This window comes from Corallococcus macrosporus, assembly GCF_017302985.1.
In the GTDB taxonomy this organism is placed as follows: Bacteria; Myxococcota; Myxococcia; order Myxococcales; family Myxococcaceae; genus Corallococcus; species Corallococcus macrosporus_A.
Genome location: NZ_JAFIMU010000017.1, coordinates 170978 through 228648, shown reverse-complemented (window position 1 = coordinate 228648; position 57671 = coordinate 170978). Strand labels below are relative to the sequence as shown.

General features: G+C 69.5%; 41 protein-coding genes and 1 tRNA gene (2 of these 42 running past the window's edge). 21 read left to right on the top strand and 21 right to left on the bottom strand.

Annotation, left to right across the window (positions count from 1 at the left end; all coding sequences use genetic code 11):
• Together JYK02_RS37290 and JYK02_RS37285 are read left to right on the top strand one after the other, a co-directional pair.
• Nucleotides 1-2275 carry the 3' portion of a hypothetical protein gene (locus tag JYK02_RS37290; RefSeq protein WP_207057719.1) on the top strand. Its footprint begins 1991 nt before the window's first position, so the window shows 2275 of its 4266 coding nt (coding positions 1992-4266); its start codon lies beyond the left edge, outside the window; it ends in the stop codon at nucleotides 2273-2275.
• 308 nt (nucleotides 2276-2583) lie between these two features.
• Nucleotides 2584-3453: a hypothetical protein gene (locus tag JYK02_RS37285; RefSeq protein WP_207057718.1), complete on the top strand. Its 870-nt coding sequence runs from the start codon at nucleotides 2584-2586 to the stop codon at nucleotides 3451-3453.
• 363 nt (nucleotides 3454-3816) lie between these two features.
• On the opposite strand, the gene JYK02_RS37280 is transcribed toward JYK02_RS37285, so the two are convergent.
• The 6 genes from JYK02_RS37280 to JYK02_RS37255 all read right to left on the bottom strand — a co-directional run bounded on the left by JYK02_RS37280 (nucleotide 3817) and on the right by JYK02_RS37255 (nucleotide 11252).
• A complete protein-coding gene (locus JYK02_RS37280; RefSeq protein WP_207057717.1) occupies nucleotides 3817-4881 on the bottom strand; it encodes an HBL/NHE enterotoxin family protein in 1065 nt (354 codons plus the stop codon).
• Nucleotides 4874-6004, bottom strand: a complete 1131-nt coding sequence (locus tag JYK02_RS37275) for an HBL/NHE enterotoxin family protein (RefSeq protein ID WP_207057716.1) — start codon at nucleotides 6002-6004, stop codon at nucleotides 4874-4876. The genes JYK02_RS37280 and JYK02_RS37275 overlap by 8 nt, the downstream gene beginning before the upstream one ends.
• A gap of 13 nt (nucleotides 6005-6017) precedes the next feature.
• The gene (locus tag JYK02_RS37270; RefSeq protein ID WP_207057715.1) at nucleotides 6018-6989 is read right to left on the bottom strand and encodes an HBL/NHE enterotoxin family protein; all 972 of its coding nucleotides are present in this window, start codon (nucleotides 6987-6989) and stop codon (nucleotides 6018-6020) included.
• 171 nt (nucleotides 6990-7160) lie between these two features.
• Nucleotides 7161-9449: an Ig-like domain-containing protein gene (locus JYK02_RS40655; protein WP_207057714.1), complete on the bottom strand. Its 2289-nt coding sequence runs from the start codon at nucleotides 9447-9449 to the stop codon at nucleotides 7161-7163.
• Between the two features lie 520 nt (nucleotides 9450-9969).
• Nucleotides 9970-10710 carry a hypothetical protein gene (locus tag JYK02_RS37260; protein WP_207057713.1) on the bottom strand — a complete coding sequence of 247 codons (741 nt, stop codon included), beginning with the start codon at nucleotides 10708-10710 and terminating at the stop codon, nucleotides 9970-9972.
• 170 nt (nucleotides 10711-10880) lie between these two features.
• The gene (locus tag JYK02_RS37255; RefSeq protein WP_207057712.1) at nucleotides 10881-11252 is read right to left on the bottom strand and encodes a hypothetical protein; all 372 of its coding nucleotides are present in this window, start codon (nucleotides 11250-11252) and stop codon (nucleotides 10881-10883) included.
• A gap of 322 nt (nucleotides 11253-11574) precedes the next feature.
• On the opposite strand from JYK02_RS37255, the gene JYK02_RS37250 reads away from it, so the two are divergent.
• Nucleotides 11575-13674, top strand: coding sequence for a hypothetical protein (locus tag JYK02_RS37250; RefSeq protein WP_207057711.1), 2100 nt, complete (start codon nucleotides 11575-11577; stop codon nucleotides 13672-13674).
• Nucleotides 13675-13757: 83 nt separating this feature from the next.
• On the opposite strand, the gene JYK02_RS37245 is transcribed toward JYK02_RS37250, so the two are convergent.
• Complete coding sequence (locus tag JYK02_RS37245) at nucleotides 13758-14261, bottom strand: MarR family winged helix-turn-helix transcriptional regulator (protein ID WP_207057710.1); 504 nt, start codon at nucleotides 14259-14261, stop codon at nucleotides 13758-13760.
• Nucleotides 14262-14394: 133 nt separating this feature from the next.
• Here JYK02_RS37245 and JYK02_RS37240 point away from each other — a divergent pair, with 133 nt between their 5' ends.
• On the top strand, nucleotides 14395-15525 hold the full coding sequence (locus JYK02_RS37240; protein ID WP_207057709.1) for a S41 family peptidase: 1131 nt from the start codon (nucleotides 14395-14397) through the stop codon (nucleotides 15523-15525).
• Between the two features lie 202 nt (nucleotides 15526-15727).
• Here the strand turns inward: JYK02_RS37240 and JYK02_RS37235 are convergent, their stop codons facing one another.
• Nucleotides 15728-16573 carry a GC-type dockerin domain-anchored protein gene (locus JYK02_RS37235; RefSeq protein ID WP_207057708.1) on the bottom strand — a complete coding sequence of 282 codons (846 nt, stop codon included), beginning with the start codon at nucleotides 16571-16573 and terminating at the stop codon, nucleotides 15728-15730.
• Nucleotides 16574-16905: 332 nt separating this feature from the next.
• Here JYK02_RS37235 and JYK02_RS37230 point away from each other — a divergent pair, with 332 nt between their 5' ends.
• From JYK02_RS37230 to JYK02_RS37215, 4 genes are all read left to right on the top strand, one after another.
• Nucleotides 16906-17181 (top strand): hypothetical protein, encoded by a 276-nt coding sequence (locus JYK02_RS37230; RefSeq protein WP_207057707.1) that lies wholly within the window; start codon nucleotides 16906-16908, stop codon nucleotides 17179-17181.
• Between the two features lie 225 nt (nucleotides 17182-17406).
• Nucleotides 17407-18282: a DUF5694 domain-containing protein gene (locus JYK02_RS37225; RefSeq protein WP_207057706.1), complete on the top strand. Its 876-nt coding sequence runs from the start codon at nucleotides 17407-17409 to the stop codon at nucleotides 18280-18282.
• A gap of 290 nt (nucleotides 18283-18572) precedes the next feature.
• On the top strand, nucleotides 18573-19868 hold the full coding sequence (locus tag JYK02_RS37220; protein WP_207057705.1) for a hypothetical protein: 1296 nt from the start codon (nucleotides 18573-18575) through the stop codon (nucleotides 19866-19868).
• Between the two features lie 143 nt (nucleotides 19869-20011).
• A complete protein-coding gene (locus tag JYK02_RS37215) occupies nucleotides 20012-20980 on the top strand; it encodes a hypothetical protein (RefSeq protein WP_207057704.1) in 969 nt (322 codons plus the stop codon).
• A gap of 26 nt (nucleotides 20981-21006) precedes the next feature.
• Here JYK02_RS37215 and JYK02_RS37210 read toward each other — a convergent pair whose 3' ends face one another.
• Nucleotides 21007-21231 carry a hypothetical protein gene (locus tag JYK02_RS37210; RefSeq protein ID WP_207057703.1) on the bottom strand — a complete coding sequence of 75 codons (225 nt, stop codon included), beginning with the start codon at nucleotides 21229-21231 and terminating at the stop codon, nucleotides 21007-21009.
• Nucleotides 21232-22438: 1207 nt separating this feature from the next.
• On the opposite strand from JYK02_RS37210, the gene JYK02_RS37205 reads away from it, so the two are divergent.
• Both JYK02_RS37205 and JYK02_RS37200 read left to right on the top strand, forming a co-directional pair.
• Nucleotides 22439-28726, top strand: coding sequence for an RHS repeat-associated core domain-containing protein (locus JYK02_RS37205; RefSeq protein WP_242589655.1), 6288 nt, complete (start codon nucleotides 22439-22441; stop codon nucleotides 28724-28726).
• Nucleotides 28711-29001 carry a hypothetical protein gene (locus JYK02_RS37200; protein WP_207057701.1) on the top strand — a complete coding sequence of 97 codons (291 nt, stop codon included), beginning with the start codon at nucleotides 28711-28713 and terminating at the stop codon, nucleotides 28999-29001. The genes JYK02_RS37205 and JYK02_RS37200 overlap by 16 nt, the downstream gene beginning before the upstream one ends.
• Nucleotides 29002-29240: 239 nt before the next feature.
• Here the strand turns inward: JYK02_RS37200 and JYK02_RS37195 are convergent.
• Nucleotides 29241-29317, bottom strand: a tRNA-Pro gene (locus JYK02_RS37195).
• Nucleotides 29318-29570: 253 nt separating this feature from the next.
• Between JYK02_RS37195 and JYK02_RS37190 the strand changes: the two genes are divergently transcribed.
• A complete protein-coding gene (locus JYK02_RS37190) occupies nucleotides 29571-29969 on the top strand; it encodes a response regulator (RefSeq protein ID WP_207057700.1) in 399 nt (132 codons plus the stop codon).
• Between the two features lies 1 nt (nucleotide 29970).
• Here the strand turns inward: JYK02_RS37190 and rpe are convergent, their stop codons facing one another.
• Nucleotides 29971-30627 (bottom strand): ribulose-phosphate 3-epimerase, encoded by a 657-nt coding sequence (gene rpe / locus JYK02_RS37185; protein ID WP_207057699.1) that lies wholly within the window; start codon nucleotides 30625-30627, stop codon nucleotides 29971-29973.
• A 173-nt stretch (nucleotides 30628-30800) separates the two neighbouring features.
• Here rpe and JYK02_RS37180 point away from each other — a divergent pair, with 173 nt between their 5' ends.
• Complete coding sequence (locus tag JYK02_RS37180) at nucleotides 30801-32309, top strand: HD domain-containing phosphohydrolase (RefSeq protein WP_207057698.1); 1509 nt, start codon at nucleotides 30801-30803, stop codon at nucleotides 32307-32309.
• A 9-nt stretch (nucleotides 32310-32318) separates the two neighbouring features.
• On the opposite strand, the gene pyk is transcribed toward JYK02_RS37180, so the two are convergent.
• The 4 genes from pyk to JYK02_RS37160 form a co-directional block, all read right to left on the bottom strand.
• Nucleotides 32319-33749, bottom strand: coding sequence for a pyruvate kinase (pyk, locus tag JYK02_RS37175; RefSeq protein ID WP_207057697.1), 1431 nt, complete (start codon nucleotides 33747-33749; stop codon nucleotides 32319-32321).
• A gap of 99 nt (nucleotides 33750-33848) precedes the next feature.
• Nucleotides 33849-34664: a hypothetical protein gene (locus JYK02_RS37170; protein WP_207058327.1), complete on the bottom strand. Its 816-nt coding sequence runs from the start codon at nucleotides 34662-34664 to the stop codon at nucleotides 33849-33851.
• 152 nt (nucleotides 34665-34816) lie between these two features.
• Entirely contained in the window at nucleotides 34817-36274 is a 1458-nt protein-coding gene (locus tag JYK02_RS37165; protein WP_207057696.1) for an NFACT RNA binding domain-containing protein, read from the bottom strand.
• Between the two features lie 117 nt (nucleotides 36275-36391).
• Nucleotides 36392-36595, bottom strand: a complete 204-nt coding sequence (locus JYK02_RS37160; protein WP_207057695.1) for a hypothetical protein — start codon at nucleotides 36593-36595, stop codon at nucleotides 36392-36394.
• 347 nt (nucleotides 36596-36942) lie between these two features.
• Between JYK02_RS37160 and JYK02_RS37155 the strand changes: the two genes are divergently transcribed.
• Complete coding sequence (locus JYK02_RS37155) at nucleotides 36943-38265, top strand: glycoside hydrolase family 1 protein (RefSeq protein ID WP_207057694.1); 1323 nt, start codon at nucleotides 36943-36945, stop codon at nucleotides 38263-38265.
• On the opposite strand, the gene dusB is transcribed toward JYK02_RS37155, so the two are convergent.
• Nucleotides 38244-39257, bottom strand: a complete 1014-nt coding sequence (gene dusB, locus JYK02_RS37150) for a tRNA dihydrouridine synthase DusB (protein WP_207057693.1) — start codon at nucleotides 39255-39257, stop codon at nucleotides 38244-38246. The two genes, JYK02_RS37155 and dusB, sit on opposite strands and share 22 nt — an antisense overlap.
• Nucleotides 39258-39352: 95 nt before the next feature.
• Here dusB and JYK02_RS37145 point away from each other — a divergent pair, with 95 nt between their 5' ends.
• The 3 genes from JYK02_RS37145 (at nucleotide 39353) to JYK02_RS37135 (ending at nucleotide 42282) form a co-directional block, all read left to right on the top strand.
• Nucleotides 39353-40780: a site-2 protease family protein gene (locus JYK02_RS37145; protein WP_207057692.1), complete on the top strand. Its 1428-nt coding sequence runs from the start codon at nucleotides 39353-39355 to the stop codon at nucleotides 40778-40780.
• Nucleotides 40781-40975: 195 nt separating this feature from the next.
• Nucleotides 40976-41503, top strand: coding sequence for an RNA polymerase sigma factor (locus JYK02_RS37140; RefSeq protein ID WP_207057691.1), 528 nt, complete (start codon nucleotides 40976-40978; stop codon nucleotides 41501-41503).
• Entirely contained in the window at nucleotides 41500-42282 is a 783-nt protein-coding gene (locus JYK02_RS37135) for an NrsF family protein (protein WP_207057690.1), read from the top strand. Before JYK02_RS37140 ends, JYK02_RS37135 begins: the two co-directional genes overlap by 4 nt.
• Nucleotides 42283-42308: 26 nt before the next feature.
• Here the strand turns inward: JYK02_RS37135 and JYK02_RS37130 are convergent, their stop codons facing one another.
• Nucleotides 42309-42749: a peroxiredoxin gene (locus JYK02_RS37130; protein ID WP_207057689.1), complete on the bottom strand. Its 441-nt coding sequence runs from the start codon at nucleotides 42747-42749 to the stop codon at nucleotides 42309-42311.
• A gap of 177 nt (nucleotides 42750-42926) precedes the next feature.
• On the opposite strand from JYK02_RS37130, the gene JYK02_RS37125 reads away from it, so the two are divergent.
• On the top strand, nucleotides 42927-45038 hold the full coding sequence (locus JYK02_RS37125; protein ID WP_207057688.1) for a chloride channel protein: 2112 nt from the start codon (nucleotides 42927-42929) through the stop codon (nucleotides 45036-45038).
• A 95-nt stretch (nucleotides 45039-45133) separates the two neighbouring features.
• Nucleotides 45134-48697 (top strand): hypothetical protein, encoded by a 3564-nt coding sequence (locus JYK02_RS37120; RefSeq protein ID WP_207057687.1) that lies wholly within the window; start codon nucleotides 45134-45136, stop codon nucleotides 48695-48697.
• Nucleotides 48698-49072: 375 nt separating this feature from the next.
• Here JYK02_RS37120 and JYK02_RS37115 read toward each other — a convergent pair whose 3' ends face one another.
• The 3 genes from JYK02_RS37115 to JYK02_RS37105 all read right to left on the bottom strand — a co-directional run bounded on the left by JYK02_RS37115 (nucleotide 49073) and on the right by JYK02_RS37105 (nucleotide 52247).
• Nucleotides 49073-50140, bottom strand: coding sequence for a CgeB family protein (locus JYK02_RS37115; protein WP_207057686.1), 1068 nt, complete (start codon nucleotides 50138-50140; stop codon nucleotides 49073-49075).
• A gap of 220 nt (nucleotides 50141-50360) precedes the next feature.
• Nucleotides 50361-50921, bottom strand: a complete 561-nt coding sequence (locus tag JYK02_RS37110; RefSeq protein ID WP_207057685.1) for a peroxiredoxin — start codon at nucleotides 50919-50921, stop codon at nucleotides 50361-50363.
• Nucleotides 50922-50966: 45 nt separating this feature from the next.
• A complete protein-coding gene (locus tag JYK02_RS37105) occupies nucleotides 50967-52247 on the bottom strand; it encodes an amidohydrolase family protein (RefSeq protein ID WP_207058325.1) in 1281 nt (426 codons plus the stop codon).
• Between the two features lie 337 nt (nucleotides 52248-52584).
• On the opposite strand from JYK02_RS37105, the gene JYK02_RS37100 reads away from it, so the two are divergent.
• Genes JYK02_RS37100 through JYK02_RS37090 form a run of 3 tightly spaced genes read left to right on the top strand, consistent with a single transcriptional unit; the run spans nucleotide 52585 to nucleotide 56501 of the window.
• Nucleotides 52585-54711 carry a serine/threonine-protein kinase gene (locus JYK02_RS37100; protein ID WP_207058316.1) on the top strand — a complete coding sequence of 709 codons (2127 nt, stop codon included), beginning with the start codon at nucleotides 52585-52587 and terminating at the stop codon, nucleotides 54709-54711.
• A gap of 12 nt (nucleotides 54712-54723) precedes the next feature.
• Nucleotides 54724-55743, top strand: a complete 1020-nt coding sequence (locus JYK02_RS37095) for an extracellular catalytic domain type 1 short-chain-length polyhydroxyalkanoate depolymerase (RefSeq protein WP_207057684.1) — start codon at nucleotides 54724-54726, stop codon at nucleotides 55741-55743.
• The gene (locus JYK02_RS37090) at nucleotides 55710-56501 is read left to right on the top strand and encodes a carbohydrate deacetylase (protein WP_347402674.1); all 792 of its coding nucleotides are present in this window, start codon (nucleotides 55710-55712) and stop codon (nucleotides 56499-56501) included. The genes JYK02_RS37095 and JYK02_RS37090 overlap by 34 nt, the downstream gene beginning before the upstream one ends.
• Here JYK02_RS37090 and JYK02_RS37085 read toward each other — a convergent pair.
• Nucleotides 56488-57671, bottom strand: the 3' portion of a protein-coding gene (locus JYK02_RS37085; RefSeq protein WP_207057683.1) for an ATP-binding protein. It continues 721 nt past the right edge of the window; 1184 of the gene's 1905 nt are visible here — the last part of the coding sequence; the start codon falls outside the window, past its right edge; the stop codon is at nucleotides 56488-56490. The genes JYK02_RS37090 and JYK02_RS37085 overlap by 14 nt on opposite strands.

Below are 57671 nucleotides of genomic sequence, written 5' to 3'. Positions count from 1 at the left end.
TGCACTTCGCGATTCTGCCTCCGCGCGTCTGCTCATGGCCCGGTACATTCGTCACGGCTGGATGAGGGCACAGGAAGTTTGCTCCTGGGAGATGCTTTCCTCCTGGATTGACAAGCTGGGGTGGAACTTTCACGAAGAAATCACCCTGGCGGCGCGAGCAGCCCTGGGCGATGAAGGCTGGTACCACCGACAGGCAACCAGTCCGAGCACGGGCAGTGGTGATCCATTCGGGGCCGCACTCTCCCAGCTCCTGCGCGGAGCTTTGGAGGTGCCCGGTTCGTCCATCGAGGAGTACCTGGAGCTTTGCCTCGATGCACTCGCGCGAGCCCGGGCCTTCTGCGCCACGGCGCGGCGCCAGGATGAACATGCAGGGCTCTTAGCGGCCCATGGAGCCCTCCGGGCAACAGAACTCGCCCTGCTGCCACGTGCATTCGAGCTCGCGCTGGAGACCGCCGTCGACGTTCGTAGAGTCCGCGAGGGGTATGAGTGGATTCGAGTGCACCCCAGACGCAGAGAAGTCGTGCCCGCCTTCAATGCCTCCATCGGTGTCGTGTCCTGGCCTGGAACCAGCCCCCTGCACCCGAGACACCTGAAGGACCGTCCCGCAGGGACCCTTGAAGAAGTACTCACCTTGTACGACGCCTGCGATCCAGCGGACAGGAGGTCGGTGTGGCGGCTCATGCTGGTGATAAAGGCGCCAGAGTTCCTTCCTTTGCTCCTGAGAGACCTTGAGGACTGCCCGCTTGAGCACCTTGGCAAGGGAGTCGAGATACTCAGGTTTCTCTCCCCAGAGACAGACGCGCTACAGAAGCTGTCAGCGCTTAGGGCAAAGGTGGATTTCACACGTCGGGTCGCACTCGCGGAGGCTTGGCGCCCTCGTGATGCCGGAACGCTTCCGGGGTTGTCCGACGAGGAACTCGTGGTGACCTGTCTGTGCACTTCCGCACTTGCTGGGCGCCTCTCCCGCTCCGACGTTGACGCCGTGAGCCTTGAACAACAGGCTCTGCTCTGGAACCTCGCTGAGAAGCACCCGGGCATGTTCGGCGGAGGCGCCCTCCTGGTCCTGGCGTATCAGGGCACTTCCATTGACTCACTCAGCGAGCACATCCAAGCGCTGGCGCTCGCCCCCAAGCTCGTCGTGCTGATGCAACTCTTCAGGCAGGGCGTCCCATCGGCTCGTTCCCTATTGCGAAGCCACATCCAGAACAAGGACCCACACCTGCGGCGCCTCGCGCTCGAAGAATTGGCTCCCTCCGCGACCACGGAGGAGCGGGCTGAACTCCTCCAGTTGGCAGCGGACCCCAACGCTGTTGTCCGGAATGAATGCGCGTTCCAGATTGGCATCAGAGATTGGGCTGACGGTGTGAAGTGGCTGCTGCCGTTGGTGACGTCCATCCCAGGGGATGAAGCCCTCGATGCAAGCTTCAACCTTGGAGCGTCGCCCATCGGGCGAACGGCTGCCAACGCGCTCGCGCTGATATCCCGGTTAACGGATGCGACCGTAGCCGAGTGTATGAACCTCATGCGGCGGGGTCCTGAGGCCATCCCTGATGTCGTGGTCCGCTGCGAGTTGGTGCGCATTCTTGCCAGGAGCCAGTTGGCTGAGGGGCGAGAACTCCTCCTGCAGTGCCTGGAAAGTTACGAGGCCCTTCCAGGGAACAATGATTCAAGACGGTTTCCTCTTCGCTACGCAGGGGCTTGGGGACTATTCCGCCACCTTCGCCATTACCCGCAGGCGCGCGACGAATTGAACATGAAGCAGATTCTCAAGGCCGCGAAGCATCCGGACATCCGCTTGGCAGGGCCCGCGCTGCTCATCCTCGGATTTTCCGTTCCGGTGTCTCTCCCCGCCATTCGAGATGTATTCGGTTCACCCGCCGTAACGCCCAAGAGGAAACTGCTTGCGGTCGCGGGCGCGGCACTCGCTGGAACGCGAATTCCAGACGACCTCATGAATCCCGTGGCTTTCGAACAGGGACCGGGGCTCGTCTTGCTGGAACATGCTCGCGCACCAGAATCAGCTGACTCGGCAACCTGGGAGTCCTTCATGGAGAAAAACCCCGAAGTGTCGGCATGGCTCACATTGTTGGGAGAGCCCGAAGAAACCCACCGTCTCCTTCGTTGGGTGTTCTTCGAATTGCTGGGCCGACGGGCGCGGAGAGAACTCCCCTGGAGTTCAACTCCCCCGGAGACAGTGCTGGCAGAAGAGGCAAGCCTGCGTTTGCTCGAGCAGCTTGAATGGAGAGGGTCGGACATCGACTTGAGGTTCTGGTAGCCGCCATCAACCAGGAACTAGCCGGGCACCAGAACCTCTTTCCCCCAACGCCTTATCCACCTGCGAACTGGGCGACACCTGCATTCGGCGGCGTGGACTCAGGGTGCCCTAAACCGCGACGGCACACGCCTTTCAATGAGTCGTGAGTGAGTTCTGGCACTTCGAGTCCACCGGGCCGTCCTCTTCCATCCCGCCTGTCGCCCAGAGTTCCCTCCAGATTTCCAGACATTCTGAAGGCGGGACCAGGGGAGTACGGGGGGGCGGGCTGGCGACTCGCATTGCGCAGGGAGTTTGTCTAAGCTGGAGACATGTCCGCTGGAGAAATACAGGTGTTTGCCACACGGGTGTGGGGATTCGAGCCCACCACCTGGCCCGTCATCGTCTTCGGTCTCGAAGGCAACCGCGACAAACTCCTCCGGGAGTCCCGAGCGGGAGATCGGATTGTCTTTGTTGCCACGAAGACCGATGACGCGCGGTCCGAAGACAGGGGGCGGCTGCTCGGCATGGCGGAGATCAGTCGGACCGCCGTGGACACGGCGAAGGTCGTCGCCCCAGAGCACATCAAGCCAACTGACCGAGGGCCGGACGGTCGAATCGCATGGCCCAAGGCCATTCTCATGTTGCGAGCATGGCGTTTTCCAGAGCGCCCGCTACTCTTAGAAGTCCTCGGGCGTCAACTGTCCTATCTTGCCACACCTGCGGCGGTCTTGCTCACCGCAGACGAGGCACGAAAGGTCCTCTCCCTGGAGGCGGAGGAGGCCGAACTACCCATGTCCGAGGTGCTCATGCGAGAGCGACGCTTCGTGCAGGGGCTGACGTCCGTCCGAGGGCCGACGCGAGGACCTGTCCCTGTGTCGTGGACGAAAGAGGTCATGCACGAGGCCTCCGGTCCTGCTTTCACGTACGCCTTCCGCTTCGGCAAGCGCAATGTCTGGAAAATTGGCTGGAGCGCGGACCTTCCGGTGCGACTTCGTGAGGTAAATACGCACGTCCCCCTGGAAGAGACGGGGGAGGGATGGTGCCAGTTCTTAAGCCATCGCCACGCCGCCCCAGTGAGAGCTCACGAGATGGAACAGCGGTTGCTAGAGCTTCTGGCCCAGTACAGAACTGCTGGAGAGAGGGTCCGTTGCCAGCAATCCGAACTGCAAACGGCCTGGGTTGCCGCACTTCGTGGTTAACACTACTCGGTCAGATGAATCGGGCGGGGCAGCGAGACTCGCCCCATCTCCTGAAGCGGGGACGAAGCCGGGAGTGCGCGGGGATATCTTCGCTTGCGCTCGGGGTGCAGGCCGAAGGAGTGGATGGCAGCCCTGACGGCCCACGGTGGGGGCTCGCCATTCTGGAGCGCCTAGCATTGCCCTCGCGGCTCGCGAAGCGGGCTCGGGCACAGAAGCGGGGTGTTGAGCTCAAGCCCCACAGTGACCTGAAAGCCCACTGCCCATCGAGTTGGAGCAAGACCCGTCCACGCCGGATGACCTTGCCCACCCGGCCGGCCCTCCCCTGCCCCGGGGCCGCGGGGCAGGAGGCCAGCCCGCGGGACTTCAGGCGGCGGCGTCCGTCGTCGGCTGGAGCAGCACCACGGGGAACAGCCCCACCCGCTGCCAGGCCGTGCATTCATCGAGCAGGAATTGCCACCCCGCCTTGTTCTCCGCCAGGGCGGGCTCGAGCGGTGGCAGCGCGGTGCCCTGCTGGAGCGCCTTGGACAGGGACGCGTAACCCTGGATCAACGCCGCCCAGGCACGGCCCATGTCGTTCGCCGCCTGCTGCATGCGGACAGTGCTCTGGGCCATCAGCGCCGCTTCCTGCGACGCCGTCTGCGCCACCGCGGCCTCCGCGAGCAGCGGGTTCAGCTCCGAGTAGAGCGTGGTCAGCGTCTGGAGTTGCCGCTCCACGTCGTGCTGCGCCGCGATGACGTCGCCGCTGGTGTTCGCCGTGTTGACGATGAGGCCCACGAAGGCCTTCGCCGCGGCCACGGGGGAGTCCTCGCAGTTGTACATCTTGATGGCCAACTGGACCAACGCCTTGTCCGTGCCGGACAGCCCCTTCGCGATGGTCTGACAATCCTGGTCGATGGCCGCCAGCGTCTGGGAAATCTGCGCCTCCAGGCTCGCGATCTCCGCGTCCCCCGCCGCCGCGACGGCATCCGCCGCCAGGGCGTCCGACACCTTCGTCGTCTCGGTGGAGAGCCGGTGCGCCTCGGCGACGAACACGGCGACGGTGTCCCCCTGCCGCGCGAGGAACTGCGCGAGCAGGTCCAGCCCCTGGGAGAGCTCGAGGGCCGCCTGGCTTCCGGCGGGGCCCCCCTGGTCCACGGTCTTGGCCAGGTGCTGCAGCCGGGGATACATGGCCATCAGTTGGTGGACGAATCCCAGGGTCGCCGCGTCGAGCTTCAGCGCCTGGGGCATCACCGTGCCCAGGCAGGCCCGGGCCACGGCGTTCGCGCGGCCCAGGTCCGTGGCGAGGCTCGGCACCGACGCCATGCCCACCACCGGCTGCTGCACCAGGGCCTGCGCGTACATCTGGAGCGTCGTGCCCGCCGCGCCCAGTCCGGCGAGCGCGGTGGTCAGGGGCTCGGGGGAGAACACCTCCGGGGACGGCTCACGCATCGTAGTTTTCCTCCTGCACGGGCAGCACGCCGGTCTGCTGGATGGTAGTCGCCATCGCGAGCGTGGTCTCCCAGTCCGCGTTGGCGGCCACCAGTTGGGAGACGAGCCACGAGGAGGCGTTCTCGGCGACCTCGAGCTGGTCGATGGTCGTCTGCAGGTCGGACGCGAGGGAGGTCCACTGGTTCGCCAGGCCCTGCACCGCGGTCGCGGCCTGGGAGCACGCGGAGCTCAGGCTCTGGATGTTGAGCATGGCCGTGCTCATGGTCGCCAGGAGCGTCTGGTCCCGGTTCAGCTCCTTGGTCGCATCCACCATGTCGTCCTTGGCGTTGTTCCAGTCCACCAGGGCCAGTGAGCCCACGGTGGCGCCACCCGCCGCCAGCGCGAAGCCGCCCACCACGATGGCGGTGGACGTCCCCCCGGAGGGAATCTCCGCGAAGATGCCCACGAGGACCGCGATGCTGCCCACGCCCAGGGCCACGGCCGAGCCCGCGATCACCCAGCACGCCGTGTCCATGGCCTTCTGGTCCGCGGCGATGCGCTGGTTGAGCGCCGTGATCTCCGTGCTGTCCGCGCCGTACGCGGCGTTCACGTTGTTGTAGTCCAGGGTGAAGGCCGCCACGTCCGCGTCCAGGGAGTCGGTGGCGAAGGCCGTCAGCGCGGAGGACGTGGCGGTCGCCTGGTCCCGGCCCACGCCGCACTTCTGGATGAGCAGGTTGATGCCGTCGATGAACTGCTGCTGGTTGTTCCCCTCATCGATGTGGTTGGCCAGGTAGAGCAGCTGGCGGTACATCGCGTTCCACTGGTTGCCGTACCCGATGATGGTGGCCAGCAGGGACACCATCTGGGGATTGAGCGTCTGCAGGTAGTAGCGCGCGTGGGCCTGCGCGTTGGCCTGGTCCACCGGGAGCTGCTCCACGACGGTGGAGCCCGACAGGGTGTCCACCTCCGCCGGCAGGTTCATGATGGGCGTCTGGAGCACGACGTTCGTGTACATCTGCATGACGGACGCGGCGGTCTGCGTGTCCGTCATGCCGGTGGACAGCCCGCTGCCGCCAATGTCCGGCGTGTCCGAGTCCGTGTCGCTGGCCTGCGCTGCGTTCGTGGCGTTCGCTGTGGTGGTCATGGTGTTCCTTTCATCAAATGCCCAGCAGGAGGGAGGCCTGCAGGGCGAGGTTGTCCCAATCCGCCTTCACGGCCGCGAGCAGCGAGGGCGTGAAGAGGCCATACGTGGTGATGTCTTCGCTCTGCAGCAGCACGGTGAAGTTGGAGTCCAGGACGTTCCAGCCGTTGTCGAGCGTGCCGATCCCGCCGGCCAGCGCCGTGAGGAACGTCTGGTATTGGGAGACCTGGGCGCTGGTGCCGCCCGCCTCGCGCGCGTCCTCGGCGGCGGCATTCGCGGCGGCGTTGAGCTGGGATTGCTGTTCACGCAGCTCGCGGTCCTTGCCCGTGAGCATGTCGATGGTCTGCTCCAGCGCCGCGACGTAGTAATGGCCCTGGAGGTATTCGAGCGCGATCTGCTCCTTGTCCTCCTGGATCTGCTGCTCCACCTGATCCGCCGCCTGGCTCGCGGCCTGGGCCTGCTGGGTGTCCTGGGCCTGGAGCTGGAGGAGGACGTTCTGGTCCGCGTTGAGCTGGGCGATGTCCGCGTCGATCAACGACTCATAGGTCACCAGTGCGGTGTGGACGCTGGCGGTGGCCGTCGCGGTGGCCCGGGTGTCCGCCTGGAGCTGGGTGAGCACCTGCTGGAAGGGCGCGATGGCGGAGGAGTCACCGGCGGCCAGCCGCACGGAGAGGGGCTGGAGCTGCGCGTACGCCGTGTCGAACGACTGCCCGAACCGGGCCACGCCCGCGAGCGCGGACAGCACCTGGGGACGGTAGGTGGTGGTCCAGAGCGACGCGTCCGCGCGCGCCTTCTCCACGTCGGAGGAGAGGCTGGGGACCTGCGTGCTGGAGGGCACGCTCAACGCGAGCAGCGCGGCCACCGCCGCGTCGACCTGCGGCACGGCGGCGTTGGTGTCGAGCACGCCCTGCGTGAGGGCCGCGGGAGGCGAGAGGGGCGACCCGCTGGAGGTCGATGGAGCGGAGGACGTGGCGGCCTGGGCGGACATGGCCCGGCGTCATTGCAACCCGAAGACCATCCCTCCGATGAGGCCCGCTTCCTCTGGGAAGCCTGGCTGCGCGTCCCGGGAGGACGAAGCGGCTGCGTCCCCGGGGGACGCAGCCGCGTCATCAGCGTGAGCCCTGGCGAGGTGTCGCTGGGGAGGGTCAGGGGGGAGGGCCTAAGGGGTGCTGCTCGAGCAGTTGTATGCCCAGATTCGGGCCATTCCCTCCTTCAAGACCTGGGTCGACACGCCGAGGTTCGCCGCGATGGCCGACAACTGGGCGCTGCTGGCGGACGAAGGGGTGACGTGCGCGACGGCGGTCGCCCTCCTACTCGCGCAGGCGGGAGTGCTGACGACACAGCCCGTCGTGGGACCGTGGTTTTCGTCGTCGCACATGTCCATGTCATTGCCGAAGGCGTTGCCGTAATCCCAGACGCCGTAGCAGGCGAGCTGGCCCTCCCCCAGGTTCAGGCCCGGGCGCGTGCTGCACCGCATCGCGTTCGAGAGCGGGTACTGCTCGACGTCGTAGGAGATGACCACGCGGCCATGGCCGCCCGTGCCACCCTGGGCGCCCATGCCAATCCCGGCGACGTAGTCCACGTCCTGCATGCCGCCCGCATTGCGGCCACTCCCGGCGAGGACGCTGCCATCGGGGGCATAGCTGGCCCCTCCACCGCCCCCTCCCGCGGCACCGCCGCTCACGTCACCGCCGCCCGCGCCACCGCCGAAATACCCGCCGCCCCCGCCGCCCCCATCGCCGGACCACCACTGCGCCGAGGCATCCCCGCCCTTGAATTGAGAGCCAGCCTGGGCCGTGTAGGTCGTGCCCACGCTCGTGCCCCCCGCTCCTCCCGCATGGCTGAAGGCGCCCTTGCCCCCCAGTCCGTAGGTCCCATCGGTCGTGGCGCCATCCTTGCCGTCAAGCCCGCGTGCGCCGCCAGGCCCGCCAGCGCCGTAGGTGCCATCCGAGTCCGCGCCAGCCCCACCGCCACCGCCTGCCGTGGCGTACTCGGACGTGGAGCGGCGAATCGCCGAGCGCCCTCCGCCCCCCGCGCCGTTCTGCACCCCATTGGCGCCGCCTCCTCCGTACGCCGCGGCCGGAGTGCCGAGCACATCCCCCGGAGTCCCTCCCCCGCCGACGATGACCGTGAGGGGCTCCCCCGGGTTGACGCCCAGGATGGCGGTGGCCAGCGCGCCTCCGCCACCGGCGGAGCCGCTCCCGGACCGCGCCGCGCCGCCGCCCGCGCCCCACAGCTTCACGCGAACGCGGTTCACGCCGGTGGGCACCGTCCACGACTGGTCCGCCCCGGTGTAGCTGAAGACGGCCCTTCCTCCCGTGCAGGTGGGCAGCCCCGTCACCGGGAAGCGGGTGGTGTCCGACAGGCCGTAACTGTTGGTGACGGTGGCGGTGATGGTCGCCGGGGCGCCCGCGGGCACACAGCGGGGCGCATCCCAGGTATTGCTCCCGCGGGTGGTCCCGCTCGCGGCCGTGCCCAGCATCCCGATGTCGGCCGACCACTGGAAGGACAGCGTGCTGCCCTGGGGGTCACTGGCCTCCACCTGGAAGCTGAGCGTCTGCCCCGGGGTGGCGGTTGGCGAGGACTGGTAGGCGCGAATGATGGACGGCGGAAAGCGCGTGGGCGAGGTGGACACCACACACAGCGACAAGCTCCCGGTGGTGCTGCCCCCCTTCCCGTCGGAGACGGCGACGGTGAGCCGGCAGTTGTTGCATGCGCGCTCTGGAAGGGCGGAGGGAATGAAGCGCGCGGTGCTGGACGTCGCCTGGGTCCAACTGCCGCTACAGCTCGCCGACCACTGGTAGCCGAGGGTGTCGCTGTCGTTGTCGGAAGCCATCACGGTCACCTCGGCGGCCTGCCCGACGTCCACCCGGGCCGCGGTGCTGTGGACCCGGGCGACCACCGGGTGGTTGTTGAACTGCACGTCGAGCGCGGCGCGCCCCTCCTCCGTCCCATGGGTGACGTTGATGGAGAGCGTCACCGCCACCATGGTGCCCTGTGAATCCCTCACCTCCAGGGTGAGCGAGGCGATGCCTGCCGTGGAGGGCGCGGTCCAGGTCGTGGAAGCCTCGGACGTACTGCTGAAGGAGCCCTGCGTCGCCGTCCAGCGATAGGTCAGCGTGTCGGTGGGGTTGGGGTCCGACGCGCTCGCGTTCAGGGTGACGGTGTTGCCCAGGGGCACGCTGGTCCGGGACGCCACCACGGATCCGATGACGGGCGCCTCGTTGTCGAAAGGCTCGGGAGGGTTCACCTCCTGGAGGGTGATGGCCACCAGGGTTGTCTGGTTGGCGGTGATGGTGACGTTGGTGCTCTGCCCCTCGTAGAGGAGGTCTCCGTTGGAATCGAAGGCCCGCGCGAGAAAACGCCGGTCAGGGCCGGTGGGCACGTCGGTGATGACGCCGCCCCACCTCCCGTGGGTCTGCGTGAGGTCCTGGTTGACCGAGGGCATGCCGGGTCCCGACGAGGTCACGGTCATTCGGGCCACGTCACTGACACTCAGCGACTGCCCCACTGACGCCACGAACCGGACCGAGCCCGTGGAGTCCTCCGCTTGATGACACCCGGCCACGGCGAGTGTGAGCAATAACCAGGCAGAAAAAACCTTTCCGGCTTTGTGCATGTGAGTCCTCCAGCCCTTGTCGGGTACCTGCTCGACGATTCGGTTCCAGGCAGACAGGCAGAGGGTAGCAGCGCACGGGATGATGGGAGTCGAACGCCGCTGGAGGTTCCGGGAGCAGAAGGAAGACCGGGACGTCAGGGTGATGGTCAGGACCGGCGGCTCCCAGGTCCAACAGGCTTCCGCCACCGGAGGTGAGGCTGGCGCTAAGGGACTCAGCGCGCACATGCTCGACAACCGGGCCAGCTCCCACGATCAAGCGTTGGTGGGAGTTCGCTGCCTGGCGTTGGCAATCGCTCCCACCTCCTGTCAAGCGAGCGGGGCCGGTGCGCGGCCCCGTCGCGACGGGACGTCAGTCCTTGGTCCAGCGGAAGGTCACGCGGTCGCCGCCGCTGAGCCGGTCCGCGAGGTTGTAGAGCTTGTACATCTCGGTGTGGACCGCGAAGATTCCCTTCGCCTTGCTGAAGACGAAGTACGACCCAGGGTCGGTCACGATGCTCGTCCACTGCGAGTTGGTGTTGCAGTTGGCCGTCGAAGCCGAGGGCCAGTTGCACCAGGCGTTGCCGTTCTCGTTCCACACCTTCCAGTGGTCGCCGCCGCCGACGAGGCCGACCTGCTTCCACCACGTCACGGCCGAGCCGGACTCCAGCCGGAACTCCACCACATCCGGCGACGCGGCGTTGTGCTCGACGATGACGTTGATGAGGTCACCGTCCGGCAGATAGATGGGCTGGATGTCGGTGAGCCACGCCTTGTCACAGGTGATGCACGAGTTGAAGGTGTCGTTCGGGCCGGTGCACGTGCTGTTCGAGTACTCCAGCTGGTAGTCGTTGTTGCTCGCGCAGAAGGCACACGAATGCGCGTATCTGGCGCTGATGCACGTAAGGGAGGTGGTGGTGTGGGCTCGGGTGAAGTCCGCCCAGGTGATGGTCGTCGCGGCCATGGCGGAGACGGTGCGGCCCTCGTCCTCCTGCTGGGGCTGGGTCGTCTCGGGAGTGGGAGTGGGGGCGGGCTGCTCCTGGGGGCCGCAGCCGGCGCCTCCCACGAGGGTGAGTCCGAGCACCGTCGACACGAGCCATTTCTGCATCTGCATGGTGAATGTACTTTCGTTGAGGAACGCCTGAGGACAGGCGCTTCGAGGCGGGAACCCCGGTCCGCCCTTCATACGTAGGACCCTCGAAATGCTGGTTGTGCGGCCCCCTCCCGAAAGCAGCGCCGTGCGGGAAGGCTTCTTCCCGCACGCCAACACGCATCCGTCCGCCGTCAGTTGCCGCGGTAGGTGGTGTTGAGGATTCCGATGCCCGCGCCTTCCACGTACAGGCTGACGGGCGTGCCCTGCGTGGCGGCCTGGGTGGCGCGCTCGAACAGGCCCAGGCGCTCGGCCTCGCTGTACTGGTAGCCGCCGGCCGAGGCGCCCGAGCCCAGGTAGTAGTAGCTCCCGACGAAGCTCCCCGTGCAGTTCGCCCCGGTGTTCACCTGCACGACCACGTAGCCCTGACCGTAGGTGACGTTGGGTTGCCGGGTGTACGTCGCCGCGCAGACGTAACCATTCACGGTGATGGGGGCCGCCAGGGCCGTGCTGGCGAATCCGACCGACATCATCACCGCCGAAACAACGATGGACGCTCGCTTCATGGTGTTGTCCCCTTTTGCCGTTGGCTGAGTCCTCCGCGCCCAGGATGAGCGTGGGGCTCCGGAAAGCGTTTCTGCGTTTCCGTTCGAAGCAACGTGCGGGACGGCTTTTTCCCCTCACCTCTTTGTAACCGTCACGGCGGGGCCGTCGTACCTACTGGCCAAAGGAGCACTGGCCATGATCGACGGACTTCTCAGGCGAATCCTTACCCCTCTTCCGCCCCCGCCTCCCCCGAAGAAGGAGACCCCGGCGCCGCAGCCAGCCAGGAAGCCGGCCGGGTTCTCCGGTCAGAGCACGTTCGAAGCGTCGGCCCGGGCTCCCGTGGTGCTCACCCCTCCCGCCACCGGCGGCGCGTCCACCGTGCGTGAGGCATCGCGTGCAATCGAGGCGGCCTACACGTCCGGAGGGGCCACGGCCGCCGCCGCCGAGCTCCGCTCCCAGACCGAGGCCCTGACCCACCCGGCCCAGGTCGACACGCTGATCGCCGCGGCGCAGCCCACCCTCGACCGCATCTCCACGGACCTCGCCAACGGCGTGAAGAACGACAGTGTCGACCACGACACGAACCGGGACGTGCTCCGCGACCTCGATGCGACGGCCAGCCGCGCCGGCCAGGCCGGGCGCGACGCGGTGGCCACCTCGGTCGCGAAGAAGCTCTCCGAGGCGGTGCCCCAGGGCTCGGCTCAACTGGGACGGTTCGACGACGCGCTGGTCGAGCTGGCCAAGGAAGGCGTGGGAGGGAAGCTCTCCTCCGCGGTGGCGGAGAAGCTGATCAACGACTTCGGACGCGTCGAGGCGGGCCATGCGTTGCGCGACACGTCGGTGGATGCCATCAACGAGGTCCGCGCCGACTACGAAGCCAAGGCGGAAGAGCTGACCCAGGTGGAGACGCGGCTCAACACGGAGCTCGCCCAGCTGGGGCCCGCGCTGACGCCGGAGGAGATCGAGGCGTACAAGGAAGCCTTCTGGGAGCGGGAGGACAACGCGGACATCCGCGACGCCGCGCGCGCGGCGGGAGACACGCTTTCGGAGACGCTCACCGCCAGCACCGCCGGACTCGAGGCGCTCGCGGCGCGGGGAAACCCGGGCGCGACGAAGGCGCTCTTCGATGGCTACAAGGCCCTGGCCGAAACGCCGAACCACGCGGATGAGGCCCTCCGGTTCGCCGGGCGCATCAACCAGGACGCCGGGCTCGCCAAGGCGCTGAGCAAGGAGTACGGCGGCGACTTCGAGCAGAAGCTGTCCGATGAAATCCTCGCGCCGGCGGTACCGAACGCGCAGGCGGAGGCCATCGCCGAGGCAGGCGAGGGCGGCTTCGACGTGGCGATGAAGGAGTTCAGCTCCCTGGTCAAGGAGCTGAAGACGGGCCACGCGCTCGCGAACATCCCTGGCGACATCCAGCAGATGCTGACGGACATCCGGGACATCCGCGCGGGCACCTTCACGCAGGACCAGGTGCAGGAGATGCTGGACGCCTGGGGGAACGAGTCGCCGCTGGGCAGGTCGCTGTCGGTCGCCACCCTTGGCCTCGGCCTCTATGACCTGCCCTCCCAGCTCGCGGACGGCGAGTACCTGGAGGCCATCAAGAACACCCTCACCTCGTCCGCCGACGGAATCGAGCTGACCGCCGGCGTCCTCAACACCCTGGGCAAGACGGGTGCGGCCACCGACGTGGCGAAGTTCGGCGCGAAGTTCGTCCCGCTGCTCGGGCTGGGCGCAGACGCCATCCAGGCGTACCAGGACGTCCAGGCGCTGCGGGACGGCGTCTCCGCGGGCGACGTGTTCAACCTCGCCGGCTCGGTGGTGTCGCTGGCGGGAGACATCGCCGGCTTCGTCCCTGTGGCGGGGACCGCGGTCGACGTGGTGGCCACGGTCGCGGGAGAGGTGCTCCGCACGGTGGGCGGCCTCCTGAACGGCGACCTGGGCCCCGGCCTCGAGGACTTCTCCGTGGACGAGGCGACCGACATCCTCCAGGACACGCTCGGCCTCTCGGAAGCGGAGGTGCAGTTGCTCCTGGGGGGCACGAGCAGCGGCTACGGGAGACGGATGCAGGCGCTGGGCCTGGAGCCACGGCAGGTCCGGGAGCTGCTCACCCAGACGGAGCCGCCGCTGTTCGCCTTCTCCGACGACCTCGGGAGCTACGAGCCGATGGGCAACGCCCGGTTCCTCTTCGAGACGGTCGCCGCGTTTGGCCTGAGCGGGGACGCGGCGTTCGAGTTCATCCAGGAGAACGGCGACGCGCTGTCGGCGTTCGAGCAGGTCGACCAGTACGCCCTCCCGGAGTCGTCGCTGGGGGCCGCGATCTCCAGCGGTGACTTCACCCCCTTCCGCGAGGAGGCGCTGCGGCTGCTCCCGGATGACATCGCCGAGGACCTGGAGCCCTACCTGGACGCGACGCCGAACACCGCATTCTTCGAGGCCTGAGGCTCGAAGCGGCTCCGGGGAGCGTGGCCCCGGAGCCACCCGTGTCTCCTCGCATCCATCAGGAAGTGGAGCCGATGAGAGCCCTACCGCGGGCCCGCCCTACCGGTGCGGCGGCCGTGGCGCCCGGGCCTGGCCGCGCGCGCCTCGGCGATGCGCACGTCGAAGGGCCTGGCCTCCAGCGCCTCGATGGCGCCCTCCAGCGCACGCGACAGGGGCGCCGCGAGCTCGGCGTCCAGTTGCTCGGCCGCGGTGGCGGTGGCCTGCCAGTGTTGCTGCAGGCGCGGCAGCAGCGCGCGGCCCTCGTCGCTCAGACGCACCAGGCGCTGGCGCCCGTCCACCTCGCCGGGCGCCACCGTGACGAGGCCCTCCTTGGCCATCAACGCCACCGTCTGGGTGGCCGCTGGCTGCGTGATGCCGGCGAGCTCGGCGATGCGCCCGAGGGTCAGCGGCTCGGCCTGGAGGAGCGCGCGCACGACGGGCGTGAAGCGCGGCCGGAACGTGAGCCCGTCCTGCGCGTAGGCCCGCGCCACCGCGCCGTCGAGCAGCTCGAGCAGGTGCCGCAGCTGAGTACCGAGTCCTCGCTTCATGCCCGCGTCTCCTGGAAGAGCAACCCGCCGGGAAATCGTATAAGCAATTAAATAAGCATGCAATCAAACCGGCGCCCGACGGTAGGGAGGGCACCCGGTCGACGTGCTCGACCCCACCCCGGAGACATCCGAGATGACGACGACGCGCAGTCAGAAGCCCTCCCTTCTTCTCCACGCCACCGCCCTGCTGTGCCTGGTGACCGCCGCGCCCGCGTGCGCCACGGCCCGCCCCGCGCCCGCGGACCGGGCCGCCCCGCGGGCGGCGCCTCGGAGGCCGCAGCAGAAGGACATGGCGGTGGACGCCGCCACGCGCGCCCGGGTGGTGGACGTGCTGGTGCGGGAGCTGCGCGAGCGCTACGTCTTCCCCGAGAAGGCGCAGGCGCTCGAGGGCGTGCTGCGCGCCAGGCAGCGCGCCGGCGCGTACGACGCCGTGCAGAGCGCCGAGGCGTTCGCCGTCGCGCTCACGCGTGACATGCGGGAGGCGGTACAGGACGGGCACCTGCACGTCGCGTACAGCGAGGCGCCCCTGCCCGAGCAGACCGGGAAGCAGGAGCCCTCGGCCGAGCAGCTCGCCGGGATGAGGAATGAGGTGGCGCGGCTCAACGCGGGATTCGAGCGCGTGGAGCGGCTGCCCTTCAACATCGGGTACCTGGACCTGCGCGCTTTCGCGCCCGCGGACCTGGCGGCGCCCAAGGTGGCCGCGGCCATGGTGCTGCTCGCCGACACACGCAGCCTCATCATCGACCTGCGCAAGAACGGGGGTGGGGAGCCCGAGGCGGTGGCGCAGATGGCCAGCTACTTCTTCGACCAGCGCACCCACCTCAACGACATCTACTGGCGCGAGGGCGAGCACACGGTGGAGATGTGGACCCGCACGGACGTGGCCGGCCCGCGCTACGGCACCGAGCGCAAGGTGTACCTGCTGACCAGCCACGACACCTTCTCCGCCGCCGAGGACTTCTCGTACGCGATGAAGAACCTGCGGCGCGCGACGCTGGTCGGCGAGGTGACGGGCGGCGGCGCGCACCCGGGGGACATGCGACGGCTCGACACCCACTTCGGCGCGTTCATCCCCATGGGCCGTTCCATCAGCCCCGTCACGCACACCGACTGGGAGAGCACGGGCGTGGAGCCGGACGTGAAGGCCGCGGCGAAAGACGCGCTGAACGTCGCCCAGACGCTCATCCTCCAGGAGCACCTCGCCTCCGAGAAGGACCCGGCGACGCTCGAGCGGATGCGCGCGCGGCTGCAGGAGCTGCGTTGACGGGGAAGCAGACGGCTTCGCCCTGAGTGCCGCAGGGTCCGAAGCGCCTTTGGCACGACGGGCGTCCGCGGCAGCGACTGCATGGACCCGGGGGGGCAGCTTCGGCCGGTGCATCGGCGGCGTCCGCCAGTGCGTCTACCAGACGTGCTGGGACACCGGTGCGGGATGTCGTCCTCCCGCACCGGTGCTTCAAGCGACTGCTTCAGCAGCCAGAGCCGTACGCCAGCAGGAACGTGGTGCGGTCCGTGCTGTTCACCACGCCGTTGCTGTCCGCGTCCGCGTCCAGGCTGCCCGCGTTCCACGCGTTGAGGAACGCGTCGCGGTCCGCCTGATTCACGGTGCCGCTGGTGTCGTAGTCGGCCGGGCAGAAGAACTGGATGTCCATCTTCCACCACGACGTCGCCGTGCCCGCGGTGCCCTCGCGCGCGTCCACCAGCGCGGACACGTCCCCCTGCAGCGTGAAGGGCCCGGGGAACAGCCAGCCCTTGCGGCGCACCGAGCCCGAGTCCGTGTTGCCGATGTCGATGGACAGCACCGGCTCTCCGGTGGTGAGGCTCGCGATGTACACGAGCGACGTGGAGCCGCCGTACACCCCCGCCGTCGTGTCCGCCGTCGCATCGCCGGACACCGCGTAGCGCGCGAAGCGGTTGAGCTGGAACGTCAGGTAGAAGTCCGCGTTGCCCGTGGCGTAGCCGCGCCCGGTGGCCTGCGTCCAGCCATTCGCGGTGGCCCGGACCTCGGCGCTGATGCGGGAGCTGGTGATGCTCGACGTCTCCGTGCCCGAGCCATTCGAGTCCGCATGGCTGTGCGTGTCGTCGTACTGCGGCTGCTTGCTGGCCTTCAGCTCCAGGCTCTCGTTGAAGTCCTCGAAGCCATTCGTCCGGCGCGAGTCGGACGCGTTGACGTTGGTGATGCCGGCGTCCTTCGCGATGACGGTGGCGGACACCGAGCGGGTGCCCTCCGACGGAGTGATGAACTGTGCCTGCGCGAGCGCGGACGTGGCCGCGAAGAGGGGAACAGCACCAGCCAGCATGTGAATGCGACGCATGAAAACCTCCAAGCTGCGTGACGGGGTCTAGCGCGCAACTTAGGCGCCCTGCCTGACGGCCTCCCTATCAATCCGGTGACGGCCCGCCTGCGCTCGTAACTCCCGCGAAACATACGAAGAAAAATCCGCACCCCTCGTCTCGCTCCCCCACACCCCGAGCATTGGCACCTCATGTCACCACGTATTGCCTACCGGTCGGCAGGTGCGGTACCGGGCCATCCTCGAGAGGCCCCGCACTCCGTCAGTGCATGAGGTGTTCGCGACCCAAATTCCCAGAGGGGAGACACCCCGTTTTATGGTGGCCGGGCAGCAATCAACCGGGAGACATACACATGCGAATGGCAATCGTCGCGGGCTTGATGGCATTGGGGCTGTTGGCGGGGTGTGGTGGCACGTCCGACGAAGAGGTGGTCGCTGCATGCGCGGACGGCACCACGTGTACCGGTTCCGTTGCTCAGTGCGAGGCGACCTGCGGTCCCACCGCCGACGCGGCTGAGAAGAACGCTTCCTGGGTGATGTGCTACTGCTGCGACGGCACCAGCATCCTGGGTGTCTATATGTCGTCCTGCTTCGCCTACTGCGCGGACCGCGACGGCGTCTGCAATTAGCCGCGAAGGCAGCCAGGGGCCTGGCAATCCCATACGGGTTGCCAGGCCTTGCTTTAGCGTTTGCTTCACCAACTGCCCCCTCGCGGCTCAGCCGGACCCGCGGAGAAGAACAGGGGTGAGCGCCATTCTGGAGCACCTGGGACTGCCCTCTCCTCGGAGTGCAATCAAGCCGGGCGTGGCGCGTAGCGGGGACAGCCGTCATCCCCCCTTACCCCAGAACCTCCCATGTCCCGGATTCCGAAGCGCCTGCTCTGGTTGTGCCTGCTGGGCCCGCTGCTCGCCTGTGCGTCCGCGCCGGTCCCGAAGCCCGAAGCCTCCGAGGAGAGCCCGCCTGACTTCTTCGGCGCGAAGGAGCCGAAGCCCCGGCTGATGATGCTGGGGACGTTCCACTTCAAGGACGCGGGGCTGGACGAGTACAAGCCCCAGCACAGGCTGGAGGTGCTCTCTCCGGAGCGGCAGCGCGAGGTCGAGGCCCTGGTGGAAGCGCTGGCGAAGTTCCAGCCGACGCGCATCGCCGTGGAGGTGAACGTCCCCCATCAGGACAAGCTGGATGCCCAGTACCAGGACTATGTGGCAGGCCGCGCCGAGCTGACGGCGAATGAGGTCGACCAGGTGGGCTTCCGGCTGGCGAAGAAGCTGGGGCATCCGAAGGTCTACGCCATCGACTCAGCCCCGCATCAGGTGCTCGACCAGCTGTACTACGCGGTGGATGAAAAACAGGTCGCGGCGCTCGACCCGAAGTGGCAGGCGCGTTTCAACCAGCTCTACACGCATGACGACGAGCTGAAGACGCGTCAGTCGCTCATCGACCACCTGCGCTACGTGAACTCACCGGAGCGCATCCGCCAGGGGCACGGCGCGTACTCCATCGCCCACTTCAAGGTGGACGGAGAGGACGGCTACCTCGGCGTGGACTTGCGGACGGCCTGGTACAACCGCAACCTGCGCATCTTCCGCAACCTCCAGCGGCTCATGTCCGCACCCGAGGAGCGCGTCCTGCTCATCATCGGCGCGGGCCACCTGCCCATCCTCCAGTTCGTCGCCGAGACCTCCCCCGAATACGAGCTCGTTGACGTGCGGGACTACCTGCGCGCGCCCTGAGGGCCATTGGCTCTGTTGCGCTCCTGGGTGGGCATGGCCAGGGAGCATCGAAGTCCCCTCCCAAGGGCGCATTGGCATCCCCCGGCTGCGAGCAATCATTGCTCGCGAGCTGGACCCGCGCCGCTTGCAACGCGGGCGGCCGGTATTTGGGGTCTGGGCCAGACGGGCCGTACGCGCGCGGAGCCCACGCCGCATTGACATTGCTCCGGGGCCGCGCTTCTTTGCTCCAGGAAGGACCCGTTCGCAGGCCGGGGCGCACGGGCAGGGAGCGAGACGCGATGCGGACCGACATGAAGCGAGTGGGCACGAAGGGCCAGCGCGCGGCGCTGGTGGGCGCGCTGCTGGCGGTGGTGCTGGGCGGCACGGGCTGCGGCGACGACGAGTGCGTGACCGCCTTCGACTGTCAGGAGAAGAATCCCGTCACCGAAGGCCAGGGCTGGACCTGCGTCGACCACGTCTGCCGGGCCGTCGACCTCACGCCGCCAGACGGCGGGGCCGACGCGGGCTCCGATGGCGGGACGGGCTCCGATGCGGGCACGGACGGCGGCACGCTGCCAGACGGCGGCACGGATCCGTGCGCCTCGGTGCCCCGGGACGCGAAGCTGGGCACGCTTCAGCTCCAGGCGGGCTTCACGGCCGAGGAGTCCGCGGAGCTGTCGCCGGAGGTGCTCGCCGTGGTGTCCACGCCCGGCCCCACGTATTCGCTCTTCGGTCTGCGCGTGACGGCCGCCACCCGCGATCTCGTCGCGCTGGGCACCTGGCCGGACGTGAAGCCGGGGGCGTCCGCCATCGACACGATTCTGGCACCCGCGGACCGGGCCAACGCCGCCAACACCTTCCCTTCGCACTTCCTGGCATACGACGGCACGCGACTGCTCACGGGCTACACCAAGATGGAGGTGAACTACCCGGGCGTTGTCTCCGTCGTGGACCCGGCCGCGCGGGAGGAGGCCAGCTACTTCGACGCGAAGACCAGCGTCAGCGCCGTGGGCACGGCGGACGCGTTCTTCATCAACGGCGGCCCCGTGGACAGGGTGTCGAATACCCTCGGTGTCTACGCGCTGGTGACGTCCGCCAGGCCCTACGTCGCGGTGAAGGCGGTCACCTTCCCCTCGCAGGGGGTCGGTACCAGTGGCCTCTCCGCGTACTCGACCAACAGCATCGCGGTGTTCGGCTATGCGAAGACGGGGGCGCAGGCGGGTGATTTCGTGAACGTGGCCCACGCCGTGGGGAACGCGAAGCTGACACAGGCCGTGGCCGACCGCACCCCGGTGGTGCTCGCCGACGAGCCCGCGGTGGACGTGGGCAGTGACTTCAACGCGGCTGCCGCCTTCGGCAACGGCGTGGCGATGGCGCGCGGCGCCAACAGCGCGGGTGTCTTCGACGTCACCGACGTGTCGCGCTTCTCGCTCACGCCCGGCCTTGCAGGCAACCAGCCCGTCAGCGTGGGCGCCCGCGAGCCGGTGCTCACCGCCGCCGATGCGTGCACCAGCGTGGACCTGCTGTCGTCGCTGGGCTCCGACCTGCTCGTGGGCGTGACGGACTCCAACGGCCGCCGCCTCGTGCGCATCCGGCAGGGGCAATAGCGCACGCGCCCGCTGCTCGCGCGAATGGCCGCCACGCTTCCGACTCTTCACCAGGCTTGATCCAGGATGAGCGTTTCGCCTGCTCCAGCACGGCGCGTCGCGAGCACCTGGTTGCATCGCGAGTCCGAGGGAGAAACCCGCGCATGTCCATCACGCACTCCGTCTTTCTGCGCACCCAGCGACTACCGACCGCGGCCCAACTCAACGCGGCGCTCGATAAGGCGAAGATTGCCCTCCGACTCGCCCCCGAGTGGAACACTCGCGACGACAGTGGGTTCTGGCCGGCGACGTTCCAGGGTTACGACGCGGGCTTCGAATGGCGGGTCGAGCCGATCGCTGATGCGGAGCTGACGGCGAAGGTCCGCAAGCGCGTGGCGAAGCAGGAACTCGTCGTTTCACTCGTGACGCGAGCCGACCTGAATCAGCTCGCGAGTGCGGTGGCTGTGTGGGGTGTGCTCGCTTCCATCACCGATGGCATTGCGTACGCCGATGAGTCTGGTGATTTCTTCGAGCCAGAGCACGCTTTGGAGCTGGCGCAAGAGCAGGTCGCCCAACCACCGCCGAAAGAAAGTCCCACGGCACGCATCACGTACCCACGGACGCTCGATGAACGGTTGGCGGTGACCGAGACACGGCGAACGTCGCACAGCCTGTTGCTCGAAGGTTCGCAGCGCCACTACCGGGTGTTCCTCGACACGAAGTCGATTCCGTCACCGTCGGTTTTCGTGATCACCCGGCGCCTCGAAAATCGAGCGGGAGACTTCAGCGTGCTGGAACTCGAGGTGAATCAACGACTCATTCACTTCACGCCGGAAGGGCGTGTCCTGGATCCGGAATATGTGCCCGACTACGCGTCGCTCGCACGGAAGCTCGGTGACACGGAGTCCATCGGGCTCGCGCTGCGAAGTGGCGGCCCCGTCAGTGCGGCAGCGCTGGCGGCCTTCATGAGAGATGACTCCGCGGACGTGGCACGACGCCAGCTTGCGATCGTCACGCTCGGGCTCATGGGGGGTGAGGCATCGGGGGCGCTGGATGCGCTGCGCGGGATGAAGCCGCACCCAGCGCTGGGGGCGGACGCAACGCGAGCGATCGAACTCATTGAGGCGCGCTGAAGCGGCGCCGAGCAACTCTGCATCGACTACTGCCGCGCCCCCATCGCGCCGCAGTCCTCCGTGAGCGAGGAGCCGCGGGCGTCCGAGTCCGCGCCCTCCGCCGAGAGCTGAGCGCGCCCGAGATTCAGTCCCAGACATGACCGTGAGGGATTGCGCAAGCCCTCACTCCACCTGGAGCGGGCTCCCGTCATCTCGTCCAGGAACGTAGAGATGGCGGCGTTCACCGCCTCGGGCTGCTCCAGGTGGCTCATGTGGCCGCCGTGAAGCACCGGAGGAGCCGGGAGCCGGCGATGCGCTCGTGCAGCCGGTCCGCCATCCGCGGCAGCGTCACCGCGTCCTCTCCCCCAAGCAGGTGAGGAGGAGCTGTGCTCCCATCCCGCCGAGACCCTGGCCAACTCACGGACGCCTTGGGCCGCTTCGCCACACGCCTGGTGCCACTGGCGTCATGGCGATGTCCCGCGTCCGCCAATCCCGGTACTTCTCCGAAGGGGTCAGGGGCCCCCATCCCACTCTCGTGAACGGAGGAAAGCCTGTGCGTGCTGCCTCGTTCCTTGCAGTCCCTCCTCGCGGGAGATGCGTCCGTGCCGGACGGCTACATCCTTTTCAGCATCGACAACTCGAACCGCTACCTGGTGGCGGGTGGCGCCAGGTTCTACATCCCTCCTACGCAGCATGGCCTGTACTCCGGCGCCAGCACCGTGGCGCAGCCCCAGGCCACACCATCGACTCCTACACGCAGATTCCCCAGGAGAGCACGCTGATCCGCCAGGAGGGCACCGCCGAGATCACGTCGTGGTGGGGCAGACCTATCGGTGCTCCCTCAAGCGGAGGCAGTGGCGAAGCCGGAAGAGGGAGCTACTCAATTGCAATAAAGCCTGAGGAATATCAGGCATTGACGCTCTAGAACTCCGTTACACCCTCCTCCCAACCCTGGAGTCCCTAGCGGACTCAAGAGATGGTTGAATGACGAAGCCCTCGTTACACCGGTGTCGCCAGGTCTTCCTGGCGCTCTGCTTCATCGTTGTCGGCTGCGCCCAGGAAGCGGGGCCCTCACCCGAGGCGCAGCCACCTGCTGAGCCCGCCGACACGGTGGTGCACGAGTGGCGTCCCCAACCCGTGGGGGCGGCCGTTGTCTCCAAACGTGCCGTCGGTGAGCCATGCGACACCTACGGGCCGGACGAATGTGCCAATGCAGTGTGCGTGCGCACCTGGAAGGGCACGCGGCTGTGCAGCCGGGACTGCTCATCGGACACCGAGTGCCCGGAGGGCTGGGGCTGCGTGTCGATGGCGCCGGGCGGGGCGACTCGCGTCTGTCTCCTGCGGCCTGAACGCCGATAGGGCCTGGATTTCTTCTCCTCCTCCGTCTCTCCACTCGGGCTTGGACCCGGGGATATCACTTTCATGAAATCAGACAGTCAAAAGCCCCGGTTCCGTCTTCCCAGGTGGGCCTTCGTGGCGATGGCTCTCACCGCGGTGGGAGTCGCCATTGCGCAAACCGCCGGCGAGCCGCCTTCAGCCGAAGAGGTGCAATCCGCGGTCGACAAGGCCACCCGCGTTCCGTTCCCCGAGCTAGGGGGGGCTCGAGCCGCGGGAGCGCAGGGAGAGGTCACCCTCGGCAGCATGCGCTCGCTCTATGAGTCGGCGGACGTCACGGTGCAGAGCCCCCTGGGACCGGTGTCCTTCGTGCGTTACTACGGGCTGGACACGCGCGACAACACGGCTGACTACAACAAGCGCCCGCGTTGGACGCCTTTCGGCAGCATGCGGGCAGACACGTCGGCCTCTTACCGTGCTGGCACTTTCAATGGCCAATGCGGGGCCGCCGAGGACCGGAACAACTGCCGCGGTGGTCTTCGCTGGTGGCACAACTTCGAAAGTTGGGTGGAATACAAGGCAAAGGAAAGGCCCTGCCTGGACGAACCCAGGGTCTGCGCGGGAAAAGACAAAGAATACGACGTGACATGGACAGTGCATGCACCGGATGGGCGTCTCTACTCCTTTCCGGCATGCAGCCTCGACGACATCCACGGCAATCACCTGTCTCAATGCTACGCACGCAACCTCTCGGACCCGGGTGTGAAGCTGGTGCTCCTGGCCAACGGGACGGCCTATGGCGGTGCTTTCGTGCTCTACACGCCCGCGGCGCGGTACGTGTATGACACGCCATTCGGCATCGAACCGCAGGAGCCGGGATGGGTGAATTTCCGCCTCAGCTACATCCTGGCGCCTGAGCAACTCTACGCGGAGGATGGGATTACTCCCCCAGGGGACGCGTGTCTCACGGTCGGCCCGAACACTCCCTGTCAGCGGCGCCTGGCGACAATCCATTACGGCCCCGTCTGCTTGAGTGACAAGACCACAGTACGAAATCCACTCGAAAACTACGTCACCCATGTCGATGTCGCGGGGGCGGGTACGCTGCTGTTGCAGTACCACGCTGTCTACCTGCGCGACAGGAAGCAGATGGTGAATACCTTCGCGGACGGAGGAACGGACGGAAAGTACATTCCCCCCAAGGAATGCGTCCTTTCGAAAATCCTGCTCTTGGCGCCCGAGGGCGACTCGACTCCTGCGCGTGAAGTGGCCAGCTATGGCTATTCACAGGGACTCTTCGAGGAGGATGTCGGGACGACGACGCAGACGCTGGGCGGGTTGCTGAGCGACGTCGTGGTGTCCCCTGGTTCGGGGCCAGCGGCAAGCATCGAGACGCGGCTGCACTACGAGTACACCGAGGCGGTCCTCCCGAAGGATGGCGGCCCCTCCCTGCAGCCCCTTCGCACCTTCCGCGTCCTGCGCAATGGCCTGCTCGAGCGCGAGCTGGTGGTGGACGCCTCGGACGGCTCGTACGTGACGCGAACGCAGGTGGGTGACACGAAGGTCGACCTCTGGGCGGACAATAACGGCATCCCTCAAGACGGTGGCTTCGTTCCCTACTGCTCCCCCGGCAATTTCACGAAGAATGGGGTGAACAGTGCCGGGCAGACGATTGTCTGCAGGGGAGACCAATGGCAGTACCAGCAAGCCGAATCGGTGCTGCTGGGCAACGGCTCCGGCGCACTGGTGGCTGGCGTCCAGCAGGGCTCGCATCTGGGTACGTCCAACACGAATCCCAATGGCCCGCTCGTCTCAACGGTGGTGTTCGATGGCGGCACCTTCGAGGCCCTACCAGCTCTGCCACGCAAATGCAGCTGGGCGGTCGAGGCATACAACCCCTGCGGCGAAGGCGTGTTTTGCCCCAAGTATTCTTCTCTTTACGCCTATGCACCGGCGAAGCAGGTCGACACGCGCGGCAACAAGCTGGTGCTCGAGTCCAACCTGGCCCCCCTCGACGCGGGCGTCCCCTCCTCCACGGAGTGGTACCCCGTGGCGATGCCGCACGTGGAAGTGCATGTCGCCCACGAGGGAGCCTCGCTGGATGACGGCAGCGATGCGCTTCAGACAACCTATTTCAATTATGCCTACGTGGGGCACTTCCAGCAGAAGGTGAAGGATGAGTATGGCTACTCGGTATTGGAGACAACCAATGGCTCTACCTACCGCATCCGCCGCCACTACGACGTGCCGACGGGGCGCCTCACGGGCGTGGTGCAGATGGGGTACACCCTCCAGTTCAACGCCGCGAGCAATAGCTGGGCGCCCGCGCTGCGTCACGTCGGCACCTTCTACCGCACACGGTACAGCTGCGGCATCGCCGACGCCGATGCGGGGACCCTCATCAATGCAAACGAGGGCGAAGCGTGGGGGCGCGTGGTGGAGGTGTCGGGCCCCTGCCTGGTGACGGGCCTCGATGCAACTGCGTGTGCGCCTGGCCAGCCGTCGGTCCCCCTCACCCAGTATGAGTACCATCCCGCGACGGCGGCCCCCCGACTGGCGGGCCGGCTTGCGGTGCGCCGCGTCTTCAGCCGCACGGCGGGCGACGGTACCTGCAACATGCCGGACGTGGCCGTGGAGCCGAAGCCGTATGTGGAGACGCGCTATGACGACTACGACGTGCAGGGCCGGCTGACGCAGTGGCGCAACGAAAACGGAGTGAAGACGAAGTACGTCTACTCCGGCGACAAGCTGGTGGAGTCCCGGGTGGCTGACGGCAATCCGCTGGTGGCCGTGACGACGTACGGCTACGACAATGGCGAGGGCACGGGCAACTGGGTGCATTACCCAGACGGGCGCTACGAGGTGCAGTGCTTCCGCAAGAATACGGCTCCCGGCGTAGGCTGCAGCGGTGGTGTGTTGACGGACAAGCTGCAATGGACGGCTACCGCTCGCTTCCCTTCGGCCTGGGACTACACAGAGCGCACCGACTACAAGTACGCCGCCAATGGCCAGTTGGTGGGCGAAGAGGTCCTTGACAGTTCCGGTGTGCCGCGCCGCAAGCGCTATTTCGAGGGGGACCCGCTGGGCCGCACCACCTACGAGGCCACTGGGAGCGCCCTGCCTGAACCTTCCTCCGATTCCCGGTACCACCAGGTGTCCCTCTTCGACATGGAGGGCAACCGCGTGGGCCTGGGCCTGCCCTACCAGCCCTCGTCCTCGCCCCTCGAGCCGCTCTGTGGAGGCTTTGGCCCGCAGTCTACCCAGGCCAACGCACTGCCGGCCTCGCCGCTGTGCAAGGCATTTGAGTATGACCGGCTCAACCGCCTCTCCCGGCTGATGGAGCCGCTGGACACTCAGGGCAGTCAGACAGCCACGACCTGCCTGTCGTACGACGGTCGCGGCAACCTTGCCGGCGTTGGCCGCGCGGGGCCCAATCAGGCCTGCGCCCCCAACGTGGAAACGAGCGTGCGCTACGTGCACGATGACTTCGGCAACCTCGTCCAGGTGGTGGCGCCCTGGGCGCGCGCATTGTCAGGTTGGGCAGGCGAGTACCACTACGCCTACGACGCGGCGGGTAACCTCACCGTCAAGCAGACACCCACCATGGCGCATTCGAATGCTCCTGCTTGGGTCGAATACAACTATGACGCCATGCGCCGCGTGCTCACAGCCCAGGCGGCGAGCAAGAACTGGGCGAACCCCCAGACTCCCAATCGCGTGACGCTCTACGCCTATGGCTACGACGGCCAGGTGACTCCGCCCAGCATGTGTCCGGGAGGGGCTGGCAACCCGGATGGCACCCCCAATGTCAAAGGCCGTGCCCAGGTGTTGACGGACTCTTTTGGAGACACCTGGTACCACTATGATGTCCACGGCAACCCGAGAGCGCACTGGCGCGTGCGTGCCTCCGGGCAGCCGGCTCGGACGCAGGCCTGTAGCCGTGGCAATACCTCCAATACGCCCAACCGCTGGTTCTACTTCGACCAGGCAGGGCGGATGATCAACGAGGTGTTGCCCGGAGGCCGTCCACTCACCTATCTCTATTACGGCAACGATACAGGCTTGTCGCATCGGGTGGCCGAGGTGCGGGCCGCGACGTGGGATGGCTCACGGTGGGCCACCATGATGACGCTCATCAAGGACATACAGTGGGAGCCATACGGAGGCATCAAGTCATACGCCGTGAATACGCACCTCTCCACGGGCATGGGCACCACGCCCTGGCGCTATGTGGACTACCTGAGGACTGCTCCGGCCACCGTGCCCCTGTCGCAGTGCAACGATACGAACATTGTCTCAGGAAATGACCTCACCGGCCGGCTGAAGGCCATCACCGTCTCCACCGAGGCGGCGCGCAATGTCATCCACCATGGGGACATCTACAAGCGCGTCTATACGTGGAAGGCGGATCAGGTGGTGCGCGAGGACACGTGCGTGCTGGAGACGGCGAACGTCGCCCCCGAGACGGTGAAGTATGAAGGGGCGCAAGGCGAAGCGGGCTATGACACCCGCGGCCAGTTGCGCCACGTTACCGGCACGGTCACCAACCGGCCTCATGACTTGCGTACCTACACCTATGACGCCCTGGGCAACCGTCTCAGCGAGCGTCGAGGAGACTTCGTCTTCCAGTTGGGCTACGCGCCAGAGCAGTACGGCATGCGAGGGGAGTTGCCGCGTACCCGCAGCGTCAGTCAGTGCACCGCGGGCGATGCCAGCTGCCAGCAATCCACTGCCCTCACGGCGCCGACCGAGCACTATGGGTACGACGACGACGGACGTCTTTCGGAGAAGACGCTGAATAGTGGGGGCGCAGGCGGGGACGTGCTGACAGGCTTGACGTTTGGCACGGGGCTCGATGCCGAACATGCAGCCTTGGGCACCGTGTACAAGAGCGTGGCCGAAAACTTTGTCTTTGGCGGCGACACCTGGGAGTACTTCTACGACGCGCAAGGACGCCGCCGCCTCAAGCTCTACTCGACGGGCGCTCGCGAGGAGTACTTCTACGACAAGACCGCTCTGCTCGAGGACTGGAGCATCTCAAGCCTCACGTCCACCCAGCCGGACTCCGTCCGTGACGAGTACATCTGGCTGGGCAGCCGCCCGGTGGCCTTTTTCAAGACGCGCGTCAGCAGCACGGGTGGACGCGTGCCCGACTTCACGGGGACGTGCGAGCGATTCAGCGATGACGTTGAGCCTGCGTGTGGCGTCTACTTTCCCGTGACCGACGTACTGGGCAAGCCCGTGCTGATGTTGGACGGGGCGGGGTTGGTGACGGGCGTGGCGGATTATGACCCTTTCGGCCACGTGAATCGCGTCAGCCATCCAGCCGACAGCCCCCATCCCTCGACGGAAAGGGGGGCACAGCGCCTGCTTCTTGAAACCAGCACGGCCCTGCCTGCGCTGCGCAGTGGAATCAAAGTGCAGGTGCGTGGTCGCTTCACCTACCTCATGGGGAAGGCAGGGAGCGAAGCCTTCCTGACCGACGGCGCGGGGGCGCGGCTGACTCCAGCCACTAGCATGGGGACGAGCATCCCGGACCTGAGCGGTCGCTCCGTGGCAACGCCCTGGGTCAATGCCGCCAGCACGGTGCGGGTCTATTTCAAGGAGCCTACCACTACCCTGGGGGAGCCTACGGAGTGGGGCGCAAGCCTCGAGGGCCTCGAGTACCGGCGTTTCCAGACGGGGGCCACGCCTGTATGGCTGCCTTTGCGTCTGCCGGGCCAGTACCATGACGCCGAAACGGGCCTCTTCGAGAACTGGAACCGGTACTACGACCCGAGCATCGGGCGGTATCTGGGGCCGGATCCGCTGGCCTTCAGCCCTCAGTCCTTGCTGAGCGAGGCGTTGGCCGGGCGCGGCGTCAGCCCCTATGCATACGCAAACAACAATCCGGTAAATCTGGCTGATCCGGAAGGGTTGCAGGCTGCGCAAGCTTCCAACCCGGAGCTGTGGCAGCAGTTCCTTGCCGGGGCCGCGGCAGTGGGCGCCGCAGTCTCGGACGGAGTCGCATGGCTCGGCGCGAGAGCGGTTGCCGTGGTTTCTCCGGTGATGGCTGGAGTGGCTGGGGTGCTCTTGCCAACGGACGCACATGCGCCGAATGTCCAGGACGCCCCGGCGGTCCTGAATGAGGGCAAGAAGGAGGGCGCTCCCACGGCACAGGAGCCGGAGGCTGGTGCTCCAGCGAGAACTCAACACGGTGAGGAGCGTGCAGAGCAGGCTCGCTCGGGGGATGATCATCGGCAGGTGGGTGATGCCAATCGTGTCGTGGGCCAGGGCCGACAGTTCACGGACTCCGAAACGGGCAACACCATTCATGTTTCAGGAGACCGGGTGGTTGTAACCAACGGACAGGGGCAGATCGTGACCCAGTTCAGGAATACCCGGGCCAACACCCAGTCCCGCATCCAGAATGGCCGATGGATACCGAAATGAATTCGAAAATGCGTTTCTACAAGCGCCACGATGTCTTCGAGCGACACTCAGAGCACGAGCTGATCGTCTATCGTTGTCTGGAAGTGCTCCCTGCGGGCGGATTCGTGGTCCAAAGTGCTGACAGGGTGCGCGTCCCGGAGGGTGTGTCCAGCGTGGAGCAACATGAGCGCCAGTTCCTCGAGTTGATGTGTGAGGTCGCGCCAGAAGACCGTTCAGAGCCACATGCCTCGATTACAGAGGCCATCGAGGCATTCAAGGCTGACTTCGGCATGTGACCTTTGCAGCGAGGCCGCCATGTGCAGGCAGAGCGGTCTCGCTGCGAGAATGCGCAGAACGATCTGGGCCATCTGACGGAAGGCCCAGATTCGAGCGGTCGTCGCGGAGGCGAGCATGCTGGGCCATCTCGACTCCCCCCCAGCGCTACATGCACTCAAGCCCGGCGGCGATCCGGATGCTGGAGCCCGGAAATGAAAACGGGCTGGAGACCTTTCGGCCTCCAGCCCGCTTCATCGTTTGGTCGGGGAGACAGGATTTGAACCTGCGACCCCTTGGTCCCGAACCAAGTGCTCTACCAGGCTGAGCCACTCCCCGATATCCGGTGCTGCGCCAGGAACTGCCCTCGGGCCCGGCGAAGCGTGGGCGGATCTATCCGAGCCGCTTCTTTCAGTCAACGACCACTTTCGCGCCCCCCTTCCCCACCCCTCCCTCCCCCTCCCGCTCACTCGACTGTTGTCCTACCTACCCTTCAGGACGGGACAATGTTCACCCTCTTCACAACATCCGGGCCTTCCTGTAGTTCCAAGGTGTTGCACGTTGATCCGCCCCTGTCCCCCCACAGAGGACCATGACTGCTCCCACTGTCCTCATCTCGGATGATGAGCCCCTTGTCGTGTCCGCACTCGCGCGGGAGGCCAAGCGCTCCGGCCTCGTGTGCGTGTCCGACACCACCTCCGAACATGTGCTGGAGCTGGCCCGCAAGCACCGGCCCGCGGTCATCATCCTGGACATCAACCAGAACCAGGACGGCCGGGACCTGCTCGCGCAGCTGAAGAAGGACCCCGTCACCCGCGAGTCCAAGGTCATCATGCTCAGCGGCGTGGAGGACCAGTTCACCCGCCACGTGTGCTTCGAGCTGGGCGCCGACGACTACGAAGTGAAGCCGTGCGACCCCACCTTCATGGCCCGCATCGCCCGCATGGCCGCCGCCGCCGTGCGCCCGCCCGCTTCGCCCGAAGCCGCCTGACTCACGACGGACGCAGCGAACGGATGGCCGCCGCGCGGTCCTTCGCGCCAAACACGTAGCTGCCCGCCACCAGCACCGTCGCCCCCGCATCCACCACGCGCTTCGCCGTCTGCGCGTTGATGCCGCCGTCCACCTCGATGTCCACGTCCAGCCCCCGCGCGTCCAACATCGCGCGCAGGCGGCGGACCTTGTCCACCGTGGACTCGATGAACGACTGTCCCCCGAACCCCGGGTTCACGCTCATCAAGAGCACCATGTCCACGTCCCCCAGCACCTCCTCCAGCGTCACCAGCGGCGTGCTCGGGTTCAGCACCACCGCCGGCTTCGCCCCCGCGTGACGGATGGCCTGCAGCGTGCGGTGCAGGTGCGGGCTCGCCTCCTGGTGCACCGTCAGCACGTCCGCGCCCGCCTTCACGAACGCGTCCACGTACTTCTCCGGCTCCACGATCATCAGGTGCACGTCCAGCGGCTTCGTCGCCACCCGCTTGATGGCCTCCACGATGGGCGGCCCCAACGTGAGGTTGGGGACGAACCTGCCATCCATGACATCCACGTGAATCCAGTCGGCGCCCGCGGCCTCGATGGCGCGGACCTCCTCGCCCAGGCGGCTGAAATCACAGGAGAGCAGCGACGGGGAGATGCGGACGGGGCGGGTCATGGCGGCGCTTCATAACCGCTTCTCGCGGGCCACGGTACCTCTGCCCGACCGGAGAGAGACCTGGCGGACAGAGGTGGACCCAGCAGGTGGGGGGCCCAGGCGGCCGAGACACCGCGCGTGCTACAACCTGCCGCATCCGCGGCCATCCGCCGCATCCCACGGAGCCCGCCCCGGTGCTTCCCCAGTCCGTGCCCGCCTCCCCCAACCTGTCCCGCCGGCTCGCGAAGCTGACGTCCATCCTGGATGTCGCCAAGGCGATGAGCGCGGAGCGGGACCTCGACCTGCTCTTGCCCCTCATCCTCTATGAGGCCACCAAGGTCGTGGAGTCGGACCGCTGCTCGCTCTTCATCCTGGACCGCGAGCGCGAGGAGCTGTGGAGCAAGGTGGCCCAGGGCTCCAAGAATGAAATCCGCCTCCCCATGGGCAGCGGCATCGCCGGCCAGGTCGCCCACACCGGCGCCGTCATCAACATCCCCGACGCCTACGCCGACCCCCGCTTCAACAGCAGCTTCGACGTCTCCAGCGGCTACCGCACCCACACCATCCTCTGCGTCCCCATGCGCGACGCGAATGGCGACGTGACGGGCGTCATCCAGGCCCTCAACAAGCGCGGCGGGCGCGTGTTCGACGCGGAGGACGAGGAGCTGCTGCTCGCCCTGGGCGCCCAGGCCGCCGGCGCCATCGAGAACGCCCTCCTCCACGAGGAAATCAACCGCCTCTTCGAGGGCTTCGTCTCCGCGTCCGTCGTCGCCATCGAGGCGAGAGATCCCACCACCGCGGGTCACTCCGGCCGCGTGGCGGACCTCACCGTGTCCCTGGCCCGGGCGCTGGAGCACCACACCACCGGCCCCTATGCCCAGACGCGCTTCACCGCCGTGGAGCTGCAGGAGCTGCGGTACGCGTCGCTCCTGCACGACTTCGGCAAGGTGGGCGTGCGCGAGAACGTGCTCGTCAAGGCGGAGAAGCTCTACCCGCATGAGCTGGACACGCTGCGCGCCCGCTTCCAACTGGCTCGCAAGGACCTGCAGCTGCAGAGCTCCCGGCGCCGGCTGTCCGCCGTGGAGGCTCGCGGTCTGGCCGCCCTGCCCTCCATCCATCAGGAGGAGGACGCGCGCCTGGCCCAGGAGCTGGCGCAGCTGGATGAGGTGATGGGCTTCCTGCTCACCTGCAACAAGCCGACGGTGCTGGCGCAGGGCAACTTCGAGCGGCTGCTGGAGCTGGGCAAGCTCACGTACACCGACGCGCACGACCATGGGCAGCCGCTGCTGTTGCCCCATGAAATCCAATCCCTCTCCATCACCCGCGGCACGCTCTCCATGGAGGAGCGCCGGGAAATCGAGAGCCACGTCGAGCACACGTACCGCTTCCTGTCGCAGATTCCGTGGACGCGCGCGCTGCGCCGAGTGCCTGAGATTGCGTACGCGCACCACGAGAAGCTGGACGGCACGGGCTACCCTCGCGCCGTGCCGGAGATCCCGGTGCAGTCCCGGATGATGTCCATCTGCGACATCTACGACGCGCTCACCGCGAGCGACCGGCCCTACAAGAAGGCCGTGCCGCACACGCTCGCGCTGGACATCCTCAAGAAGGAGGCGGGGTCCGGACAGCTCGACAAGGACCTCTTCACCATCTTCGTGGAGGCGGAAGTGCCCCGCCGGGCCCTCAAGAAGGGCCCGGCGTAGCACGCGACCTCAGGCGCTGATGGTGTGCAGCCGGAGGCTGTTGATCTTGCCCGGCTGACCCACCGGCGCGCCGAACACCACCACGATGCGGTCGCCCCTGCGCGCGAGCCCGCGCGACACCAGCTCCTCCTCCACGCGGCGGAGCATGGTCTCCGTCTCCTGGATGGGCTCCAGCACGCGCGGCACCACGCCCCAGAGCAGCGACAGGCGGCGGCGCACCTCCTGGTTCGGGCTGAACGCGACGATGGGCACCGTGGGGCGGTAGTGCGCGAGCAGCCGCGCCGTCACGCCCGACAGCGTGAAGGCCGCGATGAGCGTGGCGCCGCTGGCCTTGGCCGCCTCGCACGCCACGCGCGCGATGACGTCCGGGAAGTGCAGGGGCAGGCCCAGCGGGGCCTCAATCACGCGCTGCTGGTGCTGCGCGCGGGCGGAGGACTCGGCCGCCAGGATGATGCGCTCCATCATCTGCACGGAGTCCGTGGGGAACTTGCCGCTGGCCGTCTCACCCGAGAGCATCAGCGCGTCCGCGCCGTCGTAGACGGCGTTGGCCACGTCGCTGGCCTCCGCGCGCGTGGGGCGCGGGTTGTCGATCATCGAGTTGAGCATCTGCGTGGCCACGATGACGGGCAGGCCGCGCAGGTTGGAGCGCCGGATGATGTCCTTCTGGACGGCCGGCACCTCTTCGGGGGGAATCTCCACGCCCAGGTCGCCGCGGGCCACCATCACGCCGTCCGTCTTGTCGAGGATGGCGTCCAGGCGCGCGATGGCCTCCGGCTTCTCCAGCTTGGAGATGATGGGCACCGTGCGGCCCACCTCGGCCATGGCCTGGCGCGCGGAGTCCAGGTCCGAGGGCTGGCGTACGAAGGACAGCGCGATGTAGTCCACGCCCGCCTTGAGGCCGAAGATGAGGTCCTCGCGGTCCTTGGGCGTCAGCGCGTCCGCGCGCACCGCCACGCCGGGCAGGTTGATGCCCTTGTTGTTCTTCAGCGTGCCGCCGTGGACGACTTCCGTCTTGATGAGCTGCTTCTTGTCCGTCTCCACGACGCGCAGCTCCAGGAGGCCGTCGTCCAGGAGGATGCGGTCGCCCGGGTTCACGTCCGCCGCCAGGTGCGGGTACGTGGTGGACACGATTTCGTCCGTGCCCTTCACCGTCTCATCCGTGGTGATGTGGAAGGTGGCGCCGTGCTTCAGCTCCGTGCTGCCGGTGATGAAGCGGCCGGTGCGGATCTTGGGACCCTGCAGGTCGCCCAGGATGCCCACCGCCTTGCGCACCTTCAGCGAGGCCGCGCGCAGCATGTCGATGTTCGCCTGATGCTGCTCGTGGCTGCCATGGGAGAAGTTGAGCCGGGCCACGTCCATGCCGGCCTCCAGCAGCGCTTCCAACATCTCCGGGGTCTGACTGGCAGGGCCAAGGGTGCAGACAATCTTTGCTCGTCGCATATGAGGCCGAACATCCGGCCCCGGCGCGTTTCGGTCAAGGAGTCACGGAGCGCGACCGAGCAGGTAAACCAGTAAATGTCCAGGCTGCTCGGCGTGCGCTCAGCCGCGCAGCAGCGTGCCCAGGTTCTCGCGCTCCCAACGCAGCGCGGCGGCGTAGTGCGGGTACGTGCGCTCGCGCTCGCGGAAGGCGCGCGGGTGGTGCACGCGGCGCCCGGTGCGATTGCTGCTGGGGAAGAGCTGGTGGAGCATCTCGTGGAAGACGATGAACTCCACGAAGAAGGCGGGCACGTCCGGCTTGTCCAGCGCGGGGTGGATGCGGATCTCGCGCGTCTGGTGGTCGTAGACGCCCAGGCGGATGGACTTGCGGCGGCGGCGCGGGGGCATGCGGCCCCAGCCGATGCGGGCCTGGATGGCGTTGCCGAAGTAGAGCTCGTTGACGCCGTTGTAGAGCGCCCGCAGGTCGAAGCAGCGGCCGAGCGGATTGAGCTCCGCGTCGGACTCACGCCGCAGCTGGCGGATGAGCGGCTGCTGACCCCGGATGTACTCGTCCAGCAGGGCACCGGCGGCGCGGTGTCCCCGGCCCGCGTAGTCCGCCACCGCGCGCACGATGCCTTCGGGCGCGTCCAGGAACATGTGGTGCAGCCGAAGCTGGAGCACCTGCGAGCCGCGGCGGAAGGACACCATGGTGGAGCGGTTGTCCGTCACGGCCAGGCGCACCGGCATGCCCAGGTTCGCGCTCAGGCGCCACGCGAGCGACTCCGCGCGCGTCCACAGCTCCTCGCGCGACGCGGTGAGGACGCGCGGGGCTTCCTCCGCGACACGGTTGCGCGGAGGCAGGGGCGCGGGTCCATCCGGCACGCGCTCCGCGGAAGCGGCGGCGCGTTCCGCGGACGAGCCACGCGGGAACAGGGACATCTGGCGGAAGGCTTCGGGCGTCACGCGGGGGGCATCGTACCCGGCACTTCCCGAACCTCAAGGCCAGGGGCTGGATGCCCGTCCGCCTGTCGACCTGGCCCACACGCCGAGCGTGACACCCTGGGTTGAATCCGTCCCACAAGCCCTGTCCTTCAGGGCAGTCCCGGGTCGCCATGGCGCGACTTGAGCAGCCGCTCCAGCCGCTCCGGCTCCATGCGCACCACGAAGGTCTTCTCCCGGGCGTACGTCACCTGCCCGGGGGCCGCGCCCTTCAGCTTGCGCACGAACTTCACCGGCAGGTAGCTCACCTCGCCGCGCGGCTCGCCCTTCGCCCCCGAGTGGTGCAGCGCCAGGTGCGCCGCGTCCAGCAGCACCTCCTGGGACACCTCCCCGTTCTTCTCCAGCGGCACCACCACGTGGCTGCCCGGCAGCCCGCGCGCGTGCAGCCACAGGTGCCAGGGACGCGCGACCTTGAAGGTGAGCTGGTCGTTGTCCTCCGAGCCGCGTCCCACCCAGATGCGCGCGCCGCCGTGGCCCACGTACTCCTTGAAGGGGAGGCCCCCCTTCGGGCCCTCCTCGCCCTGGGACACCTGGAGCACTTCGGCCTGCGCCATCAGCGCGGCGTCATCCATGGCCTCAATCTGCGTGAGCGCCGTCTGTGCGTGGGCGACCTCGCGCGCCAGCTCCGCCTCGCGGTGGCGGGCCTGCTCCACGCCGCGCAACAGGCGCCGGTACTGGTGGAAGTGCCAGTCCGCCTCCTCCTTCGGGGTGCGCTTCGGGTCCAGCTTCACCTGGACCTCCTCCACGCCGGCCTCCGTATAGGCGGTGAGCGTCACCTGCGACGCGCCGCGCTTGAGCCGGTGCAGGTTCTGCGCGAGCAGCTCGCCCACCTCGCGGTGCTTCTCCGCCTCCGGGCCGCGCTGGGCCTCCGCGCGCACCTTCTCCAGCGTGCGCGAGGAGCGCTTCAGCCGCGCCCGGTACGGCTGCGCGAGCCGGCGGCGGATGCTGTCCGCGCGGCTGGTGCGGTCCTTCTGCCCGAGCACCCGCTCGGCGGCCTGCAGCTTCGGAAGCGCGTCCTCTTCCTTCGGCTCCAGGCGCGAGGGCTGCGCCCTTCCCTTCGCCAAAGCCTCCGGTGACACGGGCTCCGGCGGCGACCACTGCGCTCCGGGATAGAGGTTGCGGCGCTGACCGAAGCCCTCACCGGAGAGCATCAGGACGCGCTGGTTGTCGCTGAGCAGGAGCAGGCCTCCGGGCGCGCCGACCTCCAGCACCAGCCGGCGGCGCACGGCTTCGCGCTCGAACTCCAGGACGACGGTGCGGCTCTCCTCCAGGTAGCGCGCGGCGGCGAGCTTGAAGCCGGTGAGCTCCTGGCGCAGCCAGCGCTGGAAGGGGGCGGGTTCGCCCGGCGTGGGGAAGCGGTCTTCGGCGACGGACAGGCGCGACAGCTCGCCTTCGGCGCACAGGCAGAGGACCACCGATCTGCCGGGGACGCGCAGCTCCAGGTAGGCCAGGCGGGGCAGCGGGCACCACGCCTTCTGGGCCACCGCGCCCACCAGCCGGGCCGCGGCCTCCGCCACCACCTCACCGAACTCCACCGGACGCAGCGACATGGCCCCTCCCGGGCGGACACGCAGAGGTAACCCCTGGCCCGCAAAAGAAAAACGGCCCGGCGGGTTTCGCCGAGCCGTTCACCGGACGTCAACCGACGTCCGTCATGACGCCGTACTTCAGGCTTCCGGGGTCGCCGGAGCCGCAGCGGCCTTGCTGGCGCTCTTGCGGGTCGTCTTGCGCGCGGACTTCTTGGCAGCGGCCTTCTTGGCCGGGGCCTTCTTGGCCGTGCCACGCTTCGCGGCAGGGGCCTTGCGGGCGGTCTTCTTCGACGCGGTCTTCTTCGACGCGGCCTTCTTCGCGGTCTTCTTCTTCGCGGCCATCGGAATCCTCCGTTCAGTGTTGAGGCCCGCGAGGACGCGAGCCCTGCACCCACTTTGGACTGAACGTGAGTGCTTGAAATGAATGGTACGGGCGACATGCCAGTGTGTCAACGCATGGTGATGTATTGCAGTGCGCGGCGAGGCCGATTTTTGGCCTCCGGGCGCTTCGAACCGTTCGTGGCGGTCATTTCGGGGGTCCTGCGCGTCGCGTGCGGGGCCGAATTTCCGGCTCCGGACGCATTTCGTGGGTCCGCGCTACAGGCATGGATGTCCGCTGGCGTGCATCTGGCGCGCGCGCATCGCGTCGCTTCCCGTCCTGGAGGCGGCGACCTACGGTGCCCGCCCGCATGAATTCCCCCGCGCTGACCTTCCCCGCGTCCTTCACCTTCGGCGTCGCCACGTCCGCGTACCAGGTGGAGGGCGGCATCGAGAACGACTGGGCCCAGTGGGAGCGGCAGGGGAAGTTGAAGGAGCCCCACGCGCGCTGCGGCCGCGCGGTGGACCACTGGAACCGCTACGCGGAGGACTACGCCCTGGCGAAGGCGGTGGGGGCCACGGCGTTCCGGCTGTCGCTGGAGTGGGCGCGCATCGAGCCCGAGCGCGGCCGCTTCGATGGCGCGGCGCTGGAGGGCTACCGCGAGCGGCTGCTCCAGTTGCGCGCGCAGGGCCTGCGGCCGGTGGTGACGCTCCATCACTTCACCCACCCCACGTGGTTCCACGCGTCCACGCCCTGGCACCTTCCGGAGAGCCTGGAGGCCTTCCGCCAGTACGTGCGCCAGTGCGCGCCCCTGTTGGAGGGGCTGGACGCGCTCGTCATCTCCTTCAACGAACCGATGGTCCTCTTGTTGGGCGGCTACCTCCAGGGCCTGATGCCGCCGGGCATCACGGACGGGGCGAAGACGATGGCCGCGCTCGGGAACATGGTCCGCGCGCACGTCATCGCGCGCGAGGAGCTGGGTCAGCGACTGGGCCGCGTGGAGCTGGGCATCTCCCAGAACATGCTCGCGTTCGCGCCGGACCGCTGGTGGCATCCCCTGGACCGCTCGCTGGTGCGGCTGGCGGCCCCCGCCTACAACCACGCGTTCCACGAGGCGCTGTCGTCCGGCCACCTGCGCGTGTTCATGCCGGGCGTGGCGTCCACGGACGTGCGCATCGAGGGGGCGCGCGACTCGGTGGAGTTCGTGGGGGTCAACTACTACACGCGCGCGCACCTGCGCTTCATGCCGCGGCCGCCCTTCATCGACTTCAAGTACCGCGACCCGGACGGGCGCGGGCTCACCGACATCGGGTGGGAGAAGCGGCCCGAGGGCTTCCTCCAGTTGCTCCAGGAGGTGAAGCGCTACGGCAAGCCGGTGTGGGTGACGGAGAACGGCATCGACGACCGGCAGGGGTCGGTGCGGCCGGAGTACCTCCACACGCACCTGCGCCAGGTGCTGGCCGCGCGCGAGGCCGGCGTGGACGTGCAGGGCTACCTCTATTGGAGCCTGCTGGACAACTTCGAGTGGCTGGAGGGCTGGGGCCCGCGCTTCGGCCTCTACCACGTCGACTTCGACACGCTGGAGCGCCGCCCCACCCCGGCCTGCGACTACTTCCGCGCCGTGGCCACCGGGCGCGTGCTGGTGCCGCCGGCTCCGAGCCCTGGCAGCGCTCAGCCCAGCGCGGCGCGGTAGTCCACTTCGGGCTCCTCCAGGGGAGCGGTGGGGTCCGTGTCCGCGCCCGCGAAGAAGCGGCGCACGCTGTCCTCCACCGCCTCCGGCGAGTCCAGCCCGTTCACCTCCGAGCGGAAGTGCGCCGCGCCCTTGAGGCCGTGGGCGTACCAGGCCAGGTGCCGGCGGAAGGAGCGCACCGCCCCCAGCGCGTCCCCGACGAACTCCGCGTGGGCCCGGGCGTGCTCCAGCACCAGCTCGCAGCGCTCCTCCGGCGTGGCGGGCGGGCCGCCCACGAGCTCGCGGAAGAGCCACGGGTTGCCCAGGGCGCCCCGGCCAATCATCACGAAGTCGCAGCCGGTGCTGTCCAGCATGCGGTGCGCGTCCGCCACCGTCTTCACGTCCCCGTTGCCCAGGATGGGCAGCTCCGGGAAGTGGCGCTTCAGGTCCGCGATGTGGGCCCAGTTCGCCTGGCCGGAGTAGCCCTGCTCGCGCGTGCGCGGGTGGAGGGCGAGCCCCGCGCACCCCGCCTCCTGGAGGGCCTCCGCCACCTGGAGGTAGTTGAGCGTGCGCGCGTCCCAGCCCGAGCGGATTTTGCAGGTGACGGGCAGGCCGGTGGCCTCGCGGATGGCGCGGACGATGGCCGCGGCGCGGGGCACGTCGCACAACAGGCCACTGCCTGCGCCGTTGCGCACCACCTTCTTCACCGGGCAGCCCATGTTGATGTCGATGAGCTGCGCGCCCGCGGCCTTGCCCACCTGCGCCGCCTGGGCCATGGCCTCCGGTTCGCCGCCGAAAATCTGGAGCGAGTAGGGCTTCTCCACCGCCGCGTCGTAGCGCAGGTACTTGAGGGTGCGCTGGTTCTGGCGCATCAGCCCCTGGGCGCTGACCAGCTCCGTGGGGCAGAGGGCCGCGCCCAGCCGGAAGGCGATGACGCGGAAGGGGCGCTCGCTCACGCCCGCCATGGGCGCGAGGATGTAGGGGTTGGGGAGCGTGTAGGGACCCAGCTTCAGCATGCGGAAAGACACCCTATACCCGGCGGGGAACAGAAGCGCGCGGGCCATGAGAACGGCCCTGCGCGAGTGGGGGCCAACGATTAAGGTCCCCACCCATGTTCCGTTTCAGGCTCGGGAGCGTCCCCGTCCACGTCCACACGAGTCACCTGCTGTTCTCCGCGGTGCTCGCCTACCAGTCCCTGCCCTCCCCGGGGCGGCACTCGGGGGCCGGGTGGCTGGGGGACCAGCTGGCCGACCCCTCGTCGCCCGGGCACATGGGCGCGGTGGCGGCCTACGTGCTGTCGTGGATGTTCATCGTGTTCGTGTCCGTGCTCATCCATGAGCTGGGGCACGCGGTGGCCTTCCGCTTCTTCGGCTACCAGCCGAGCGTGGACCTGGTCTTCATGGGCGGCGTGACCCGGCCCAACACGGACCGGCCCCTGCCCTGGCACAAGGACGTGGTGAGCAGCTTCGCGGGCCCGCTAGCGGGGCTCACGCTGGGCGTCCTGTGCTGGGCGGTGCTGCTGCAGGTGGAGGGCCGCTGGGAGATGGCGGACTTCTTCCTGCGCAACTTCTTCTTCGCCAACATGGTGTGGGCGGTGCTGAACCTGCTGCCGGTGCCGCCCCTGGATGGCGGGCACATCAGCACGGCGCTGGCGACGCGGATGTTCGGGCGGCGGGGCTTCATCGTGTCGCACGTGCTGGCGCTGGGCCTGTGCGTGGGCGTGGTGCTGCTGGCCATCAAGACCGGGGCCCTGTTCATGGGCGTCCTCTTCGCCATGTTCGGCTACCAGTCGTTCCGCGTGTTGGCGGACATGATGCGCGCGCGCAGCGAGGCGAAGGAGGAGGAGGGCCCCAAGGCCCAGTCCCTGCGCGAGGCGCAGCAGGCCCTGCGCGAGGACCGGCTGGACGACGCGTGGCGGCTGGGCAACCAGTTGCTGGAGCAGGAGGGCCTGTCCGCGGGGCTCACCAGCCGCGCGCACTATCTGCTGGGCTGGGTGGCGCTGAAGCAGGGCCACGGGCGGCCCGCGCTGGACCACTTCTCCCAGGTACAGGGCCAGCCGGTGGAGATGCATGCGGTGGCGGCGGCCTTCTCCCTGGTGGGGGATGACGCGCGGGCGGTGGGCTACTGGAAGCAGGCGTGGGGCGAGTCGCAGGACCGCACCGTGATGCACGAGTACGCGGGCGCGCTCATCCGCCTGGGCCAGGTGAACGAGGCGCTGCGGCTGCCCGGCGTGGACCCGGCGGCCGCGTTCCGGTGCGCGGAGCGGGCGCTGTTCATCCGGGGCGCCTATTCGGAGGCGGCGGCGGTGAGCGAGGCCGCGCTGAAGCACGTGCCGGACGCGGGCATCGCGTACGACGCGGCGTGTGCCTTCGCTCGCGCGGGCAACGTGGCGGACGCGGTGCGGCTGCTCCAGCGGGCCGGAGAGCTGGGCTTCCAGGACGCGGCGTATGCGGCCTCCGACGAGGACCTGGCGCACCTGCACGGACACCCCGCCTTCGAGGAGTGGCTGGCGCGGCTGCGGCCGGCCGCCTCGCTCTGAGCCCCCGAGCCGGGGGGCCACGGAGGGAGAGGCGATTTCTGCCGTGAAGCGCTGGGGGGGCTTAGAGTTCCCGCCCGTCCCGTGAGCCCTTCGTCCCCTCCCTTGAAACCGTCCGCCGCGCCCGTGCGTACCGGGGACATGCCGGCATCCCCAGGAGCTCCCGGAGGAGCTTCCGGCGACTCGGACGAGGTGTTGATGGAGCGGTTCTGCCAGGGAGAGGCGCAGGCGTTCGACGCGCTCTTCCAGCGCTATGCGCGCCCCGTCCAGGGCTACCTGGCGCGGCTGACGGGCAGCGCCGCCACCGCCGAGGACCTGGCCCAGCTCACCTTCCTGTCCCTGGTGCGCGCGCGCGGCCGCTATCAGGCGGGCGCCCGCGTCCGTCCCTGGCTGTACGCCATCGCCACCAACGCCGCGCGCGACCATGCGCGCCGCCACCGCCGCCCGGAGGACCTCACCCCGGAGGGCGAGCTGCCCCTCACCGCCGTGGCGGACACCCCGGAGCCGCGCGACGCGGGCCTGGAGCGCGCGGTGCAACGCGCCCTGGCGCAGCTTCCCGAAGGCCAGCGGCTGCCCATCCTCATGCACCGCTTCGAGGGCATGGGCTTCGCCGAAATCGCCGAGGCCCTGGGCCTCACGGAGAGCGCGGTGAAGGTGCGCGCCCACCGGGGCTACGCGCGCCTGCGCGAGCTGCTCGCCCCCCTTCAGCAGGAGACCTCGCGATGACGCCCGAGTGCGAACGCGTCCTGGACTGCCTGGACGGCCCGTTGCCCCCGGAGCTGGCGTCGCACGCGGCCGGCTGCGCGGACTGCCGCGCCCTCCTGGACGGCTTCCAGGTCCTGGCGCCCCCCGCCGCGGCGCCGCCCCCCGTCCCCATCGACGAGGCGAAGCTCGAACAGACGCGGCGCCAGTCCCTCACGGAGCTGGCCGCGCAGCCCGTGCCCACGCCGTGGTGGAAGGAGGTGGCCGTGCTGCTCGGCACCTACCTGGGCGTGGGCGTGGTGGGCCTGCTCGTGGTGGGCCGGCACGGGCTGATGCTCAACGCCGCGTCGCCGTGGGTGGTGGCGCTGGTGGCGCTGCTCATCGTCGTGGGCGTGGGCGGCGGCGCGATGGTGGCCCTGGCGCCGAGGCAGCGCACCTGGCCCTTCACGCTGGTGGCGGTGGGCGCGCTCGTCGTGGCGCTGGCGCAGCTCACCGGGCGCTCCGGCGTCCAGGTGCGGCCCTTCCTCGCGGGCACCCTGGGGTGCATGGGCGCGGAGGTGGCGCTGTCGGTGGTGCCGGTGGCGCTGGCGCTCGTGCTCCTGTGCCGCTCCGCCTTCCAGCCGGTGCGCGCGCTGGCGGCGGGCCTGTCCTCCGTGGGCGTGGGCATGCTGGTGCTGCACATGCACTGCCCGGACGGCACCGCGGCCCACCTGATGCTGGGCCACCTGCTGCCGTGGATCGTGCTGGCGGGCGTGGCGGTGTTCATCCGCTCGCGCCTGCCGTCCCGCTCGTTCGCGCCGTGAGGGCCGGGCGCTGAAGTTCCGGAGCCCTACTGGAGGCGCGACAGCGCTTCCTGGGGGAAGGCGCGCGCGTCCACCTTGGCGTGCCATTCCTTGATGCGGCCGTCCGGGCCGATGACGACGCCCACCCGGCGCGCGTTGGCGGCCGAGGCGTCATCCGCGGCCCCGTAGGCCAGCCCCACCTTGCGGTCCACGTCGCACAGGAGCGGGAAGTTGAAGCCGAACTTCTGGGAGAACGCCTGGTTCTCCGCCGGTGTGTCGAAGCTGATGCCCAGGATGACGGTGCCCTTGGCCTCGTACTGGGTCTTGTGGTCGCGGAAGGAGCAGCCCTCCGCGGTGCATCCGGGGGTGTCCGCCTTCGGGTAGAACCAGAGCACCACGTTCTTGCCCCGGTAGTCCGACAGCCGGTGCGTCTTCCCCGTCGAGTCCTGCACGGTGAACTCCGGCGCCACGTCTCCCTGCTTGAGCATGTGCGATGCCTCCTTCATGGGGTGGAAATGGAGGGCGTCGTAGCACGCTCGGGGGGCGGGGAGCCGGGCACCGCTCGGGTGATGTGTGGAGTGGAGTGCAGGCGGACGGCGGCGGGTGCACACCTCCATCAAGAGGCTTGAAACCCAGGGGCCACCTCCGTTTAGTAGGTGCACCAAATGAACACCTCCGACGAACCTCCGCCTGCTCAGTCGCAGCGGGTGGCCGCGCTCACGCTCTGGGCGCGTCAGAACCTTTCACGCCTCATCTACTTCCTGCTGGGCGCGTCCAACCGCATCCGGCTGCCGACGCCGTCGGTGCTGCCCATCGCGGGCGCGGTGGTGGGGCTCTACAGCGGCCTGGCCGCGGGCATCTTCTCCAACCTCATTGGCGTGATGAGCGGCATCACGTTCAGCGCCGCGGAGCTGGCGGCGGCGCTCAAGCCGCAGCGGCTGCGCACGTTGATGGAGTCGCTCTCCTCCGCGCGCTGGCACCTGGAATACGCGCTGGTGGGCGTGCCGCTGGCGCTGGGCGCGCTGCTGCTGGCGCGGGTGATTGAACCCGGCGGCCCTCGCGACGAGGTGAAGCGCCGCCTGCGGCTGCTCGCGCTGCTGACGCTGGGCGCGCTGTCGCTCTACTACCCGCTCGTGGGGCTGGCGGCCGTGAACGCCGTGTTCGGCCATGCGCACAACCTGCCGGCGGTGCTGCCGCACCTGCCCTGGTGGCTCATCCTGATCGCGCCCACGGTGGGCGGGCTCGCCGTGGGGCGGCTCTTGCGCGACCGGCCGGAGACGCACGGGCACGGCCTTCCGGAGGTGGTGCGCGCGGTGAAGAGCGGCGCCAACGTGGTGCCGGCGGACCGGGGGTTGCTCAAGCTCATCGCGTCCGCCATCACCATTGGCAGCGGCGGTTCCGCGGGCCGCGAGGGGCCCATCGTCTATGGAGGCGCGGCGTTCGCGTCCAGCGTGGGGCGGGTGCTGGGCTTCAGCCGCAAGGAGCTGTCCATCCTGCTGGCGTGCGGCGCGGGCGCGGGCATCTCCGCGTCCTTCAACGCCCCCATCGCGGGCGCGGTGTTCGCGATGGAGATCATCCTGCGCGAGTTCGAGCTGCGCGTGTTCTCCCCCATCATCCTGGCGAGCGTGGCGGGCACGCTGGTGAGCCGGGGCGTGCTGGACGAAGCGCCCCTGCTCAACCGGGTGAACTACGAGCTGGTCAGCGGCACGGAGGTGTTCGCCTACGCGGGGCTGGGCATCGGGTGCGGGCTGCTGGCGTTCGCGTTCGTGAAGCTGCTGCACGGCGTGGAGCACTTCTTCCACGGCGGCATGGGCGGGAAGCTGTCCCCGTGGCTGGGCCGGAAGCCGCTGCCGGTGCGCGCCGCGCTGGGCGGCCTGTGCACGGGCGTGCTCGTGTTCCTGAGCCCCACGGTGTGGGGCAGCGGAAACGACTACATCAACCTGGCGGCGGCGGGGCAGCTGCCCTTCTTCTTCCTGCTGACGGCGTGCGTGCTGAAGCTGGTGGCCACGGCGCTCACCATCGGCTCGGGCGGTTCGGGCGGCACGTTCTTCCCGGCGGCGCTGATTGGCGCCATGGCGGGCGGCGCGTTCGGCACGCTGGTGCACTACTTCTTCCCGCATGCCACCGGGCCCAGCGGCGCGTACGCCATCGTGGGCATGGGCGGCGCGGTGGCGGCGCTCACGCGCGGCCCGCTCACCGGCATGATGATGCTGTACGAGCTGAGCGGCAGCCATGAGATCATCCTGCCGCTGATGGTGACGTGCACCATCGCGTCCGCGGTGTGCCACTTCCTCACGGAGCGCACGGCGCCCAAGGTGCAGAGCGACGAGGACCTGCTCGTGGCCACGCACGTGCGGGCCCTGATGACGGAGGTGCCGGCGGTGCCCGCGGGCACGCCGCTGCGCGCGCTGACGGACCAGCTGCTCACGTCCGAGGCCGGCACGCTGCCGGTGCTGGACACGCAGGGCAACCTCTACGGCACGGTGCATGTGGAGCAGCTGCGCGAGGTGTGGCGGGACGAGTCCATGTACCCGCTGCTCGTGGCCAGCGACCTGGCGCGCAAGCTGCCCGCGCTGGCGCCGGACTCGGACCTGGCGCACGCGCTCCAGGTGATGGACCAGGAGGACGTGGACGCGCTGCCGGTGACGCCCGTGCTGGGGCTGGCCCCGTGCGGGCTCCTCACCCGCGCCGCCGTCCGGCGCTTCCTCTTCGCGGCGCACACGCGCGCGCACGCCACGGGGAACTACCCCGTCACCCCCACCGAGGCGACGCACTGAGCCGTCGCCGCTGAAGTGCCCGACCCGGGCGGAAGGGGGCCGCTCGGGGGGCCGGGTCTGTCAGGAAACGAGGGGAGCAGGCATCCTTGGGCGCCATGTCCGAACCCGCCCTGTCCGCCCTGCGCGCCGAGCTGTCCTCCACTTTCCATGACGCCCGGGTGCGGCGCATGGTGGACCTGGGACGCAAGGCCCGGACGGATCCGGAGGCGCAGGCGCTGCTGGACGCGCTGGCTCGGGGGAACGCCTTCGAGCGGCGGCTGGCCCTGGCGGCCCAGTTCACGCGGCGCGACGGCGCGGCGGTGCTGAAGGCCACCGCGGATGAATCCTTCCGCGTGCGCGCGCTGGCATTCGAGCTGGTGTCCGTGGCCTGTGACGACGCCCAGGCGCTGGAGGCGTTGCGCATGGCGCACGGGATGCGCCGCGAGCAGACCGTCATCCACCAATTGCGCAAGCGCAAGCGGCACGCCGTCATCGACGCATTCGTGGACGGGCTGGCGGAGCGCGGCGAGCACGCCACCTTCGCGGACACGCTGCCGATGGCCTCCGAAGCCGTCCTGCGCCGGCACCTGGCGCGAGCACTGGAGCGGCCCAGCTTCCGGTTCTGGGCGCGGCTGGCCCGGCACGCGCCGTCGGTGCTGGGCGAGGTGCTGCTGGAGCAACTGCGCGCGGTGCAGGGAGAGCCCGACCCCGTCACGCGGCAGAACATGGGGTGGGGCCTGCCGTGGCTGGCGGAGCTGGCGCCCGACCTCGCGGAGAAGCTGCTGGCCGTGCTGCTGGAGCGGGGCATCCCGCCGGACGAGCACGCCATGCGGACGCTGGCGCGGCGGCGGCCCCTGCGCCTGGTGGCGCTCGTGCGCCAGCGTCCCCCGGCCTTCCTCCCCCACCTGCTGTTCGCGAAGTCCCTGGCGTCGCTGGATGCCGAGTCCCTGACGTGGATCGTCCAGCGAGACCCGACGCTGCTGGGCCGCGCGGAGGACGTGCTGAAGGAGCTGCCGGAGGCGCTGCACCCGACGCTCACCGAGGCCTGGGCCACGTCCGTGGAACGCGCGCCCGCCTGGGGCACGCCGCTCATCGCGCGCATCGGGGACGCGGCCCTGCGCGAGAGCGTCTACGCGCGCTGGACCGTGGGGGCGCGCAACCGTGACGGCGTCATCGCGCTGGAGTACCTGCGGCACCTGCCGGCGGACCTGCGCGAGCGCGAGGCGCGCCGGCACCTGAACGAGGTGGTGGCGCTAGGCACCCGCGCCGAGGCGCGAATCTCCTACGCGCGCTTCCTGCCCTGGGACGAGGCGCTGGGGACGCTCCGGGGCGCGCTGGGGCATCCGGACGCGGCCATGCGCGGCGCGGGCCTGGGCGCCCTGCTGGCGCTGCCCGGCCTGCGCCCGGACGAGCCCGCGTGGGTGGCGCCCGCGCTGGCGCTGGTGCTGGCCCGGAAGAACGAACAGGACCCGGTGCGCGGGGTGATGCTGCAGGCGCTGGCCGCGTGGCCCCGGCGGATGTGGCGCGCCGAGCACACCGAGGCCCTGGGCCGGATGCTGCGCGACGCGCTGGACGCCGCGGACCTGTCGATGGCCACGGCGCAGGCGGCGGAACGGCTCCTGGTGCGGGCCTTCGGCGCGGACCCGGCATGGGGCGCGCAGTGGCTGGGCACCTTCCTCAAGGAGCGCGGGCGCATCCAGGACGCGGGGCTGGGTCACCGGTTGACGGACGACGAGGTGCGCCGGGCCGCGCCGTACCTCCTGACGCTGGCGAAGGTGTGGGCGGAGCGAGAGCGCGGCGGTCCCCTGCTCCAGCTCGCGGCGAGCCTGGGCAAGCGCGCGGCGCTGGTGCCCGGCCTGTCGGACTGGCTCGTCTCCGTGCGCGACGTCACGCCCGACAACCGGCTGGCGCTGGCGCTGACGGCGTGGCTGGCGAAGGAGGACCGGACGCGCTTCGAGGCGACGCTCGCGGGCGCCCTGCGGCGCTGGCGGGACCGGGGCTGGGACGAGGAGGTGGTGGCGCTGGCGGTGGCCGAGAAGCGCGGCCTGCCCCTGCACCGGGAGCTGGTGGACGAGCTGGAGCGCGTGGCGCTGCGGCTGGGCAAGCCGTCCGGGGGCGCGCTGTGGGTGCTGCGCTCCCGCGCGGTGAAGGACTTCGACCGGATGCTGCCCGCGCTGCTCAAGCGGGACGAGAGCGCCGTCGCCATCCCGGTGGTGCGCGAGTACCTGCACCGGCGTCGGCAGGACCTGCTGGGGCCGTACCTCCACGCGCCGGTCATCACCGGGCAGTTCGCCACGGGGGCGACGCACTGGCTGTTGCCGTTCGACTCGGGGTTCTTCCGGTGGAACGTGGAGCAGAACCAGGCATACTCGCGCGCGCTCGCGCGGCTGTGCGAGGACCTGGAGCGGGACACGCCCACGCTGCTGGCGGCGGTGACGCGGATGGCGGTGCTGGACTGGGCGCCGATGGATGCGCTCCTGGCACTGGCGAACGACAAGCGGCCCGCGGTGCAGGAGCGGGCCCTGCGGGTGATGGCACGGTGCGATCAGGGCCAGGGCGTGCCCACGCTGCTGGGGGCCCTGGAGGACGCGCGCGCGCGCATCGCCATCTACGGCCTGCGCCGCGCGTTCAACGGCATGCCCGTCACGCGGGTGCTGTCGCTGCTGGCGGAGGTGCCGCTGACGAAGGTCACGGTGGCCAAGGAGGTGGTACGCCTGTTGGGCGAGCTGCGCTCGGACGCGGGCTACGCGCGGCTGCTGGAGCTGGACGCGCTGCCCCTGCACCGCGACGTGCGCATCGCGCTCCTGCGCGCGCTGTGGGACCACCTGGACCGCGAGCCCACGTGGGCGGTGTTCGAGCGCGCCGTCACGGGCGAGGACGCCATCATGGCGTCGCGAGTGGGGGACATCCCGCCGGACCGGCTGACGGAAGGACTGGACGCGCGGCTGTCCTCGCTGCTGGCGAAGGTGCTGGCGCGGCCGGAGCCGGATGCGCGCATCGACCTGCTGCGGCGCGCGGCGTGGCTCCAGGTGAAGGACCGGGAGCGGGTGTTCCTCTCCGCCTGCGGCGCGCGGCTGGCCTCGCCCTATGACGACGAGGTGCGCGCGGCGATGGGGGCGCTGGTGTACCGGACCGATGAGCACGACGCGACGTTGTTCGAGCGGATGCTGGAGGCGGTGGCGCCGGACCGGCGCGCGCTGAGCGTGGCGCTGGACGCGCTGCTCCAGCCCCGGGAGCGGATGCGGCCCGTGCCCCTGCAGGCCGTCCATGGACTGGTGACGGGCGGGCTGCTCACGAAGGACCCGTGCCTGGCGACGCTGCGCGTGCGCTGCGCGGCGGTGGCCCTGGAGCCCGAGGCTTTCGCCAGCCACCTGGAAACGATGGGCCAGGAGGGATGGCTCCACGCGGACGCGCTGATGGCGGCCCAGGTGGCGGTGTCGAACCTGCCGGTGGATATGATGGAGGAGGTGGGTGGGCGTTTGGCGCGGAGCCCCAGCCCGGAGGCGCGGCGCGTGGCCCTGCACTGCCTGGTGCGCGACGCGGCGGACGGACGTGGCTGGACGGAGGAGCGGCTGGCGATGCTCGCCGAGTTCCAGCGCGACGCCTCACCGCTCGTGGCCGGGGCCGCGCAGTTCGTGTTCCCGCCCCGGGAGATGGTGAAGGCCCCGGAGCAGGAGTAGGCCCGGCCGGAAGTGCCGTCCACCTCCCGGCCGACGGGATGCGCCAAACCTGTCCGACTGTCGGACAGGTTTCCGCGGCCCGGGTGGAAGGGGCTCCCGTCCAGCATTGGCGGCTGTCCCAACTGGTCCGACTGTCGGACCAGTTTCCGCGGCGCGGGTGGAAGGGCGCCCCTCCAGCATCGGTAGCTGTCTCAACTGGTCCGACTGTCGGACCAGTTTCCGCAGCCCGGGTGGAAGGGGCTCCCGTCCAGCATTGGCGGCTGTCCCAACTGGTCCGACTGTCGGACAGGTTCGCGCGGGACGCGGCCTCGGGGGAGCAGGCCTGGCCTGGATGTGACGCGTCGCGGTGCGGTCGTCGTCCCGGCCCCGTGCCGCTCAGTTCAGCGAGCGCACTGGGGCCCTCCACGTGGCTCCCCGGTCTGCTTCGTTCGCGTATTGCTCCAGTTGCTCGGCGCGGTGGGCCACGGTGTGTTCGGCCAGGACCCGGGCCCGGGCTCGCATGCCCAGCTGGCGCCGGTCCGCTTCCGGCATCGCTTGCAAGTAGCGGAGCACGTCCCGCTCCGTGCGGGCGACCATCACCTCTTCGCCCAGCGCGAAGACGTCTTCCAGGCCCGGCCAGGGATCGCAGATCAGCGCCGCCCCGCTGGCCGCGGCCTCGAACAGATTCGCGCCTGGCGTGTGCTCCGCCTGGGAGAGCGCCAACGTGAAGCGCTGCGCACCGAGGAAGCCCGCGTGTTCCCCTGGCGACGGGGCCGCCTGCCTCACCACGTTGGCGGGACAGGCGTCATCCACCGCGGACAACGTCCCCGCGAGGACGAAGCGCCCCTCCGGCCAGCCGTGCGCGGCGCCGAGCAGCCATTGATTCAGGAGCCCTCGCCGCTCCGCCGGCAGCGGCCCCAGGTGCCCCAGGTCCCAGCGCGTCCTGCCGCTTCCGGGCACGAAATGCTCCGCGTCCACACCGGGGAGGAACATGCGCGCACGGGCCACGCCCCACTCGCGCTCCAGTTGGCGTGGCACCGGGCCACCGCTGGAGCAGAGATAGAGCCGGTAGCCCGCGAACAGCTCCGGCGTCATGCCGCCCGGGTCTTCACGCACGGCGTGCCGCTCCAGCGTGCGGGGCGTGTCCCGGTCCCAGAAGACGGTGAGCCCGCCCGCCGTGTTCGTGGCCCAGCGACTCACGTCCGCGACCTGCGGCACGTCCGCGTCCACCAGCACCAGGTCCGCGCGGCGCACCCGCGAATGGAAGCGCGCGTGGAGGTCCGCCAGGTCCTGATACGTCGCGGCAGTGGGTGATACTTCGGGCCGCGAGCAGGGCGCCTCGCGCTCCAGCAGGAGGACCGCGTGTCCTCGCCGCCGGAGCGCCTGTGCGAGCTGACTCGAAGCCGTGCCCGCTGGCGATTCGGCGCCAGGCCGGCACGCGGGGCCCAGGAAGACGATGTCCATCCACTCGGGCCTCCACGCCCACAGCCCGGCGGATGGAGGAACTCCCGCGCGCGGCAGGCCCAGGGCTATCGCGGCCCGCTTCGGGCGGACAAGCAGCCGTGCGCCGGGCCGCGTGAACTCCTCAACGGCACGGTCCGCGATCAGCCCGCGCGGACCACGAGGACGTCCTCGAGTGGACGCGCCCCTGCCCTGGAAGCCAGGGGGCTCGGCCAGGTCACCGCTACTTCGTCGCGGGCTCGGCCTTGATGGGGGGCGTGTTGCCCGCCGGTGCCGCGGAGGGCTTCGCGGCGGCGCCCTTGCGCAGGGGACACGCGGCGATGGCGCCCGAGACGTCGATGGCGTCCTTGCCCTCGTCCACCTTGAGAATCTTGCGGTCCTCGCCCACGACGAACGTGTAGCGCTTGGACACCGTCAGTACCGGCATCTTCACGTCGTACGCACCCACGATCTTGCCGTCGGGGTCCGGGATGAACGCGAACGGCGCCTTCAGCTCCGTCTTGAAGCGCGTCAGCGTCTCCGCGTCGTCCGTGGAGAAGGCCAGGACCTGGCCCTGCGCCTGCTCGACGTCCTTGTAGCGGTCACGGTAGGCGGTCAGCTCCTTCGTGCAGCCGCCAGTGAACGCCTTGGGGAAGAAGGCCACGATGACGGGCCCCTTCTTCACCATCTCCGACAGCGTGTAGGTCGTCCCCGTGGTGTCCTTCACCGTGAAGTCCGGGGCGGTTTCCCCCACCTGGGGAATCGCTGCGCTGAGCCATCCGACGACGAGCAGGGAGTTGAGCATGCCCGGGACTTAACGGGCCCCGGACACCGCGACAAGCTCTCCGCCCTACGACGACGCCATGCGCGCCCACACGGCGGCGGCAGCCTCGCGGGACTGCTCGGCCACCACGGTGGGGTTCACCGACAGCGGCCTGCGCGCCCAGACGCGCCACACGCCGTCCACCATCACCGCCTCCACGTGGCGGCTGCCCAGCCCGTGCACCACGTGCCACGCCAGCGTCTCCGCCGTCAGCGGCGTGGGCGACAGGTAGTCCAGCACCAGCAGGTCCGCGAGCGCGCCCTCGCGCATGGGGCCGATGGCCGCCTCGAACACCTGCGACGCCAGCCGGTGGCCATTGGCCAGGTAGCGCAGCACGTCGATGGTCTGGCCCGCCTCGCGCGAGCGCAGATACGCCGCCTGCGCCTCCGCGAACATGTCCGGCGACGTGCCGTCCGTGCCCAGCGACGCGCGTGCCCCGAACTTCAGCGCGGGCGCGTAGCCCACCTCCAGGCCCTGGTTGGAGCGCGGCGTGTGCAACAGCCACGTCCCCGTGGCCAGCACCTGCGCCAGGTCCGCCCACGCCAGGTGGCCCGCGTGCGCCGCCATGGCGCGGGGGGACAGCAGGTTGCTGGTGAGCAGCCGCGTCACGGGCGGGTTGCCGTGACGCTCGGTGGACAGCCGCTCGTCCAGCGGATCCTCCGCGAGCGGGAAGTGCAGCCCGGTGCCGGTGGTGTTGAGCGCTTCGCCCAGGCCCTGGAGCGCGTCGTCGCCCAGCGTGAAGCAGGGGCCCGCGCCCACCTGTCCGCGGAAGCGGCCCCGGGCCTTGCGCGCGAAGCTGACCGTCTCCTCCAGGCCCTCCTCGCGGCCCACCGCGCCCATGCGGTCCGTCACCGCGTAGGACAGCACGCCCCGCACGCCCACCTCATGGAGGCCGCGCGCCGAGCGCAGGAGCGAGCCCGTCACCGCCTTGGGCGAGGCGTGCAAATCAAACAGGGTGGTGGTGCCGCACTGGATGGACTCCAGGCCGCCCGCCGTGGCGGCGACCTGCACCGCGTCCAGGTCCAGCGCGTTCTCGAAGGGCCAGCGCACCTGCTCCAGCAGGGCCTGGTAGGACGTCGGCGTCGGGCCGACCAGGCCGCGCGCCAGCACGCTCGCGAGCCGGTGGTGGGCGTTGACGAGCCCCGGGAAGACGAGCTTGCCGGACAGCGCGACCACCTCGTCGTCGGGGCCGGGCGCCAGGTCCTCGCCCCGCGCCACGATGCGCTCACCCTCGATGCGCAGGTCCACCCGCTCCACGGACGCGGGCTCCAGTTCGACGACGAAACCACCCTTGAGGACGGTGCCCAACATCCCTCCCTGCATCCGCGACGGGTCGCGAGGTTCGTGAAGGCGGCCCCCTCCCCTTAGGGGTCACGCTTGAGGCCGGGGAGGTTAGCACTCCCGCCCCGTCCGCCGTCATCGGGTCCACACATCCCTGCACCCACACCGGTCGTCCCGGCCGGTCCAATACGGTGGGCATGCCCGGCGTGCCCTGTACGACAGACGGGGACAGGCAGGCAGGCGGCCCGTCAGGACGTTGGGCGCCGGGGGCCCGGGCCCGTAGACTGCGGCCACCTTGGTGTCGGAATCCGGCGTTTCGTGGGCAGGCCGATACCGCTTGAGCGCGCGCATCGCGACGGGCGGCATGGCGGAGGTGTATCTGGCGCGCGCCATCACCCCGGATGGGCAGCGCGGCCCGGCCGTGGCGGTGAAGCGGTTGATGCCGCACCTGGTCGCGGACCGGCGCATCGTGCAGATGTTCCTCAACGAGGCGCGCATCACCGCGCAGGTGCGCCACCCGCATGTGGTGTCCATCCTGGAGCTGGGCATGGAGGGCGGAGAGCCCTTCATCGCCATGGAGCTCCTGGAGGGACGCTCGTTCGCGGAGGTGCGGCAGGAGGCCGCCGAGCGCGGCCAGCGCGTGCCCCTGGGCATCACCCTGCGCGTGCTGGTGGACGCGTGCCGCGGGCTGGACGCCGCGCACCGCGCCGTGGACGAGGCGGGACGGCCGCTGCGCATCGTCCACCGCGACTTCACGCCGGACAACATCCACGTCGGCGTGAACGGCGCGGTGAAGGTCATCGACTTCGGCATCGCGAAGGCGGACGCGCTGGGAGCGGGGACGGAGCCCGGGACGCTGAAGGGGAAGTTCTTCTACATGTCGCCGGAGATGATCGCCGGCCGCAGCGTGGACCACCGCGCGGACCTGTTCGCCGCGGGGGTGATGCTCTACGAGCAGTTGTGTGGCCGCCGGCCCTTCACCGGCATGTCCACCGACGAGGTGCTCACGCGCATCTCGGAGGGACGGCCGAAGCCGCCCACCGCGTTCGACCCGTCGGTGCCGCAGGCGCTGGAGGCGGTGTGCCTCATGGCGCTCGCGAAGGACCCGGAGGCGCGCTTCGACAGCCTGCAGACGTTCATCGCCGCCATCGAGATGCTGGGCGGCCCCGCGGAGGTCGCCTCGCCGGCGCAGGTGGCCGCGTACCTGGATGCGCTGTTCCCGCCGGACAGCGACCCCAAGCGGCTGGCGCTGCGGCAGGCGAGGCTCGCGGATCCGTCCAACTCGGGCTCGGAGGGTGCGCCCGGTGGAGACCTGCTGCCGCCGTTCGGGGTGCAGGGCGTTCCCGCCTGGCCCGTGCCGCCTCCGGTCAGCGCCGGTCTGTCCCCTGCCCGTCCCCTTCCGCCCGTGGGTACCCAGACCGTGTCGCTGCGTGCCCGGCCCGTGGCTTCCGGCGGATCCAACGACGGGCCCTCGGGCAACGCCGCCGTCCCAGCTGACGCCCAGGCCAAGGCCCCCCGTGGCGCGGTGAAGGGTGCTCAAGCCGGGGCGCCACGGTCGCGCCGGGCCCTGGCCATCGTCGCGGGCGTGCTCGTGCTGGGTGGAGCGGGCGCGGGGGCCACGTGGTTCCTGCGGCGTCCGGACGTGCTGCCTCCCGCGCGGATCGCCGCCGCCGAAGCCGCCACGACCGTGGACGCGAAGGTGTCCGCGCTGGACGGGCTGGCCAAGGACGTGCGCGCCACGGCCAAGGAACTGGGCCGCGCGGGCACGCTGCTGTTGAACGCGGGCGCCCACTCGCAGGCCCTGTCCCTGGCGGAGGCCTACACGTCGCGCTTCCCGAAGGAGGCGGAGGCGCACCTGCTCGCCGCGCGCGCCGCCACGGAGCTGCGCATGGGCAAGCGCGCGGAACGCGCCATCGACGAGGCCACTGCCCTGGCCCCCAAGGACGTCCGCGTGCCGCTGGCCCTGGCCGAACTGCGAGCCCGCCAGGGCGACGTGCCGGGCGCGCTGACCGCGCTCGCGAAGGCGTACGCGCAGGCGCCGGGCTCCGCCCAGGTGGCCCCCCGCTACGGACAGCTCCTGTCGCAAGGGGGCCGGCTGGACGAGGCCGCCACCGTGCTGTCCGCCTGGACGCGCCAGCACGACGACGCCGAGTCCCTGGCGGAGCTGGGCTTCGTGCGCTTCCGCCAGGAGAAGCTGGACGACGCCGCCGCCCTGCTCAAGCGCGCGCAGCGCAAGGCGCCCTCGCTCGCGGTGGCCCACTCCTACCTGGGGGCCGTCCTCTTCCGGCAAGGCGACCTTCGCGGCGCCGAGCGCGAGTACCGCGAGGCCGAGCGTCTGGCCCCGGACGACCCGCGCGCCCTCACCGCGCGTTGCCAACTCCACGTCCACGAGGGCGACGCCGCCCGGGTGGCCGAGGTGAAACGTACGCTGGCGGAAAAGTTCCCGGACCGGGCGCAGGCGCTCGCGGCGGAGTGCGGCGCGGGGAACTAGCTTCCCGCCCATATGCGCCTTCGCCTCCTCGCCCTCGCCGCGTCCAGCCTGCTGCTGACCGCCACCGCGTGTGGCTCCACGGACGACAGCAACGACCCCTCGACCGATGCCGGGACGGAGCTGCCGGACACGCCCTCCGGCGACGTGGCCCCCGCGGACCGCTCGGCCTGCTCCGGCCTCACCGTGACGCCCGGCACCTACGACTGGACCCTCGAGCACGGCGGCCGCACCCGCGCCTTCCGCGTCCACGTCCCCACCGGCTACGACGCCACGAAGCCCACGCCCGTCGTCCTCAGCTTCCACGGCTTCGGCTCCACCGAGCAGGAACAGGAGCAACTGACCGGCTTCTCCGCGCTGGCGGACGCGGAGGGCTTCATCGCGGTGTACCCGCGCGGCCTCAACTTCCCGGAGGTCTACGGCCGGGGCGAACCGGACACGCGCGGCTGGAACGGCGAGGCCTGCTGTGGCCCGGCGCAGCTTGGCAACGTGGACGACGTGGGCTTCGTGGACGCGCTGCTCGCGGACCTGGACACCCGCGTGTGCACGGATCCGCGCCGCGTCTTCGCCAACGGCTTCTCCAACGGCGGCTTCTTCTCCTACCGGCTGGCCTGTGAGCGCGCCCAGCGCATCGCGGCCATCGCGCCCGTGGCGGGCATGCTGGGCGTGACGGACTGCCGCCCGTCGCGGGCCGTCCCCGTGCTCCACTTCCACGGCAGCGCCGACGAGACCATCCTCTACGACGGCGGCGACAACGTCCTCGGCGGCAAGCCCTACCCTTCCGCCCCGGAGTCCGTGCGCCGCTTCGCCGAGCGCAACGGCTGCACCGGCCCGCAGCAGCAGACGTATCAGCAGGGCAACAGCACCTGTGTTGCGTATACGGGCTGTCAGCCGGAGAGCGCCACCGCCAGCCTGTGCACCGTCACCGGCGGCAAGCACGCGTGGCCCGGCCAGACGCTCTACAATGACGGCACGCCGGACCTGGACGCGACCCTGCAGATGTGGCGCTTCTTCCAGGCGCGGCCCCGTCCCTGAAGGAGCCCTCCACGCCGCCCCGCGCCCTCATCATCAACGCCGATGACCTGGGCTACGACCCGGGCATCACCCGGGGCATCCTCCAGGCGCTGCGCGAAGGCGTCGTCTCCTCCGCCACCCTGCTGGTGAACGCGCCGGGGACGGAGGACGCCGCGAGGCAGGCGCGGGGACTCGCCATCGGGTTGCACCTGAACCTGGACCGGGGCGCTCCCGTGGCCAACGGATTCCCGCGCGAGTGGCGCACCGTGGACGGCGGCCTCGATGGCGCACGGGTGGCCGGGCTTCCCGCGGACGTGGTGGAGGCGGAGGCGCTCGCGCAACTGGAGCAACTGGAGCGGCTGCTGGGCCAGGCCGCCACGCACCTGGACGTGCACAAGCACCTGCACCGGCATCCCCAGGTGTTGGAGGGACTGTCACGCGTCGCGAGGCGCGCGGGCCTGCCGGTGCGCTCCATCGACGCGGCCATGCGCGGCGCGCTGAGGGCACGGGGTGTCACGACGAATGATCACTTCGTGGGCGAGTCCGGAGAGACGGCGTACTGGACCCCGGAGCGCTTCTCCGAGGCTCTAAAAGCGCTGCCGGGCGAAGGCGTCACGGAGTGGATGTGTCACCCAGGCCACCTGCCCGAAGTGGTCACCACCCGCTACGCCGCGCAGCGCGAGGTGGAGCTGGCCACCTTCCTGGACGCCCGCTCCCGCGAGGCCCTGGCTCAATCCGGAATCCAGCCTACGGACTACCGCGTCCTCAAGCGGGCGTGACGAGCGGAAGCTCCGTCTCCACCGGCGTCAGCGTCCGGCGCTTCTCGCGCGTCAGCACGGTGCGCACTCCCGCGAGCAGCTCGTCCGGACGGTAGTGCCGGGGACACAGCGCGGCGCTCTCCTGCGCCCACCATGGCCGCTCATCTCCCGCCAGCAGGATGGGCACCGGCCGCGCTCGCGGCAGCGTGGCGAAGGTCTCCAGGAACGTGCCCACCGCGGACTGCGAGGCGCTCGTGGACAGCACGATGAGGTCCACCGGCAGGTGCGTCGCCTTGCGCAGGGCCTCCGCGCCGCTCTGCACGGTGAACACCTCGAAGCCCTCCGCGCGCAGGGTGCGCTCCGCCGTGGCCTCCTGGTGCACGTCCTCGTCCAGCACCAGCACGCGCCGGGGCAGCCTGCGCACCTCGTGCGCGGGCATGCGCGGCAGGTCCAGCGAGAACGTGGAGCCCTCGCCCTCGCGGCTGCGCAGCGCCAGCGCGCCGCCGTGCATCTTCACGATGGAGTGGCTGATGAACAGCCCCAGCCCCAGCCCGCCGAAGTTGCGGTGCGACACGTTGCGCGCCCGGTAGAAGCGCTGGAACACCAGCGCCTGGTCCGCGCCCGGAATCCCGATGCCGTGGTCCTGCACCTGGATGCGCGCCGACTCCGCCGTGCGCCCCACCTTCACGGAGATGGGCGCCCCCGCGGGGCTGTACTTGTGCGCGTTCTCCAGCAGGTTCACCAGCACCTGCTCCAGCCGGTCCCTGTCGCCCAGCACCCAGACGCCGTCGTGCGGCACGTCCACCGTGAAGGGGCGCTCGAAGGCGTGGCGGAAGTGGTCCACCACCTCCGCCACCAGCTGCCCCACCTCCAGCGGCGCCGAGTCCAGCGCCAGCCGCCCCAGCTCCAGGCGGCTTGCGTCCAGCAGGTCCTCCACCAAGCCCGCGAGCCGGTCCACCTGCCGCTTGGACTTGAGCACGCTGGCGAGCGCCACCGGCTGCCCGGCGGCGATGCGGCGCTCCATGGAGTACAGGCCCAGCTTCAGCGGCGTGAGCGGCGTCTTCAGCTCGTGCGACGCGATGGACATGAACTCCTCGCGCACGCGCAGGGCCGCCTGGGCCTCGCGCAGCAGGCGCGCGTTCTCCACCGCCACCGCGAGCTGGCTGGCCGCCGCGCTCCACATCTCCAGCT

What these genes read in the sequence shown, in the direction of transcription:
- JYK02_RS37160 (WP_207057695.1), bottom strand. Translation starts at nt 36,595, where the DNA reads ATGGCCGCGAAGAAGAAGACCGCGAAGAAGGCCGCGTCGAAGAAGACC.
- JYK02_RS37165 (WP_207057696.1), bottom strand. Translation starts at nt 36,274, where the DNA reads ATGTCGCTGCGTCCGGTGGAGTTCGGTGAGGTGGTGGCGGAGGCCGCG.
- rpe (WP_207057699.1), bottom strand. Translation starts at nt 30,627, where the DNA reads ATGACCCGCCCCGTCCGCATCTCCCCGTCGCTGCTCTCCTGTGATTTC.
- JYK02_RS37135 (WP_207057690.1), top strand. Translation starts at nt 41,500, where the DNA reads ATGACGCCCGAGTGCGAACGCGTCCTGGACTGCCTGGACGGCCCGTTG.
- JYK02_RS37115 (WP_207057686.1), bottom strand. Translation starts at nt 50,140, where the DNA reads ATGGACATCGTCTTCCTGGGCCCCGCGTGCCGGCCTGGCGCCGAATCG.
- JYK02_RS37205 (WP_242589655.1), top strand. Translation starts at nt 22,439, where the DNA reads ATGGCTCTCACCGCGGTGGGAGTCGCCATTGCGCAAACCGCCGGCGAG.
- JYK02_RS37235 (WP_207057708.1), bottom strand. Translation starts at nt 16,573, where the DNA reads ATGCGTCGCATTCACATGCTGGCTGGTGCTGTTCCCCTCTTCGCGGCC.
- JYK02_RS37155 (WP_207057694.1), top strand. Translation starts at nt 36,943, where the DNA reads ATGAATTCCCCCGCGCTGACCTTCCCCGCGTCCTTCACCTTCGGCGTC.
- JYK02_RS37255 (WP_207057712.1), bottom strand. Translation starts at nt 11,252, where the DNA reads ATGAAGCGAGCGTCCATCGTTGTTTCGGCGGTGATGATGTCGGTCGGA.
- JYK02_RS37280 (WP_207057717.1), bottom strand. Translation starts at nt 4,881, where the DNA reads ATGCGTGAGCCGTCCCCGGAGGTGTTCTCCCCCGAGCCCCTGACCACC.
- JYK02_RS37125 (WP_207057688.1), top strand. Translation starts at nt 42,927, where the DNA reads ATGAACACCTCCGACGAACCTCCGCCTGCTCAGTCGCAGCGGGTGGCC.
- JYK02_RS40655 (WP_207057714.1), bottom strand. Translation starts at nt 9,449, where the DNA reads ATGCCCTCGGTCAACCAGGACCTCACGCAGACCCACGGGAGGTGGGGC.
- JYK02_RS37140 (WP_207057691.1), top strand. Translation starts at nt 40,976, where the DNA reads ATGGAGCGGTTCTGCCAGGGAGAGGCGCAGGCGTTCGACGCGCTCTTC.
- JYK02_RS37095 (WP_207057684.1), top strand. Translation starts at nt 54,724, where the DNA reads ATGCGCCTTCGCCTCCTCGCCCTCGCCGCGTCCAGCCTGCTGCTGACC.
- JYK02_RS37225 (WP_207057706.1), top strand. Translation starts at nt 17,407, where the DNA reads ATGTCCCGGATTCCGAAGCGCCTGCTCTGGTTGTGCCTGCTGGGCCCG.
- JYK02_RS37190 (WP_207057700.1), top strand. Translation starts at nt 29,571, where the DNA reads ATGACTGCTCCCACTGTCCTCATCTCGGATGATGAGCCCCTTGTCGTG.
- JYK02_RS37240 (WP_207057709.1), top strand. Translation starts at nt 14,395, where the DNA reads ATGACGACGACGCGCAGTCAGAAGCCCTCCCTTCTTCTCCACGCCACC.
- JYK02_RS37130 (WP_207057689.1), bottom strand. Translation starts at nt 42,749, where the DNA reads ATGCTCAAGCAGGGAGACGTGGCGCCGGAGTTCACCGTGCAGGACTCG.
- JYK02_RS37285 (WP_207057718.1), top strand. Translation starts at nt 2,584, where the DNA reads ATGTCCGCTGGAGAAATACAGGTGTTTGCCACACGGGTGTGGGGATTC.
- JYK02_RS37120 (WP_207057687.1), top strand. Translation starts at nt 45,134, where the DNA reads ATGTCCGAACCCGCCCTGTCCGCCCTGCGCGCCGAGCTGTCCTCCACT.
- JYK02_RS37275 (WP_207057716.1), bottom strand. Translation starts at nt 6,004, where the DNA reads ATGACCACCACAGCGAACGCCACGAACGCAGCGCAGGCCAGCGACACG.
- dusB (WP_207057693.1), bottom strand. Translation starts at nt 39,257, where the DNA reads ATGCTGAAGCTGGGTCCCTACACGCTCCCCAACCCCTACATCCTCGCG.
- JYK02_RS37110 (WP_207057685.1), bottom strand. Translation starts at nt 50,921, where the DNA reads ATGCTCAACTCCCTGCTCGTCGTCGGATGGCTCAGCGCAGCGATTCCC.
- JYK02_RS37220 (WP_207057705.1), top strand. Translation starts at nt 18,573, where the DNA reads ATGAAGCGAGTGGGCACGAAGGGCCAGCGCGCGGCGCTGGTGGGCGCG.
- JYK02_RS37145 (WP_207057692.1), top strand. Translation starts at nt 39,353, where the DNA reads ATGTTCCGTTTCAGGCTCGGGAGCGTCCCCGTCCACGTCCACACGAGT.
- JYK02_RS37200 (WP_207057701.1), top strand. Translation starts at nt 28,711, where the DNA reads ATGGATACCGAAATGAATTCGAAAATGCGTTTCTACAAGCGCCACGAT.
- JYK02_RS37245 (WP_207057710.1), bottom strand. Translation starts at nt 14,261, where the DNA reads ATGAAGCGAGGACTCGGTACTCAGCTGCGGCACCTGCTCGAGCTGCTC.
- JYK02_RS37100 (WP_207058316.1), top strand. Translation starts at nt 52,585, where the DNA reads ATGGCGGAGGTGTATCTGGCGCGCGCCATCACCCCGGATGGGCAGCGC.
- JYK02_RS37260 (WP_207057713.1), bottom strand. Translation starts at nt 10,710, where the DNA reads ATGCAGATGCAGAAATGGCTCGTGTCGACGGTGCTCGGACTCACCCTC.
- JYK02_RS37270 (WP_207057715.1), bottom strand. Translation starts at nt 6,989, where the DNA reads ATGTCCGCCCAGGCCGCCACGTCCTCCGCTCCATCGACCTCCAGCGGG.
- JYK02_RS37215 (WP_207057704.1), top strand. Translation starts at nt 20,012, where the DNA reads ATGTCCATCACGCACTCCGTCTTTCTGCGCACCCAGCGACTACCGACC.
- JYK02_RS37170 (WP_207058327.1), bottom strand. Translation starts at nt 34,664, where the DNA reads ATGTCCCTGTTCCCGCGTGGCTCGTCCGCGGAACGCGCCGCCGCTTCC.
- pyk (WP_207057697.1), bottom strand. Translation starts at nt 33,749, where the DNA reads ATGCGACGAGCAAAGATTGTCTGCACCCTTGGCCCTGCCAGTCAGACC.
- JYK02_RS37230 (WP_207057707.1), top strand. Translation starts at nt 16,906, where the DNA reads ATGCGAATGGCAATCGTCGCGGGCTTGATGGCATTGGGGCTGTTGGCG.
- JYK02_RS37210 (WP_207057703.1), bottom strand. Translation starts at nt 21,231, where the DNA reads ATGAGCCACCTGGAGCAGCCCGAGGCGGTGAACGCCGCCATCTCTACG.